At 67.1% G+C, this 56,341-nt stretch carries 51 protein-coding genes (1 of these 51 running past the window's edge); 24 read left to right on the top strand and 27 right to left on the bottom strand.

From position 1 onward, the window contains the following. The 3 genes in view from AC1DEL_RS00715 to AC1DEL_RS00705 are tightly spaced (at most 49 nt apart) and all read right to left on the bottom strand, a layout consistent with a single transcriptional unit that may run on beyond the window. A protein-coding gene (locus AC1DEL_RS00715; RefSeq protein WP_092294062.1) for a tripartite tricarboxylate transporter substrate-binding protein crosses the window boundary here: on the bottom strand, positions 1 to 259 show its 5' end (the start). It extends 740 nt beyond the left edge of the window; 259 of the gene's 999 nt are visible here — the first part of the coding sequence; the start codon lies at positions 257 to 259; its stop codon lies off the left edge, out of view. Positions 260 to 308: 49 nt separating this feature from the next. Further along, a complete protein-coding gene (locus AC1DEL_RS00710) occupies positions 309 to 1,484 on the bottom strand; it encodes an acyl-CoA dehydrogenase family protein (protein ID WP_092294064.1) in 1,176 nt (391 codons plus the stop codon). Positions 1,485 to 1,493: 9 nt separating this feature from the next. Further along, positions 1,494 to 3,047: an AMP-binding protein gene (locus AC1DEL_RS00705; RefSeq protein WP_441591221.1), complete on the bottom strand. Its 1,554-nt coding sequence runs from the start codon at positions 3,045 to 3,047 to the stop codon at positions 1,494 to 1,496. Between the two features lie 105 nt (positions 3,048 to 3,152). Between AC1DEL_RS00705 and AC1DEL_RS00700 the strand changes: the two genes are divergently transcribed. Both AC1DEL_RS00700 and tehA read left to right on the top strand, forming a co-directional pair. Then, complete coding sequence (locus AC1DEL_RS00700; protein WP_477125110.1) at positions 3,153 to 4,043, top strand: LysR family transcriptional regulator; 891 nt, start codon at positions 3,153 to 3,155, stop codon at positions 4,041 to 4,043. 169 nt (positions 4,044 to 4,212) lie between these two features. Continuing rightward, entirely contained in the window at positions 4,213 to 5,202 is a 990-nt protein-coding gene (tehA, locus tag AC1DEL_RS00695) for a dicarboxylate transporter/tellurite-resistance protein TehA (RefSeq protein WP_477107368.1), read from the top strand. A 68-nt stretch (positions 5,203 to 5,270) separates the two neighbouring features. Here the strand turns inward: tehA and AC1DEL_RS00690 are convergent, their stop codons facing one another. The 5 genes from AC1DEL_RS00690 to AC1DEL_RS00670 form a co-directional block, all read right to left on the bottom strand. Next, positions 5,271 to 6,278, bottom strand: a complete 1,008-nt coding sequence (locus tag AC1DEL_RS00690) for a zinc-binding alcohol dehydrogenase family protein (protein WP_477125111.1) — start codon at positions 6,276 to 6,278, stop codon at positions 5,271 to 5,273. Positions 6,279 to 6,308: 30 nt separating this feature from the next. Continuing rightward, a complete protein-coding gene (locus AC1DEL_RS00685; RefSeq protein WP_441591218.1) occupies positions 6,309 to 7,163 on the bottom strand; it encodes an alpha/beta fold hydrolase in 855 nt (284 codons plus the stop codon). 31 nt (positions 7,164 to 7,194) lie between these two features. After that, positions 7,195 to 8,241 (bottom strand): alcohol dehydrogenase catalytic domain-containing protein, encoded by a 1,047-nt coding sequence (locus AC1DEL_RS00680; protein WP_092294076.1) that lies wholly within the window; start codon positions 8,239 to 8,241, stop codon positions 7,195 to 7,197. 10 nt (positions 8,242 to 8,251) lie between these two features. Next, positions 8,252 to 8,971, bottom strand: coding sequence for a hypothetical protein (locus AC1DEL_RS00675; protein ID WP_092294078.1), 720 nt, complete (start codon positions 8,969 to 8,971; stop codon positions 8,252 to 8,254). Between the two features lie 97 nt (positions 8,972 to 9,068). Continuing rightward, positions 9,069 to 9,932 carry an alpha/beta fold hydrolase gene (locus tag AC1DEL_RS00670; protein ID WP_477125112.1) on the bottom strand — a complete coding sequence of 288 codons (864 nt, stop codon included), beginning with the start codon at positions 9,930 to 9,932 and terminating at the stop codon, positions 9,069 to 9,071. A 412-nt stretch (positions 9,933 to 10,344) separates the two neighbouring features. Between AC1DEL_RS00670 and AC1DEL_RS00665 the strand changes: the two genes are divergently transcribed. Further along, positions 10,345 to 10,986, top strand: coding sequence for a response regulator transcription factor (locus tag AC1DEL_RS00665; RefSeq protein WP_092294082.1), 642 nt, complete (start codon positions 10,345 to 10,347; stop codon positions 10,984 to 10,986). On the opposite strand, the gene AC1DEL_RS00660 is transcribed toward AC1DEL_RS00665, so the two are convergent. Then, positions 10,987 to 12,267 (bottom strand): sensor histidine kinase, encoded by a 1,281-nt coding sequence (locus AC1DEL_RS00660; protein ID WP_477125113.1) that lies wholly within the window; start codon positions 12,265 to 12,267, stop codon positions 10,987 to 10,989. A 270-nt stretch (positions 12,268 to 12,537) separates the two neighbouring features. Here AC1DEL_RS00660 and AC1DEL_RS00655 point away from each other — a divergent pair, with 270 nt between their 5' ends. From AC1DEL_RS00655 to AC1DEL_RS00645, 3 genes are all read left to right on the top strand, one after another. Then, positions 12,538 to 12,927, top strand: coding sequence for a response regulator transcription factor (locus tag AC1DEL_RS00655; protein WP_177219902.1), 390 nt, complete (start codon positions 12,538 to 12,540; stop codon positions 12,925 to 12,927). Positions 12,928 to 13,077: 150 nt separating this feature from the next. Continuing rightward, positions 13,078 to 13,974, top strand: coding sequence for a LysR family transcriptional regulator (locus tag AC1DEL_RS00650; protein ID WP_092294088.1), 897 nt, complete (start codon positions 13,078 to 13,080; stop codon positions 13,972 to 13,974). Between the two features lie 109 nt (positions 13,975 to 14,083). Then, a complete protein-coding gene (locus AC1DEL_RS00645) occupies positions 14,084 to 15,037 on the top strand; it encodes a GlxA family transcriptional regulator (protein ID WP_092294090.1) in 954 nt (317 codons plus the stop codon). A 25-nt stretch (positions 15,038 to 15,062) separates the two neighbouring features. Here the strand turns inward: AC1DEL_RS00645 and AC1DEL_RS00640 are convergent, their stop codons facing one another. Beyond that, positions 15,063 to 16,052, bottom strand: coding sequence for an AraC family transcriptional regulator (locus tag AC1DEL_RS00640; protein ID WP_477125114.1), 990 nt, complete (start codon positions 16,050 to 16,052; stop codon positions 15,063 to 15,065). 252 nt (positions 16,053 to 16,304) lie between these two features. Between AC1DEL_RS00640 and AC1DEL_RS00635 the strand changes: the two genes are divergently transcribed. Beyond that, entirely contained in the window at positions 16,305 to 17,657 is a 1,353-nt protein-coding gene (locus tag AC1DEL_RS00635; RefSeq protein ID WP_092294094.1) for a nucleobase:cation symporter-2 family protein, read from the top strand. A 3-nt stretch (positions 17,658 to 17,660) separates the two neighbouring features. After that, complete coding sequence (locus AC1DEL_RS00630; RefSeq protein WP_477125115.1) at positions 17,661 to 19,058, top strand: amidohydrolase family protein; 1,398 nt, start codon at positions 17,661 to 17,663, stop codon at positions 19,056 to 19,058. A 37-nt stretch (positions 19,059 to 19,095) separates the two neighbouring features. On the opposite strand, the gene AC1DEL_RS00625 is transcribed toward AC1DEL_RS00630, so the two are convergent. Further along, entirely contained in the window at positions 19,096 to 19,872 is a 777-nt protein-coding gene (locus tag AC1DEL_RS00625; RefSeq protein WP_477107357.1) for a DUF899 domain-containing protein, read from the bottom strand. 380 nt (positions 19,873 to 20,252) lie between these two features. On the opposite strand from AC1DEL_RS00625, the gene AC1DEL_RS00620 reads away from it, so the two are divergent. The 3 genes from AC1DEL_RS00620 (at position 20,253) to AC1DEL_RS00610 (ending at position 23,092) form a co-directional block, all read left to right on the top strand. Further along, positions 20,253 to 20,996 (top strand): acetoacetate decarboxylase, encoded by a 744-nt coding sequence (locus tag AC1DEL_RS00620; RefSeq protein WP_092294100.1) that lies wholly within the window; start codon positions 20,253 to 20,255, stop codon positions 20,994 to 20,996. 47 nt (positions 20,997 to 21,043) lie between these two features. Beyond that, positions 21,044 to 21,826, top strand: a complete 783-nt coding sequence (locus tag AC1DEL_RS00615; protein WP_092294102.1) for a 3-hydroxybutyrate dehydrogenase — start codon at positions 21,044 to 21,046, stop codon at positions 21,824 to 21,826. Positions 21,827 to 21,889: 63 nt separating this feature from the next. Next, the gene (locus AC1DEL_RS00610; RefSeq protein WP_092294104.1) at positions 21,890 to 23,092 is read left to right on the top strand and encodes a DUF3734 domain-containing protein; all 1,203 of its coding nucleotides are present in this window, start codon (positions 21,890 to 21,892) and stop codon (positions 23,090 to 23,092) included. 1 nt (position 23,093) lies between these two features. Here AC1DEL_RS00610 and AC1DEL_RS00605 read toward each other — a convergent pair whose 3' ends face one another. The 6 genes from AC1DEL_RS00605 to AC1DEL_RS00580 form a co-directional block, all read right to left on the bottom strand. After that, on the bottom strand, positions 23,094 to 23,813 hold the full coding sequence (locus AC1DEL_RS00605) for a response regulator transcription factor (RefSeq protein ID WP_255370790.1): 720 nt from the start codon (positions 23,811 to 23,813) through the stop codon (positions 23,094 to 23,096). Between the two features lie 213 nt (positions 23,814 to 24,026). Beyond that, positions 24,027 to 25,232: an NAD(P)/FAD-dependent oxidoreductase gene (locus tag AC1DEL_RS00600; RefSeq protein WP_441591208.1), complete on the bottom strand. Its 1,206-nt coding sequence runs from the start codon at positions 25,230 to 25,232 to the stop codon at positions 24,027 to 24,029. A gap of 217 nt (positions 25,233 to 25,449) precedes the next feature. Next, positions 25,450 to 25,950: an Ohr family peroxiredoxin gene (locus AC1DEL_RS00595; RefSeq protein ID WP_092294108.1), complete on the bottom strand. Its 501-nt coding sequence runs from the start codon at positions 25,948 to 25,950 to the stop codon at positions 25,450 to 25,452. A 19-nt stretch (positions 25,951 to 25,969) separates the two neighbouring features. Continuing rightward, a complete protein-coding gene (locus AC1DEL_RS00590) occupies positions 25,970 to 26,710 on the bottom strand; it encodes an SDR family oxidoreductase (RefSeq protein ID WP_441591207.1) in 741 nt (246 codons plus the stop codon). 148 nt (positions 26,711 to 26,858) lie between these two features. Then, positions 26,859 to 27,830, bottom strand: a complete 972-nt coding sequence (locus AC1DEL_RS00585; protein ID WP_255370791.1) for a GlxA family transcriptional regulator — start codon at positions 27,828 to 27,830, stop codon at positions 26,859 to 26,861. 4 nt (positions 27,831 to 27,834) lie between these two features. Next, positions 27,835 to 28,407, bottom strand: a complete 573-nt coding sequence (locus AC1DEL_RS00580) for a CBS domain-containing protein (RefSeq protein WP_477125116.1) — start codon at positions 28,405 to 28,407, stop codon at positions 27,835 to 27,837. Positions 28,408 to 28,693: 286 nt separating this feature from the next. Between AC1DEL_RS00580 and AC1DEL_RS00575 the strand changes: the two genes are divergently transcribed. Beyond that, a complete protein-coding gene (locus AC1DEL_RS00575) occupies positions 28,694 to 29,308 on the top strand; it encodes a flavodoxin family protein (protein ID WP_092294117.1) in 615 nt (204 codons plus the stop codon). Positions 29,309 to 29,375: 67 nt separating this feature from the next. Here AC1DEL_RS00575 and AC1DEL_RS00570 read toward each other — a convergent pair whose 3' ends face one another. After that, positions 29,376 to 31,079, bottom strand: coding sequence for an FAD-dependent oxidoreductase (locus tag AC1DEL_RS00570; protein WP_477105198.1), 1,704 nt, complete (start codon positions 31,077 to 31,079; stop codon positions 29,376 to 29,378). A 215-nt stretch (positions 31,080 to 31,294) separates the two neighbouring features. Between AC1DEL_RS00570 and AC1DEL_RS00565 the strand changes: the two genes are divergently transcribed. After that, on the top strand, positions 31,295 to 32,308 hold the full coding sequence (locus AC1DEL_RS00565) for a LysR family transcriptional regulator (RefSeq protein WP_092294121.1): 1,014 nt from the start codon (positions 31,295 to 31,297) through the stop codon (positions 32,306 to 32,308). Here AC1DEL_RS00565 and AC1DEL_RS00560 read toward each other — a convergent pair. Continuing rightward, complete coding sequence (locus AC1DEL_RS00560) at positions 32,268 to 33,176, bottom strand: LysR substrate-binding domain-containing protein (RefSeq protein WP_477105199.1); 909 nt, start codon at positions 33,174 to 33,176, stop codon at positions 32,268 to 32,270. The genes AC1DEL_RS00565 and AC1DEL_RS00560 overlap by 41 nt on opposite strands. Positions 33,177 to 33,282: 106 nt before the next feature. On the opposite strand from AC1DEL_RS00560, the gene AC1DEL_RS00555 reads away from it, so the two are divergent. Beyond that, a complete protein-coding gene (locus AC1DEL_RS00555) occupies positions 33,283 to 34,032 on the top strand; it encodes an SDR family NAD(P)-dependent oxidoreductase (protein WP_477125117.1) in 750 nt (249 codons plus the stop codon). A gap of 109 nt (positions 34,033 to 34,141) precedes the next feature. On the opposite strand, the gene AC1DEL_RS00550 is transcribed toward AC1DEL_RS00555, so the two are convergent. Continuing rightward, positions 34,142 to 35,794: a hypothetical protein gene (locus AC1DEL_RS00550; RefSeq protein WP_477125118.1), complete on the bottom strand. Its 1,653-nt coding sequence runs from the start codon at positions 35,792 to 35,794 to the stop codon at positions 34,142 to 34,144. Between the two features lie 213 nt (positions 35,795 to 36,007). Beyond that, on the bottom strand, positions 36,008 to 36,445 hold the full coding sequence (locus AC1DEL_RS00545) for an Lrp/AsnC family transcriptional regulator (RefSeq protein WP_477159051.1): 438 nt from the start codon (positions 36,443 to 36,445) through the stop codon (positions 36,008 to 36,010). 118 nt (positions 36,446 to 36,563) lie between these two features. Here AC1DEL_RS00545 and AC1DEL_RS00540 point away from each other — a divergent pair, with 118 nt between their 5' ends. Further along, complete coding sequence (locus AC1DEL_RS00540; protein ID WP_255370792.1) at positions 36,564 to 37,475, top strand: DMT family transporter; 912 nt, start codon at positions 36,564 to 36,566, stop codon at positions 37,473 to 37,475. Here the strand turns inward: AC1DEL_RS00540 and AC1DEL_RS00535 are convergent. Continuing rightward, positions 37,467 to 38,351, bottom strand: coding sequence for an aldo/keto reductase family oxidoreductase (locus AC1DEL_RS00535; protein WP_477125119.1), 885 nt, complete (start codon positions 38,349 to 38,351; stop codon positions 37,467 to 37,469). The two genes, AC1DEL_RS00540 and AC1DEL_RS00535, sit on opposite strands and share 9 nt — an antisense overlap. 114 nt (positions 38,352 to 38,465) lie before the next feature. On the opposite strand from AC1DEL_RS00535, the gene AC1DEL_RS00530 reads away from it, so the two are divergent. Beyond that, positions 38,466 to 39,356 carry a LysR family transcriptional regulator gene (locus AC1DEL_RS00530; RefSeq protein ID WP_477125120.1) on the top strand — a complete coding sequence of 297 codons (891 nt, stop codon included), beginning with the start codon at positions 38,466 to 38,468 and terminating at the stop codon, positions 39,354 to 39,356. Between the two features lies 1 nt (position 39,357). Here AC1DEL_RS00530 and AC1DEL_RS00525 read toward each other — a convergent pair whose 3' ends face one another. Then, positions 39,358 to 42,891, bottom strand: a complete 3,534-nt coding sequence (locus AC1DEL_RS00525; RefSeq protein ID WP_477125121.1) for an autotransporter domain-containing protein — start codon at positions 42,889 to 42,891, stop codon at positions 39,358 to 39,360. A 682-nt stretch (positions 42,892 to 43,573) separates the two neighbouring features. Between AC1DEL_RS00525 and fur the strand changes: the two genes are divergently transcribed. Both fur and AC1DEL_RS00515 read left to right on the top strand, forming a co-directional pair. Next, on the top strand, positions 43,574 to 44,020 hold the full coding sequence (fur, locus tag AC1DEL_RS00520; protein ID WP_092294139.1) for a ferric iron uptake transcriptional regulator: 447 nt from the start codon (positions 43,574 to 43,576) through the stop codon (positions 44,018 to 44,020). 126 nt (positions 44,021 to 44,146) lie between these two features. Further along, positions 44,147 to 44,554 (top strand): PXPV repeat protein, encoded by a 408-nt coding sequence (locus AC1DEL_RS00515; RefSeq protein ID WP_092294141.1) that lies wholly within the window; start codon positions 44,147 to 44,149, stop codon positions 44,552 to 44,554. A 34-nt stretch (positions 44,555 to 44,588) separates the two neighbouring features. Here the strand turns inward: AC1DEL_RS00515 and AC1DEL_RS00510 are convergent, their stop codons facing one another. Next, on the bottom strand, positions 44,589 to 45,500 hold the full coding sequence (locus tag AC1DEL_RS00510) for a DMT family transporter (RefSeq protein WP_441591199.1): 912 nt from the start codon (positions 45,498 to 45,500) through the stop codon (positions 44,589 to 44,591). 559 nt (positions 45,501 to 46,059) lie between these two features. On the opposite strand from AC1DEL_RS00510, the gene AC1DEL_RS00505 reads away from it, so the two are divergent. Continuing rightward, positions 46,060 to 46,386: a PadR family transcriptional regulator gene (locus tag AC1DEL_RS00505; RefSeq protein WP_092294144.1), complete on the top strand. Its 327-nt coding sequence runs from the start codon at positions 46,060 to 46,062 to the stop codon at positions 46,384 to 46,386. 126 nt (positions 46,387 to 46,512) lie between these two features. On the opposite strand, the gene AC1DEL_RS00500 is transcribed toward AC1DEL_RS00505, so the two are convergent. Further along, on the bottom strand, positions 46,513 to 48,006 hold the full coding sequence (locus AC1DEL_RS00500) for a putative bifunctional diguanylate cyclase/phosphodiesterase (protein WP_092294146.1): 1,494 nt from the start codon (positions 48,004 to 48,006) through the stop codon (positions 46,513 to 46,515). Positions 48,007 to 48,315: 309 nt separating this feature from the next. Here AC1DEL_RS00500 and AC1DEL_RS00495 point away from each other — a divergent pair, with 309 nt between their 5' ends. Next, positions 48,316 to 50,301: a sensor domain-containing diguanylate cyclase gene (locus AC1DEL_RS00495; RefSeq protein WP_477125122.1), complete on the top strand. Its 1,986-nt coding sequence runs from the start codon at positions 48,316 to 48,318 to the stop codon at positions 50,299 to 50,301. 60 nt (positions 50,302 to 50,361) lie between these two features. Here the strand turns inward: AC1DEL_RS00495 and AC1DEL_RS00490 are convergent, their stop codons facing one another. Further along, on the bottom strand, positions 50,362 to 50,733 hold the full coding sequence (locus AC1DEL_RS00490) for a hypothetical protein (protein ID WP_092294150.1): 372 nt from the start codon (positions 50,731 to 50,733) through the stop codon (positions 50,362 to 50,364). A gap of 218 nt (positions 50,734 to 50,951) precedes the next feature. Here AC1DEL_RS00490 and AC1DEL_RS00485 point away from each other — a divergent pair, with 218 nt between their 5' ends. Both AC1DEL_RS00485 and fumC read left to right on the top strand, forming a co-directional pair. Further along, the gene (locus tag AC1DEL_RS00485) at positions 50,952 to 51,302 is read left to right on the top strand and encodes a four-helix bundle copper-binding protein (RefSeq protein ID WP_092294152.1); all 351 of its coding nucleotides are present in this window, start codon (positions 50,952 to 50,954) and stop codon (positions 51,300 to 51,302) included. 136 nt (positions 51,303 to 51,438) lie between these two features. Continuing rightward, positions 51,439 to 52,854: a class II fumarate hydratase gene (fumC, locus tag AC1DEL_RS00480; RefSeq protein WP_092294154.1), complete on the top strand. Its 1,416-nt coding sequence runs from the start codon at positions 51,439 to 51,441 to the stop codon at positions 52,852 to 52,854. Positions 52,855 to 52,873: 19 nt separating this feature from the next. On the opposite strand, the gene AC1DEL_RS00475 is transcribed toward fumC, so the two are convergent. Then, positions 52,874 to 54,676, bottom strand: coding sequence for an OPT/YSL family transporter (locus tag AC1DEL_RS00475; RefSeq protein ID WP_092294156.1), 1,803 nt, complete (start codon positions 54,674 to 54,676; stop codon positions 52,874 to 52,876). Positions 54,677 to 54,849: 173 nt separating this feature from the next. On the opposite strand from AC1DEL_RS00475, the gene abiEi reads away from it, so the two are divergent. Next, on the top strand, positions 54,850 to 55,410 hold the full coding sequence (gene abiEi, locus AC1DEL_RS00470; protein WP_092294158.1) for a type IV toxin-antitoxin system AbiEi family antitoxin: 561 nt from the start codon (positions 54,850 to 54,852) through the stop codon (positions 55,408 to 55,410). Next, on the top strand, positions 55,388 to 56,278 hold the full coding sequence (locus tag AC1DEL_RS00465) for a nucleotidyl transferase AbiEii/AbiGii toxin family protein (RefSeq protein WP_092294160.1): 891 nt from the start codon (positions 55,388 to 55,390) through the stop codon (positions 56,276 to 56,278). Before abiEi ends, AC1DEL_RS00465 begins: the two co-directional genes overlap by 23 nt. Positions 56,279 to 56,341: the final 63 nt, after the last annotated feature.

Genomic DNA, 56,341 nt, shown 5'->3' with positions numbered 1-56,341 from the left:
TCAAGGCGCGCGCGCCGATGATGCCGCCGGCCCCGCCGACGTTCTCCACCACCAGCGGTTGCCCCAGCACCGGCCCGAGTTCGGCCGAGATGGTTCGGGCGATGGAATCCGGCGCGGTGCCCGCGACAAACGGCACGACGAGCCGGATGGGCCGGCTGGGATACGGTGCGGCGGCCAGCGCCACGCGGCCAAACGTGCCGCCCAGCGCCGCGGCGCCGGCGGCGGCGCCTGCGCTGGCAAGCCATTGACGACGATTCATGGTTGTCTCCTGATAGGCGCGCGGTCTGGGCCGCGTCACCGGTCTGCGTTCAGGCAGCAGCGGGATCGAGGATCGCCTTGGCAATCGTGTTGCGCTGGATCTCGCTGGTGCCGGTGAAGATGCGGAACATGCGCAGCTTGCGCCAGGTCTGCTCCACGGGATGTCCGCGTGTCACGCCCACGTTACCGTGGATCTGCACGGCCTTGTCGGCCACTTCGAAACAGCGCTCGGACACGAACAGCTTGCAGGCGGCGGCCTTCATGCGCAGGTCGGCGCCAGCATCGGCCAGCATCGCCGTCTGCGCAATCATGCTCTCGCAGGCCCACAGCGCTGCCGCCATATCGGCCAGCATATGCTGGATGGCCTGGAAGCGCGCGATCGGACCGCCAAACTGCCGCCGTTGTCCCGCGTACTCGACCGATGCCTGGTACGCGCGCGTCGCCAGCCCGAGCATCGAGGGGCAATGCAGCAGTCGGTTCACGTTGATGCGCGACATGCCGAGCTTGAAGCCCCGCCCTTCCCCGCCGAAGATGTTGGCGCGCGGCACACGCACGTTCTCGAAACGGATATCCGCATCGATATGCTGGCCGGACATCGGCACGTAGGCCTGTTCGACGGTGACGCCGGGCAGGTCAAGGTCGACCAGCACTGCGGTGATCGCGGGCGGCGTGGTGCCTGCATCGGTCACGCACATCACGATGGCGAAGTCCGCGAACGGTGCCCCGCTGATGTAGTGCTTCTGGCCATTGACGACCAGATCGTCGCCATCTGCCACGGCGGTGGTCCGAATGCTCTGCGCGTCAGATCCGGAATGGGGTTCCGTCAGCGCGAAGCAAGTGGACTTCTCGCCCCGGATCACCGGGCGGAAGTAGCGCGCCACCTGGTCTGGCGTGGCGTACTTGAGCATATTGCCCACGCGGGGCGGGCCACCCAGATCGCCCAGCACGTGCGGTGCCAGTACCGCGCCGCTGGCGGCAAGGTCGGCCTTGAGCGCGCACTGCTCCTGGATGTTGAGTCCCTTTCCGCCAAGTTCTACCGGCAGGCAGGCGGCGTAGAGGCCCAGTTCGCTCGAACGGCGCCATACCTTGCGCAGCACCTCGCGCGGCCATGGGTCTTCAGTGCCCAGACCGAGCTCCTGTTCGAGCGGGCGCAGTTCATCGTCGATGAAGCGCGCCACGGCGGCCCGCGTATCGATCAGCACCGGATTGGTCAGATGGTCGAACATAAGCACTCCTCAGTTCACGCGGCGGCCGCCGCCGGCCCAGTACTGCTCGCGCACGAGCTTGCGGGCCAGCTTGCCGCTGGCGTTCTTGGGTAGTTCCGCCACGAAGTCCACCGAGCGCGGCGACTTGTAGTCCGCAATGCGCGCGCGGCAATGGCCGATCAGTTCGTTCGCGCTGGCCTGCCGGCCCGGCCACAACGCCACGACAGCCTTGACGCTTTCGCCCCAGGTATCGTCCGGCACGCTGATCACGCACGCCTCCATCACGTCGGGGTGCTGGTACAGCGTGGCCTCCACTTCGTTCGGATAGACGTTGAAGCCGCCCGAGATGATCATGTCCTTCTTGCGGTCGACGAGATAGATATAACCCTCCGCATCCACGCGGGCGAGATCGCCGGTATGGAGCCAGCCATCGACCAGCACCTCGCTGGTCAACGCCGGCTCGCCCCAATAGCCCTGGAACACGTCTGCGCCGCGAATCACCAGTTCGCCGATCTCTTCGCCGCTGACCTCCTCGCCGCGCTCGTTGACCACGCGGACTTCGGTCTCGCCCAGCGCGCGGCCGCAGGACGCCAGCCGCTCGGGGTATTCGTCGATGGCCAGTGCATGGTCGACCGTGGAAAGCCGCGTGACGCCGGACGTCGATTCGCTCGCGCCATAGCCCTGCGACAGCACCGGGCCGATGCGCTGCCACGCCTCGCGGATGCGCGCCGGCGCCATCGGTGCGGCGCCATAGGCCAGCGTCTTGAGGCTGCTCAGGTCGGCAGTGGCAAGCGTCGGCTCGGCCAGCAACATGTTGATCATCGCCGGCACCATGAAGACATGGGTCAACTGCAGGCGCGCGACCTCGGCCAGGAAATGCGCGGGCTCGAACTTCTCGAACAGCACCAGCGTGGCGCCGAGGAACAGGTACGGCTGCATCAGCATGCCGGAGGCATGCGTGACTGGGCCGATCAGCGCGAGGCGGTCGCCGGGGCGCGCGGGCCGGTCCATGGTCAGGATCATCTTGCGCAGCGCCGCCAGCCGGTTGCCATAGCTCTGCATGGCCGCCTTGATCTTGCCCGTGGAGCCCGAGGAGAAATGCAGCACCGCCAGATCGTCGGGGTGCGGCGTGTAGTCGATCGCTGCCATGCCGCCACCGGCCACGAGCGACTCATAGTCACCATGGCCCGGTGCCCCGGTCTCGATGGCGAAGAAGTGCTCCACGCTGCCAAAGCCTTGGGTATCCCGCGAGTAGCCGGTATATCCGGGCCCCACGATCATCACGCGCGGCGTGCAGTTCTCCACCACGTCGGAAGCCTCGGCGGCGGTGAAGCGCGGGTTCAGCGCCGCCTTGACGAGCCCAGCCTTGTACAGCGCGCATTCAATCTCGACGATCTCGGGGCAGTTGCGTGACTGAATCGCCACGCGATCGCCCTTGCGCAGGCCCAGCGCCAGCAGCGCGTTGGCCAGCCGGGTCGAACGGTCTTCAAGCTGGCGATAGGTCAGCACGCGGTCTCGGTACAGCACAGCGGGGTTATCGCCCCAGTAACGCGCCGCGCGCCTGAGGAAATAGGCGAAGGACATGGGTGTCTCCTTGATGGCTTGGTTTTTGTGCCCCCAGTCTGTAAGCTGCGGCCCATCACCACAATGAGGTAAGTGGCATGAAGCCATAACCATCAGGAATGCCATATGGAGACGCGGGATCTGGACTACGTGCTGGCAGTGGGCACGCACGGCGGAATCGGGCGGGCGGCAGACGCGCTGGGCATGACCCAGCCCGCGCTGACCAAGGCCATCCAGCGCGTGGAAGCGCAACTCGGCGTGTCGCTGTTCGAGCGCACGGCGCTCGGCATGCGGGTGACGCCGGCTGGAGCGGTGTTCCTGGAACGGGCGCGCCGCATCCGGCTGGAATACGAAGACGCGCTCAAGGAGATGCGCGGCATCCAGACGGGGGAACTGGGCTTGCTGCGGCTGGGCTATTCGCCGTCGATGCCAACCGGGCTGGTGCTCGGCGCGTGCCGCCAGTTGATCCGGGAGCGGCCGGTAGCCAGGCTGCGGCTGACGATGCGCGTAGCGCGCGAACTGATGGATCTGGTGGAGACCGGCGAACTGGACCTGGCCTTGGCTCCCCTGCCGCGCCAGCCCAACCCGGCGCTAGAGATGCGGGAACTGTTCACCGACCGCCTCGCCGTGGTCGCCGATGAGGCCCATCCGCTGCAGCAGCGGCGCAACCTCACGCTGGCCGATCTGGTCGGCCAGCAATGGATGCTGCCCAGCGCCCACGTATTGATTCGCCAACAACTCGAGGCCGCGTTTGCCGAGCTTGGCCTGCCACCGCCCATCCTGCGTGTGGAGACGGATTTCGGCAGCGCCACGCTGTTCGACCTCGTGCGCGGCACCGACATCCTGTGCATGGCCGCTGCCAACGGCAACAGCCGGATTGCCGGACTGCACCCGATCGCGCTGCGCGCCGATGCACTCGACCTGGGCCGCCGCGTCGGCGTGCTGTCGCGGGCGGGCGCCTACCTGTCCCCGCTCGCGAACCGGATGGTGGATCTGCTCGCCGCGAAGTCGGTGTGAGCGAATTCGCTGGCCAGTGGCAGCCGCTTCCGCCCCTATGCTTTGGCATAGGTGTCGATGGCTCTTCGAACAATGATGCGGATACAGACTGAGAATTGGCGTCCGACCTCCATCTGTCTAACATTCCGGCTATCAGTCGCACGTTTTGTTCGACATCCGGAGGAACCTCATGACCCCCAGCAATATATCCGCCCCCGTCGCCGCCACGCGTGCCGGGTTCGCCGTTCCGGCCTCTGCCATGGGCATTGTGCTCGGCATGGCCGGCCTATCGAACTGTTGGCGGGTCGCTCATACGCTATGGGGTGTCAGCGCGGAGATTTCTGACGCGCTCTTTGCGGTCACCACGCTCATCTGGGCCGTGCTCGTGCTCTTGTACGCCGCCAAGTGGGTGGGGCATCGTAGCGAAGCATTGGCGGAGGCACGACATCCCGTCGCCTGTTGCTTTATCGGCTTGATCCCGGTGGCCACGCTGCTGATTGCGGTCTGGCTACACGGTTACGTTCCAACGTTGGGGCGCGCCCTGATCGTGGTGGGCGTGGTTGCCCAACTGGCCTTCTCGACGTTCCGCAGCGGCGGCATGATGCGAGGGGGTCGCAAGCTCGGCGATACCACCGCGGTGATGTATCTACCCACCGTGGCGGGCAACTTTGTCTCCGCGATGGCCATGAGTTCGCTTGGCTGGATGGATCTCGCCAAGCTATTCTTCGGCGCCGGCCTGTTCTCGTGGCTCGCGATCGAGTCGATCCTCACCTACCGACTGCATCTTGGCGACGAACTGGCCACTGCGGTGCGACCGACACTGGGTATCCAGTTGGCGCCACCGGTAGTTGGCGCGGTGGCATACCTTGCCGTCACAGGTGGCAGCCTGGACTGGCCCTTCTACGCAATGTTCGGTTATGGCGTCCTGCAGCTACTGTTCCTGGCGCGGCTCGCAACCTGGTTTTCGGCGGCGGGCGCGACACCGGGCTTCTGGGCGTTCAGCTTCGGGGTCACCGCGCTGGGGCTGTCCTGCATGCGCGCCGCGACCATCGCACCTGCTTCTCTATTCGCGAACCTCGCATTGCCCCTGTTCGTCTTCGTCAATCTCTTTGTCGGCGCGCTGTTCCTGATGACACTGCGCCTGTTGCTGCAAGGTCGTCTGTTCCGTCGCACCACTTAACCGGCAGTCACGAAAGCGCGCCCAGGACCGCAAACGCGGTTCTGGGCGTTGCGCCTGCCTTGCCTCGGCTAGCTACGCTCGAGGACTATCTTCCCGACGGTCTTGTTGCTCTCCAGCGCTGCATGGGCACGACGGAGGTTTTCGGCCGTGATATCGCCGTAGTGCTCGCCAACCGTGGTCTTCAGCACACCCTCATCGAGCAATGCCGCCACGCGCCCGAGCAGCTTGTGCTGCGCGATCATGTCGGCGGCCCGGTACATCGACCGCGTGAACATGAATTCCCAATGCAGCGAGATCGACTTGCGCTTAAGCGGCATCGCGTCCAGCGTTGCGGGATCGTCGATCAGCGCCAGTTGTCCCTGGGGCTTGAGCAGGTCGACGATCTGGGCGTAGTAGCTGTCCGTGTGCGTCAGGCTGATGACATGCTCGACCTGAGGCAGCCCCAACGCCGCCAGTTGCGGCTGCAGCGGCTGGCCGTGGTCGATCACATGGTGCGCGCCTCGCTCGCTCACCCACTTCCGGGTCGCGGGCCGGGAAGCCGTGCCAATGACCGTCACGCCGGTGAGCCTGCGCGCCAACTGGATCAGGATCGAGCCGACACCACCGCTCGCGCCGATCACCAGCAGGCTCTGTCCCTGGCCGCCACCCTCGGGGATGCGCAGCCGATCGAACAGCAGCTCCCACGCCGTAATGCTGGTCAGCGGCAGCGCCGCGGCCTCGGCGGGCGCGAGCGAAGTGGGCCGATGCCCCGCAATCCGTTCGTCGACAAGGCCATACTCGGCGTAGCTGCCCTGGCGCGTGATATCGCCGGCGTACCAGACCTTGTCGCCCACCTTGAAGAACTCCACCGCAGCGCCAACGGCCTCCACCGTGCCGACGGCGTCCCATCCCAACACGCGCGGCGCGCCCGGCTGCACACCGAGGCGTAGCTTGCTGTCCACCGGATTCACTGCAATCGCCTCGATCCGGACCCGCAGATCACGGGAATCCGGTTCCGGCCGCGGGAGGTCCACCTCGTACAAGGCACGCGGATCCTCGATGGGTAGCCCGGCCTTGTCGTAAACAATCGCTTTCATTCTGCTTGACTCCTCGATAGGTAGAACAGGCTACGCGCCGCGCAGGAACTCGCGCACGTGCGCGACGTAGGTGGGGGCATACTGGAAGAGGGCCCCGTGACCGGCGTTCGGATAGACGATCAATGTCGCATCTGGCAGACCCTCCGCCAGCACAAAGCTGTTACGCGTAGGGATCATGGTGTCGTTGTCCCCATTGGTCACGAGCACGGGATGCGAAATCTTGCCGAGCTTGCCGGTGACGTCACCCTCCCAGTTGGCCCAGGCGATCATCGCGCCAAGTTGCGCCGGCGCAACCTCGGTGCTGGCCGGCAGGTCCGGCTCGCCGGTTCGCGATGCAAGGCGCTCCAGGAAAGCTTGCGCAGCGGCGGTGCCGGCGGGCGTCGCCGGGAAGAAGAGGCGCTTGAGTTTTTCCGGCATCGGCATCTCGCCATCCGTGTAGATCGCAACCAGTTCGGGACGATCCATGCCGGCACCCTCGCCGCCCTGCGGCGCACTGCCCGACAGGATCACACGCGCCACCAGTTCCGGTCTGGCGATCGCGATATCCTGCGCGAGAAAGCCGCCGAGCGAGTAACCCAGGATGTGGCACTTGCGGAGTGCGATGGCGTCGGCGAACCGCAGGACATGCCGGGCCATGGCCTCGATGGTGGCCGGCACGGCACCGCCGGAGCGTCCCACCCCCGCGTTCTCGAAGAGGATGATCTCCCGGTCCGCGGACAGCGCGTCGATGATCGCCGGGTCCCAGTTGTCGAGCGTGCCAGTGAAATGCTGGAGGCAAAGCAGGGGGAAGCCGCCGTTTGCGTTGCCGAAGCGCCGATAGGCGTAGCGGACGCCCTCGGCTTCGGCATACTGCGTCGGGGCATTGGATGAGGTTACGGGTGTCATGCTGGTGTCCAGTGTTGTTCAGCCATCGTTGTCATGCCGCCGCAGAGCCGTCGTACGCGGGCATGACCAGCACCGCCCGGAACCGGACATCGGCACGCATCATGCGGTCGTAGGCTGCCTGCGCCTGCTCCAACGGGAAGGTCTCGATCATGGGCCGGATGCCCTGCAAGTTGGCAAAGGCCAGGGTCTGCTCGTTGTCGAAGACCGTTCCCGTGAGAGCGCCTACCACCGCACGCGCGCCGAACACGAGGTCCATTGCCGTCAGCGAGATGGGGTCGCCCGGGACTGCCACGACGACCAGCCGTCCGCGCGCCGCCAGGCCGGGAACGAGCGCCGACATGCCGGCGCCCGTAGGTGCCGTTCCCAACACCACCTTGGCCCCGCCGAGACTGCGCAGCACGGCCACAGCGTCTTCGCTTTCTGAGTCGATATAGCGATGGGCGCCCAGCTCGGCCGCCAGTTCCGCCTTGTCGGCGCCACGCGCAATCGCCACGGTATGGAAGCCCATCTTGCGCGCGAACTGCACCGCGAGATGGCCAAGGCCGCCCAGTCCATGGACCGCCACCACGTCGCCGGCCCGCGCATTGGCGTTACGCAAGGCGTTGAAGGTGGTCAGGCCGGCGCACAGCAGCGGAGCCGCCTCGGCAGCGTCGAGTTCTTCCGGCACACGTACCAGCCCGCGCGCTTCGGCGAGCATCCGTTCGGCGTAGCCGCCATCCGTCGTCATGCCCGTAATGACCGGGCTCTCGCAGTTGACGATATCGCCCTGCCGGCATGACGGGCAGCTACGGTCTTCGCCGGCCAGGAAGCCTACGCCCACGCGCTGGCCGATGCGCCAACCATCGACACCATGGCCCAGTGCCTCGATCCGGCCCACGACCTCGTGGCCGGGCACCATGGGCCGCTCCGGGTCGGCGGGAGCGCGCCCCACCGTGGCGCTGTCCGAGTGGCAGACGCCGCACGCTTCCACGCGGATACGGACCTGTCCGTGTCCAGGCTCGGTCACCGGGCGATCGATCAGCGCCAGCTTGCCAGGCGCCACCACTACGGCGGCGCGATAGGTTTGCGTTGCAGTCATGGTTGCGCCCTCACTCGAAGCGGAAGTCCGACAGATCCACGCCCACGATCAGCGGCTCCGCCATCGCCAGGTTCTCGGGCGTGCGCGGGTAGATGCGCATGCGCGTCGGCATGCGAATGCCCTGCACCTCGACATAGTCGGAAAGGTAGCGGGCGGCGGCGTTACGGCCCTGGATGTCCACCTCGTAGTCATGACGGCGCAGCAGGCCGTCCGCGTCGAAGTAGTAGGTCTGCTCCGCGCTATGCGTGGCCACGGCATCGGGGAAGGTCACACGCAGACGCCGCCAGGAGAGGCCGTCCACCACCCACGGCTCGATCTCGGTGGCACGCACGCCGGGGTGGCGCAGCACGAATGGCGACGTCAGATACGTCCACATCGTGTAGCCAGCGAAGTACGCCAGTTGGGCATTCGACCAGGGGGTCTCAAGCTCGAAGCCGGCGAATGAGGCACGGGGGTTCGAGAGGGTCTCGACCGGCGTACCGTCCGGTTGCAGGATCTCCACGCGCGCCGGCGTGAAGACCGAGTGGTTCGTGGTCGGTGCGAAGGGTTCGTGCGACACCCGTTGTGCGTGAAGGTCGACGGTCACGCGTGAATCCGTCAAGACCCCTTCACGTTGCTTCAGCGTCCACAGGACACCCGTGTGGTGCAGGCGCGCCGACACGCGCTGGAAACCCTGGAAGCGTTCGAGGCCACCCGCGGCCTCGATGGCGAAACTGATCAAATCAGACATGCTTTACCTTTCTGAAGACGAAACGATCCACCTCGACGCTGACGCGCGAAGGTGGGGAAATGGTGCGACCGGCGCGCCGTGTGCCGGTCGGTATCCGCTAAGCGTGGGTATCGATGAAAGCGGCCACGTGCCGAGCAGCCGCAACAGGAAACTGGAGGTGGGGACCGTGCCCGGCGCGCGGGAACGTCACCAGGTGGAGGGTCGGCAACTGGTTGTTCAGCGCATACCAGTTCTCGACCGGGAAGACGATGTCGTGATCGCCGCCCACATGCAGCACCGGAATGTGCGTGGACTTGAGCGCGTGAAGCACGGCTTCGACCGGGAAGGCGGGGTTCCGCGGCCCATCGCCAAGTTGGGCGCCGGCCCATTGCCATGGCACCTCGGGGCTCACGTCGGCTTTGCGCGCGGCGAGCCGCTCTGCGGATTGCCTGGCCGCCTCCCGGCTCTCCGGAGAGGCCGGCTCGAAGAACAGGCTGACGAAATCGTCGAAGTCGTTCTCGCGCTTGGCCAGCGTATAGAACAGCGCCTCGCCCGGTTTGGCCAGCTCGCCCGGCGGTGTCGTGGCGAGCAGCACGGCGTGGCTGACGAGCTGAGGCGCCAGTGTCATCACGAGTTGGGCAGCAATACCGCCGACCGACCAACCGCCGATGATGACCTTGCCGAGGTCTAGCGCGACGATCAGGTCGATCGCATCACGGGCCAGCGACGCAGGCTGATAAGTCGGCTCACCGGTGGACTGCCCCATGCCGCTGTAGTCGAACACGGTCACCTGGAAGCCCTGGCTGGCCAGGGAATCGAGGAAGAGAGGATCCCAGGCGTCCATGGTGCCCCGGAACCGCACGCAGAGCACGACCGGCTTTCCACGCCCGAAGGTGCGATAGGCGAGGCGCCGTCCCGGCACGTCGGCGAACCGGGTTTTCGCGGTGAGGCTTGCCGAGACTTCGGCCGTTGAAGCATTCATTGAGTCCAACCTTGCATGACCATCGATGCACTGTGAGGCACGGATGCCAGGCCTTCATGATTCCCGCTCCGCAGAAAATCTCAAACGACATTTATCGTGAGGTTTTCGGACATGCGGACCCTGAATGCCGTGCCGCGCCCTCCCAATCGTGGCGCTTTCGATGCGCGCCGCGCCAGCATCAAAACTAGCCGCAAAGCCAGACCGGATAAAGCGTGGACGCCTGAACAGTACATCCGTGCGGGCCGAACAATGGGTCTCCAATGCCGCGCTGACGCCAGTTTCCCGCACGTTTCCGGGGCATGACACGTTCACTTCGCACAGGGGGGATATGCGACAATCGCCGCGACCTTGAAGACAGAAACACAACGCTGTCATCGCGGTTGGTGCGTTTTTTAAACCCGTGAAGTGAAGCATGTCCATGGATGCCAAGACACAGGACGCGACGTCAGTCGTCTACATCGTCGACGACGAGGAATCGACCCGCTCGTCATTGACCAACCTCCTGCGTTCCGTGGGATTCACCGTCCGCAGCTTCGAAGGGACGGCGGCGTTCAAGGCATCGGCGAGCGCGAACGTACCGGGCTGCCTGCTACTCGATGTTCGCCTGCGTGGAGAGAGCGGATTGTTCTTTCAGCAGCAGGAGAAGGCGAACCACCGGATGCCGATCATCTTCATGACGGGATATGCCGACGTGAGCATCTGCATCAAGGCGATGAAGGCCGGAGCTGCGGACTTTCTTCTCAAGCCATTGGCAGAGCAGGATGTCATCGACGCCGTGACGGCCGCCCTGGCATTGGACAAGACCCTGCTCGATGCGGATCACGCGCGCAACAAGCTGGCGCAGCTCTATGACTCGCTGACCGCGCGCGAGCGCGAGGTGCTGGCCTACGTGGTAGGCGGCGCGCTGAACAAGCAGATCGCTGCCGGCATCGGCATCAGCGAAGTCACTGTCAAGGTGCATCGTGGCACTGCCATGCGGAAAATGAAATCGAACTCCGTCGCCGACATCGTGCGCAAGGCGCAGATGCTTGGCATCGAGCCGATGTGGCGCTGATCAGGGCCGCCGCGCCTGTCCTTGCACGCCCGGCAGCGTAAAGCAGAGCGTCGCGCCCTCGCCTCCCATCGACTCGGCCCAGATGCGGCCGCCGTGGGCCTCGATGATCGACTTCGAGATGGACAGGCCCAGGCCCATGCCTTCGGCCTTGGACGTCGCGAAGGGCTGGAACAGCCTCTGGAACGCTTCAGCGTCGATACCCGGCCCGGAATCGGCCACCTTGAACCGAATGCTGTCCTCGCCTTCCGGCTCCGCCTGCACGGCGAGACGGCGTACCGGCGCATTCGTTCTCGCTTCGATGGCGTGGATACCGTTCAGTAGCAGGTTGCCCAGGACTTGCTGCAGCTGCAGACGGTCCACGAACACTCGCAGGCCGGCATCCACGTCAGTTTCCACGACGATGCCCTTCGCCTCCGCTTCAGGCGTGATCAGGAAGATCGCCGACGCCACCACTTCGGCCGCCGACTGCAACCTGGCCTGCGGCGGCGTATGTGTCATGAAACCGCGCAGCTTGTGGCAGATCTCGGTGGCGTCGCGGGCCCAGCGCGCTGCGTCGCGCACGGATGACTTGGCTTCCTCCATCTCCGGCTGGTCGCGCTCCAGCCATCGGGCTGCGGCTTCGATCGACGTCCTGGTCGCGGACAGCGGCTGGCTGATCTCATGCGTGATCGACGCCGCCAATTGTCCGATCAGTGCAATGCGTCCGGCGCGTGCCATCTCGGCGCGCATCGACTGCAGGCGGCTGATGTTCTCCTGGTACTCGGAGATGTCGAACGCGAAGAACTGCAGCCGCGCATAGCGGGCAGGCTGGGCCGGCAACGAGCAGCGCCATACGATGGGGATCGTCCGTCCGGTCAGCGACGTCAGCGTGCGCTCGCCCTGACAGGCTGTCGCGCCATCGAACATCGCCTTGAGTACCTTCGAGTTGCTAAGCCGGCTGGCGGGAAGCAGGTCCCTGGCCTTCGCGAAGAAAGATGCCCGGGAGTCCGCATCGAACAACGCCAGCGCGGCGTCATTGGCGTCCACGAAAACGTGATGACGATCGCGCAATTCCTGGATGGCCATCGGATTGGCGTCCAGATAGGCCTCCAGATCCGTCACGCCCTCCGCCTTGCGCGCGTCAACCCATTGCCGGATCCCGGACCAGTCCTCGATCAGGATGGGAATCGGCGCGAAGCGAAAGGTCTCATCCCCAGGATGGCTACACGATGCCAGGCGTGGACAGGCGTCGGGGTCGATTGCGATCTGGGGCGTGGAAGCTTCGGGGCAGGGATGGATCATGGAAGACGGATATGGGCGGCAGGCCACGCGGGCGCCATGGCAATCATGCCGGACCGTGGATGTACCGGCATCTATACGAACGTATAGTCTGCCGCGCTGTGGGCCTTGAAGCTACGGCGCCACCAGCCCCGAGGCCGGAGGCTTCTTCGGGACAAACCCGATGTGCCATGGCGTACGTGCCGCGATACGTCCGTATAAGTGTCCCCGGCACCGCGATTGCGCTAATGTCCGGACGAGAGACCCTTCGCCGCGTTGCGCTACCGATATGTCGTGTCAGTCCTGACGCCCGTGCCTGCCAAGATTGTCTGTGTCATCGATGATGAACCGTCCGTCCGGAGTTCCACCGGCGCGCTGATCCGCGCGCTGGGTTGGGGCGTCTCCTTTTTCTCGTGTGCCGAAAGCTTCATCGCCCATCCGAGCAGCACCGCCTACGACTGCCTGATCTGCGATATCGCGCTGGAAGGTATCTCCGGCCTCGAACTGCTGCGACGGTTCCGTCATGCGGGGCACGCAACACCGTGCATCTTCGTCACCGCCCATGGCACGCCTCGAAACCGTTCCGAGGCCATGCAGCTCGGTGCGGCATGCATGCTCGACAAGCCGGTGGATCCTGATGAGCTGGTCGACTGGATGTCACGCATCCTGGGTTCGATACCCTGACGCGACACGCGCCCGGCCCGTGCCGCCACGTTGCGCACGGTTATACGAACGTGTCGCCCACCATGCGCCAATCGCGACTATTGCGGGCGTGCTGCCGTCCCTACACTCGACGGCATCACCAATCGAGCTGATGCACAGGGGAAACCGGCCATGGAACGCATGCTGCAAGCGATGGAGGTATTTGCGCGGATCGTCGAGTGCGAGAATTTCACGCGTGCGTCGAGTCTTCTCGGCATACCGAAGGCCTCGGCGAGCTTGCTGATCCAGCAGCTCGAAGTCCATCTGCAAGTGAAGCTGCTGCACCGGACGACGCGCCAGGTTCGACCCACCCCGGCCGGCATGACCTTCTACGAACACTGCCTCAAGATACTCCTCGCCATCACCGACGTGAAATCCGTGATCGGGTCCAGCGCGGGCAAAGCGAGCGGCAAGCTGCGTGTGGAGCTGCCGGGCGATATCGCACGCCAGCTGATGCCGCACCTGACCCAATTCCGGCATGAGTATCCGGACGTCAGCCTGCAGATCTCGACACCGCGGCACGCCTCGAACCTGATCCGCGATGGCATGGACTGCGCGATCAGGCTGGGCGAACTCGAGGATTCCTACAGTTTCAGCCGCCGGATAGGGAGCTACCGCCTGATCACCGTGGCAAGCCGGCTCTATCTGTCGCGGCATGGATGTCCTGCCAAGGTAGAAGACCTGGCGGGGCATCGCACGGCTCACGCCGCACAGCACGGTGCCGGCCGCCCTTGGGAGTTCGCGTTCGAGCTTGGCGGCCGCCACACGCGGCATCCTGTGCCGGAGTCCATCGCCTTCGACGACATGGACCTGCTGTTGCACTACGGTCTCCAGCATGGTGGCGTCATTCAGGTCTGGGATGCGGTGGCACGACCCTATCTGGCCAGCGGCCGGCTCGAGGAAGTTCTCGCCGATTGCCGACCCGGCGTCCTCCCGATTCACGCCGTCCACTCGTGCCGAACGCGGGAATCCATGTCGCTGCGCGTGTTCGTCGACTGGCTGTCCGCCGCGCTCGAAGCCGAGCATTGAGCCGGCGGTCAGGATCGCCTGGCACCATTCCCAGTCTCCACGATGCCGCACGTACATTTCGCTTGACATCTATAATCCGGGTTTTCAGGCAGCGGTAGGGGTGGAAAGGATGCATCGGATCGGCTACTTCCTGACAGATGGCTTCCAGGTCATGGCCATCGGCACCCAATCGGTGTTCGAGTTCGCCAACGTCGTGGCGCGTGAGCGTGTCTACAGCGTGACGAACTACTCTCTGGATGGCGGCGAGGTGCAAGCGTCCCTCGGCGTTTCCGTCAAGACGACACCCGTGCATGCGAGCACCGAGGCCGACACCTGGATGATCAGCGGCATCGTCGATCCGACCCAACGCACCAGCACCGCCCAGGAACTGGATTTCGTGCGGACGGCGTCGGAGCAGTCGCGCCGCACGGCGGGCCTCTGCACTGGGGCCTTCGTGCTGGCAGATGCCGGCCTGCTCGACGGCAAGCGGGCGACCACACACTGGGCGTTCGCCGAGGCGCTGCAGGCGCGCTGCCCTGCTGCGCGTATCGAGCCTGACCATATCTTCGTGGCGGATGGCGCCATCTGGACGTCCGCCGGCCTGACGGCAGCGATGGACCTGGCCCTCGGGCTGGTCGAGAAGGACCTGGGCAGCGAGGTGGCCACCAAAGTCGCTCGCGTCATGGTGATGAACCAGCGGCGCGCGGGCGGCCAGCCCCAGCAGTCCGAGCTGCTCAAGCTCGCCCCCAAATCCGACCGCATCCAGACGGCGCTCGAATATGCGCGCCAGAACCTGTCGCGGCCGTTACGCATCGATGAACTGGCGCGGGCCGCACATCTCAGCACCCGGCAGTTCCAACGCATCTTCCAGTCCGAGACGGGCCACTCCCCGGCGAAAGCGGTTCAGCAGCTTCGCATCGAAACGGCACGCACCATGATCGAGCGCGGGCGCCATTCCCTGGAAGTGATCGCGCGGGAAACCGGCTTCCGCGATCGCAATCATCTGCGAGAGGTCTTTGTTCGCACCTATGGCGCAAGCCCGCAAGAATTGCGCAGGGATGCCAGGACGCTGATCGCCGCCTAGCGAGCGTGGCGGCAGGCGATCCCCCTCAGCCCCGCAACGTCACCGAAGGCAGCTCCCCAAACTCCCGCTGGTACTCGCGCGAGAACAGGCTCAGGTGGGTGAAGCCATGCCTTAGGGCGATGGCGGATACCGCGCCCCGTTCCAGGGTGGCGCGCTGGAGGTCCGCGCGCGCGGCCTGGAGGCGCAGCACGCGCAGGTATTCCATCGGCGTGGTGTTCTTGGCCTTGCGGAAGCCCAGTTGCAGCGTGCGCTCGCAGACGCCGCAATGGGCCGCCAGCGCACCGAGCGTGATCGGCTTGTCGAGGTGGGCGCGCAGGTAGCGGATGGCGCAGCGCACGTAGGCCGGCAGGGCGGCGCGAAAGCCGCGCGGCAGCAGGCTGCCGTCATGGCCGAACTGGTCCACCAGCAGCGTACCGAGGATCAGTCGCTCGATGGCGGCGTCGGTGGCCGGCAGCGCCGCCCCGTGCGCGCGGGCGTCGAACTCGGTGCGCAGCCACGCCATCATGGCCTGCCAGCGCGCCGTATCCGCCGCGTGGAAATCGAAGACGAGCGGCGCCGGCGCGTCGAAGCTGAAGCATTCCAGGAACGCCGCTTCCAGCGCCTGCCGACGGATGACCACGCTGAAGCGCTCGCAGTCGGCATCAGGCTGTAGCCGCACCGGCAGCGAAGGCGAGAACACGCGCACCGCGCCCACCGGCATCTCGTCGGCGCTGCCCTCCATCACCAGCCGGCAGCGGCCCGCCGTCACGGTCTGGATCACGAACTCGTCCTTGCCGACGCGCGGCTCGATCTCCATCGCCCGGCCATAGCGCGTGGTGGCCAGCGTCAGGTGACCGATCTGGCACGTGCGCAGCTGCACGTCGGGCGTCGCGTCTTCGGCGTTTCCGACGCTTTCCCCTACATCGAGCCGCGTGGGCCCGAACACCCGCGCGGAGAGCGACTGCACGTGGTCCAGCGCCCGCGCGCGGCCAGCGTGGGCCGTGTTGCCTGTCTGCGATGCGGCGCGCTGCGTCATGGCACGTCTCCGGTGAGGTGCGGCCATCGTAGGAGCCACGCTCCGCTCGGGCAAGTCAGGGAAACCCGCTGTGCCGTGCCCCTGTCCGGATCTCGCGAGGTTTCGTTTCGATGCTGGCGGCTTCGTATCGATGCTACGGCCGCCGCGCCGCGCTCGCTACTGTCAGGGCAGGCGGCCACGCGGCTGCCGGCGGCAGCACGGCCCGACCACGATCGGCCGGCCCGCCCTTCCAACATGGCAGGAGACAACCCCATGCAACCCCCAATCCACCCCGTCGACCAGATGCTGCCCGCCCGGGCGATGGTCTCGCTCGGCTTCCAGCACATGCTGGTCAGCTACCTCGGCGCCATCGCGGTGCCCATGATCGTGGCCGGCGCGCTCAAGATGACGCCTGCCCAGACCACGCTGCTGATCAGCACCGCGCTGTTTACCTCGGGCATCGCCACGCTGCTGCAGACCGTGGGGTTCTGGAAGTTCGGCGTGCGGCTGCCGTTGATGCAGGGCGTGGCGTTCGGCTCGGTGGGGCCGGTCATCGCCATCGGCAGCGACCCCGCACTGGGCTTCAACGGCGTCTGCGGCGCGGTGATCGGCGCCGGCATCCTCACGCTGTTCCTGGCGCCGGTGATCGGCCGGCTCAAGCGCTTCTTTCCGCCGGTGGTGAGCGGCTGCATCATCACTGCAGTGGGGCTGTCGCTGTTCCCGGTGGCCTACCAGTGGACCGGCGGCGGGCACGGCGCCAAGGAGTTCGGCTCGCCGATGTTCTTCGTGGTGGCGTTCGGCACGGTCGCGCTGATCCTGTTCGTGAACAGCCACGGCGGCAAGCTGGTGCGCAGCCTGGCGGTGCTGATCGGCCTGCTGGTCGGTGGCGTGGCGGCGTGGCTGCTCGGCATGGGCAATTTCGACGAAGTGGCGCGCGCGCCGTGGTTCACCCTCGTCACGCCGTTCGCGTTCGGGCTGCCGACCTTCAACGCCGGCGCCATCGCCACCATGGTGATCGTGATGGTGGTGCAGATGGTCGAGTCGATGGGGTTGTTCGTGGCCATTGGCGACATCGTCAAACGGCCCGTCACCGAGCGCGAGGCCACCAACGGCCTGCGCGCCAACGGGCTGGCCAGTGCCATCGGCGGCATGTTCGCCGCGTTCCCGTTCATCGCCTTCATGGAGAACGTGGGCCTGGTGATCGTCACCGGCGTGCGCAGCCGCTGGGTGGTGGCCACCTGCGGCGTGATGCTCTGCGCGGTGGCGCTGGTGCCGAAGATCGGCGCGCTGTTCTCGTCGATCCCCTCGGCCGCGCTCGGCGGGGCCACGCTGGTGATGTTCGGCGTGGTGGTCGCGGCGGGCATCCGCACGCTCGGCCAGGTGGACTACGAGCGCAAGCCGGCCAACCTCAGCGTGGTGGCCATCACGCTGGGCTGCGCGTTGATGCCGGTGATCATGCCGTCCCTGCTCGCCAAGCTGCCGGCCGCGCTGCAGCCGTTCGTCCACAGCAGCGTGATCATTGCCTGCGTGGTGTCGGTCTTCCTCAACCTGCTGCTCAACGGCATCCCGGCGCGCGACGAGGAGCCGGCGCTGGCCGTCGCGCCCGAGCACATCCCGGAGATGTAAGCCATGACCCCTCCCCTCTCCCCTTCCCCGCAAGGCAACCTGCTGGTGCGCGGCGCGGCGGCCGTGATGACCGGCCGGGCCGGCGCCGCGGCACGCGCGGGCGCCATCGACATCCGCATCCGTGATGGGCGCATCGCCGAACTGGCGGCCGGGCTCGTGCCGGGCGCCGACGAGACGGTCATCGACGCCACCGGCTGCGTGGTCTATCCCGGCTGGGTCAACACCCACCATCACCTGTTCCAGAACCTGCTCAAGGCGGTGCCGGCGGGCATGAATGCCGATCTCCAGGCATGGCTGGCGAGCGTGCCCTACCCCCGGCTGGCGCACTTCACGCCCGAGCTGTTCCGCACGGCGGTGCGGCTGGGCATCGCCGAGCTGCTGCTGTCGGGCACCACTACCTGCGCCGATCACCACTACCTCTACCACCACGGCCACGGCGCGGAGACCGGCGACGCGTTGTTCGAGGAAGCCGAGGCCCTCGGCATGCGGCTGGTGCTGTGCCGGGGCGGCGCGATCCAGTCCGCCAGCGACCATCCCGGCATGCGCGCGACCGCGCTGGTGCCGGAGACGCTCGACGAGATGCTCGGCGATATCGAACGCCTGAAAGCCCGCTACCACGACGCCGCACCAGACGGGCTGCGCCGCGTGGCCGTGGCGCCCACCACGCCCACGTTCTCGCTGCCCCCCGTGCTGCTGCGCGAGGTAGCCGGCTTCGCCCGTGGCATGGGGCTGCGGCTGCACACGCATCTGTCGGAGACCGACAACTACGTGCGCTTCTGCGCGGAGAAGTACCGCTGCACGCCGGTGCAGTTCGTGGCGGACCACGACTGGCTCGGCCCGGACGTCTGGTTCGCCCACCTCGTCACCGTCACGCCGGACGAGATCCGCATGCTCGGCAGTACCGGCACCGGCATGGCCCACTGCCCGGTCAGCAACGCGCGGCTCGGCAGCGGCATCGCGCCGGTGCGGGCGATGGCCGATGCCGGCGTGCCGGTGTCGATCGGCGTGGATGGCGTGGCGTCGAACGAGTCCGGCAGCATGGTGCACGAGGCTAATTTCGCTTGGCTGGTGCACCGGGCGCTCGGCGGCGCGACGCAGACCCGCGTGGAAGAGGTCATCCACTGGGGCACGGCCGGCGGCGCGCAGGTGCTGGGCCTGCCCGGCGTGGGCACGCTGGCGCCGGGGCAGTCCGCCGATCTGGCGATCTACGACGTGGGCGGCCTGCGCTTTGCCGGCTTCCACGACATCGCCACGGCCCCGGTGGCGGCGGGCGAACCGACCCCAGTACGCGATGTGTTCGTGCGCGGCCGGCACGTCGTGCGCCAGGGCGAGGTGGTAGGGCTCGACGTGGAGAAGTTGCGCCAGGAGGCACGCGACGCGCTGGCGGTACTGATGGCGTAAGCGGCTTGCCGAAAGCCGCCGCAGGGTGCGGCGGCGTTCAGGGCTTCTTCTCCGCCGCCGAGGCTTCGCGGAATGCCTTCTCGCCGGCGGTGGATATCTCGACCCACTTCTTGTCGGGCGCTGCGCCGTCCACGTAGCTGTCGTGCCAGTTCCACCATTTGTAGGTGGGCGTCTGCGGGTAGCCTTCGGGCGAATCCTCCCAGAGTTCCTGACGCCCCAGCGGGGTGATGTCGAGGCAGTTCCAGGTGTTGCCCATCTGCTCGTCGCCGCGATTGTTCAGGAAGTAGGTGCGGAAGATGCGGTCGCCGTCGCGGAAAAAGACGTTGGTGCCATGCCATTCGTCTACACCAAAGTCGGCATCGAAGCGGTCCGTGATGGTGAACCACGGAATGTCCTTCCAGCCCATGCGCGCCTTCAGCCCCGCAATCTCCGCCTGCGGCGCGCGCGAGACGAACACCATCGTCGTGTCCCGGGCGTTCAGGTGGGCCGGATGGGCGATCTGGTCGGCCACCAGCGAGCAGCCCCGGCAGGCATGCTCGGGCCAGCCGTGCACGCCGGGCTCGTAGAAGGCGCGGTAGACGATGAGCTGGCGCCGGCCGTCGAAGAGGTCCGCCAGGCTGCGCTTGCCGTCGGGCCCCTCGAATGTGTAGGGGGTGTCCACCGCCATCCACGGCATGCGGCGGCGCTCGGCGGCCAGCGCGTCGCGCGCGCGGGTCTGGGCCTTCTCCTTCACCAGCAGCGCCTGGCGCGCTGCCTCCCAGGCGTCCGGCGATACCACCGGCGGGGTCTTCATGTCCTTGGTTGATGTCGTCATGGTTCGCTATCTCCTATGCGTCCTGTACGGGGCGATCCCAGCCTAGTTTGGCACCCGGAGTCGGGATTGGGGAGTAACAAGGCTGACGGGATTGCGTAGGGCGCGGCCCCGGCTGTGCCGTCGTCGTCACAATCGATCATCCGTCCGACGCCATCGGCTACGCCTCAGGGATGATGGCGGCGCCGTCGGTATAGCGCCGGCCCGTCCCCATCCGCCGCAATTCGCCGCCAGCCCTTGCCAGCACTGGCCGCGCGGCGGTCGATACCCACGTCTGATGGATTCCCCCCCGCCGGCCTTCCAGAATGAACCGGACCGTCACGGCTCACTGTCATGGGGACAGCGACCGCGCCGCACGGACCGCCTTCAGGAGGCACAAGCACATGGACGTCCAGACCATCCGGGAGCGCGCGTTCGCCGCGCCGCTTTGCAGCCCGGCCTATCCGATGGGACCGTACCGCTTTCTCCATCGGGAGTTCTTCGTCATCACCTACCGCACCGACCCCGAGCGGCTGCGCGCCGTGGTGCCGGAGCCGCTCGAGATTGCCGAACCGGTGGTCCACTACGAATTCATCCGCATGCCGGACTCCACCGGCTTTGGCGACTACACCGAGTCCGGCCAGGTGATTCCGGTGATCTACCAGGGCCGGCGCGGCAACTACACCCATGCGATGTTCCTCGACGATCACCCGCCGCTGGCGGCGGGGCGCGAGCTGTGGGGTTTTCCGAAGAAGCTGGCCACGCCGCGCCTGGCGGTGGAGACCGACACGCTGCTGGGCACCCTCGACTACGGTCCGGTACGCGTGGCCACCGGCACCATGGGCTACAAGCACAAGGCGCTGGACCAGCAGGAGGTGCACGACGCGCTGGCGAACACGCCCAACTACCTGCTGAAGATCATCCCCCATGTGGACGGCACGGCCCGCATCTGCGAGCTGGTCTGCTACTTCCTCAAGGATGTGGACGTGAAGGGCGCCTGGAGCGGCCCGGCCGCGCTGTCGCTGTTCCCGCACGCGCTGGCCCCGGTGGCAGACCTGCCCGTGCTGGAGGTGCTGGGCGCGAAGCACTACGTGGCCGACCTGACCCTCGGGCTGGGCGAGGTGGTGTTCGACTACCTCCAGCGCTAGCCCCAATCCCTTTTCTCTTTCCCTTCCCCTCTTTCGGAGAAACAAGCATGAAGCTCCAAGGCAAATCGGCCATCGTGACCGGCGCGGCAAGCGGCATCGGCAAGGCCATCGCAGAAACGTTGGCCCGTGAGGGCGCGGCCGTAGCCGTGGCCGATCTCAACGCGGACGCCGCCAACAAGGTCGCGGCCGAGATCGAGGCCGCTGGCGGCCTGGCCATGGGCGTGGCCATGGACGTGACCAACGAGGATGCCGTCGAGTCCGCCACGGCGGCGGTGGCGGAGCGCTTCGGCGGCGTGGACATCCTGATCTCCAACGCCGGCATCCAGATCGTCGCCCCGATCCACGAATACAGCTTCGCGGACTGGAAGCGCATGCAGGCCATCCACCTCGACGGCGCCTTCCTGACCACGCGCGCGGCGCTCAAGCACATGTACCGCGACAACCGGGGCGGTACGGTGATCTACATGGGCTCGGTCCATTCGCACGAGGCTTCCCCGCTGAAGTGCGCCTACGTGGCCGCCAAGCACGGGCTGCTGGGCCTGGCGCGCGTGGTGGCCAAGGAAGGCGGCGAGCACAACGTGCGCTCGCACGTGATCTGCCCCGGCTTCGTGCGCACGCCGCTGGTGGACAAGCAGATTCCGGAGCAGGCGCGCGAGCTGGGCATCAGCGAGGAAGAGGTGGTGCGCCGCGTGATGTTGGGCGGCACCGTGGATGGCGTGTTCACCACCGTGGAGGACGTGGCCGAGACGGCGCTGTTCCTGTGCGCCTTCCCCTCCACCGCGCTGACCGGGCAGTCGTTCGTGGTCAGCCACGGCTGGTACATGCAGTAAGGGCGACGGGCGCCCCGTGGGAAACCCCGGGGCGCCACACGCCAACCGAGGCGAGGAGAAGACATGTTTCTCGAGAAGCAACCCCTGCAGGGCAGCTCCGGCGCCGCGCGGGCAAGAATCGAAGTGGATCGCGGCTATGCCGTGCGGGCGCTGGTGCTGCAAGGCGGCGGCGCGCTGGGCTCCTATCAGGCGGGCGTCTACGAAGGGCTGGCCGAGGCCGGCATCGAGCCGAACTGGGTGGCGGGCATCTCCATCGGCGCGCTGAATGCGGCCATCATCGCCGGCAACGCCCCCGAGCACCGGGTGGCGCGGCTGCGCGAGTTCTGGGCCCATATCTGCCGGCAGCCCTGGCTGCCCAGCCTGTTCCCGTACGAGACGATTGCCGACAGCGCCCAGCACTGGCCAGACCCGCTGCGCATCTGGTTCGATGGCATCGAGGCCGCACGCGCACTGGTCGAGGGCCAGCGCGGCTTCTTCTCGCCGCGCGTGTGGCGCACGCCGGGCGCCCACAGCGCGAGCTACTACGACACCTCGCCGCTGAAGGCCACGCTGGAGCGCTTTGCCGACTTCGACCGCATCAACCGCCATGCCGACATGCGCGTGTCGGTGGGCGCCGTGAACGTGCGCACGGGCAACTTCGTCTATTTCGACAATACCCAGATCACGCTGCGCGCCGAGCACTTCATGGCCTCCGGCGCGCTCCCGCCCGGCTTTCCGGCCGTGGAGATCGACGGCGAGTACTACTGGGACGGCGGCCTGGTCTCCAATACCCCGCTGTCGGCCATCCTGCAGGCCAAGCCGCGCCGCAACGCGCTGATCTTCCAGGTGGACCTGTGGAGCGCCCAGGGCGCGCTACCGGAAGACCTGATGGCGGTGGCCACGCGCCAGAAGGACGTGCAGTATTCCAGCCGCACGCGCCTCATTACCGACTCGATGAGCGAGCAGCAGAACTTCCGCCGCCTGCTCAACGACGTGCTGGCGCTGGTGCCCCCGGCGCGCCGCCAGACCGAGGCCTACCTGCGCGCGGCGGCAAGCGCCTGCGATGCGCGCCGCAACGTGATCCAGCTGATTTACCGCGATAAATCGTTCGAAGGCAGCGCGAAGGACTTCCAGTTCGGGCCGCTGACGATGCGGGAACACTGGACCAGCGGGTTGGACGATATCCGCGACACGCTGAGCCGTCCGGAATGGCTGGCCATGCCCACGCATGAGGAACCGTTCGTGACGCACGACATCCATCGGCAAGAGGCCGAGGACGCTCAGTAACTCAGTAACCCATCGCCGCCGGCTGGGCCGCGCCATCTCCCGGGCGCGGCGCGGCCGGGCTGGCCCCGCGTGGCGGGCACAGGCCGAGTTCCAGCGCCATCTTCACCAAATCGGCGAAGGTGCGCGCTGCCATCTTGCGCATGGCCCGGGCGCGATGGATCTTGATGGTGACCTCGCTGATCCCCATCTTCCCGGCAATCTGCTTGTTCATCAGGCCCGAGGCGGCCAGCGTCATCACTTCCCGCTCGCGCTCGCTGAGCGTGGCATAACGGGCGCGCAGGTCGTCGCCGCATTGCAGCGCGTGACGCTTGGTGCGATCGACGGCAATTGCCGCCGACACCGCGTCGAGGAAATCCTGGTCCCGGAACGGCTTGGTCAGGAAGTCCACCGCGCCGGCCTTCATCGCCCGCACCGACATCTCGATATCGCCATAGCCGGTGATGAAGACCACCGGCAGGCACATGCCGCGCTGGTTCATCTCGCGCTGCACCTCCAGCCCGTTGGCCACCCGCAGGCGCACGTCGAGCACCACGCAACTGGGCGAGTCGTCGATTTTCACCGCCAGGAACTCTTCCGCCGTGAGGAAGGAGCGCGAGCGCATGCCGACGGAGCGCAGCAGGTTCGCCAGGGCGTCGTTCATGCCGGGGTCGTCATCGACGATGTAGATCAGCGGTTCGAGGGGGGCGCAGCCGTGAGGGGACTTCGGTGGCAGGGATTTCACGATGGGCTCCGGGTCTTGCAGACAACAATTTCAGTTGCTGGAAGTCTAGGCAGGCAGACGGCAGCCAACAAGACGCATGCCCGGGAGGCCGCGTTTCCAAGTCCGCACCAATCGCCCCGGATACGGACGACAAAAAAAGAACCGACGGCCCCGGAGGAGGAAGCCGTCGGTCAAACGGGATGGAGGAGACAGGATGGAGAGAAGCGGGACGGCTTAGAACGTGATGTTCGGGTTCCCGGCGGCCAGCGCCTGCTCGCGCACTGGCGCGGGCGGGTAGATCCACTGGGTGTTGATCATCATCTTGCGTTCCTTGCCTTCGGCGTGCGTCAGCTTGACCTGACGGTCCCAGCCTTCGGTGTAGACCGCGCCCCAGCTGCCCAGGTCCAGGCAGGTGGCGTAGAACGGCTGGCTGTAGTCGAGCGTCGGCAGGCCCAGCAGGTCGGCGGCCACGTTGTGGCCGGCAAAGCGGCCCATGAACAGCGCGTGCTGGCAGGACATCAGCGAGTAGTGGTCCTGGTCGTCGGTGAGCGCGCGCACCACGTCGCCGGCGCCGAAGACGTCCTTGGCGCCGATCACGCGGAGGTCAGGCGTCACGTCCATGCGGCCCTGGCGGTCCAGGTTCGGGGACACCTGCTTGGTCAGCGTGCTGGCGACCATGCCGCCGGTCCAGATGATGGTGTCGGTATCGATGCGCTCGCCGGTGGCCGTGACCACGCCGGTGGCGTCCATCGACACCACACCCGCACCCAGGCGGGTTTCGATGCGAAGCTGGTCCAGCGCTTCCAGAATCTGCGGACGCGGGCCCGGGCCGAGGTCGGGGCCAATGGCCTCGTTACGCTCCACCACCACGATGCGCGGCTGGTAGTCCTTGCCGAAGATGGCGCGCAGGCGCTCGGGCAGCTCGGTCGCCACTTCCAGGCCGGTGAAGCCGCCGCCGACCACCACGAAGGTATTGCGGGAGGCCGTGCTCGGGCGCGCGGCCAGGCCCTGCAGGTGCTCGCGCAGCTTCACGGCCTCGTCGATCTGGTCCACCGCGAAGGCATGCTCGGTCAGGCCCGGCAGGGGCGGACGGAACAGGCGGCTGCCGCTGGTCAGCACCAGGCGGTCATAGCTGACCGACTGCGTGTCGCCGGAGGTGGTGGTCACATCGACGCTGCGGTCGCCCGGGTGAATCCGGTCGACGGTGCCTTCGATGAACTTCACGTTGACCGCGTTCAGCAGCGGCAGCAGGGGCACGGCCATCTGCTCAGGCTGGGCTTCATGCAGGCGGGGGCGCACGTGCAGCTCGGCCTTGGGCGACACCAGCGTGATCTCGACCACGGTGTCCGCGTTGCGCTCCATGTCCACGACACGCGCCGCACCGAGTGCGGACCAGACGCCGGCGAAGCCGCCGCCCACAATCAGAATCCTTTGTTTCATGGTCGTTTCCTCTTTATCTCAGCCAGGGGTGCCGCCGGGCACGGCAGCGATGGGATACCTACGGGAGGGCAGGGCACCGCTGCAGTGCGGGGACACTGCGGCGGTGCGGCTTGGTTGCCGTCCTGCTTGGGATGAATCGTAGGTGGAGGGGCGGTGGACCGGAAGTACCGCCACGGTACGCATGCTGTTGCCGCGCAGGCACCAATCGAGGGTGTACTCAGTGGGCGATGGCGATGACGCTTCGCATGCCCTCGCGGGCCATCTTGGCGTAGGGGCACATGCGCTCGGTATTGCGCACAAGCTCCTCGGCCACGTGCCGTTCCACACCCGGCATGCGGATGCGGACGTCCGCGATCAGCGCGTAGGCGCCATCGGCGGGGTCGCGCCCGAACGCGACCTCGACGGCCACGGTCATTGCTGCGACATCGACGTGCGCGCGCTTCGCGATCAGGCTCAGCGCGCCGTGGAAGCAGGCGGCAAAGCCCGCCGCGAAGAGCTGCTCGGGATTGGTGCCGCTGCCCGGGCCGCCCAGCGCGGCGGGCAGCCGCAGGTCCAGCATCAGATTGCCGTCATCGGATCTCGCCACCCCGGATGCACGGCCGTGCTCCGCCGTGCCGCCCGATACCGTGACGGTGGTCGTATACAGCGCGGTGAAGCCCTGGCCCCGGTATCGGTCGAGCAGCGTCAGCGGTGGAGGTTCCAGCCTCTCGTTATCCATCGTGTCTCCCGGCTGGTTGTTATCGATGCATCCAGTCGCTGAAGCTGATGTGGCCGAGCCGCGCCTCCCCTTCCGGCACCAGCGTGCCCTCCTGGAGTTCGGCGCCGAAGTAGCGCGCGTCCGGATCCGCCACGGCGGTCTTGGTAGCGCCGGTGGCCTTGAGGTAGCGCTGTACGAGGTCGCTCATCTGGAAACGCTCCGGGCCGGCGATGTCGACGATGCCGTTGACCGGCGCGGCCAGGGCGGCGTCCGCCACGGCGTCTGCCACGTCATCCGAGGCAATCGGCTGGATCAGCGCGGGCGTGATGCGCAGCGTGTCGCTGTCTCCCGCCGACTGGACGATGGCGCCGAGGAATTCGAGGAACTGCGTGGAGCGGACGATGGTGTAGGGGATGCCGGCGCCCCGGATCAGCGCTTCCTGGGCGATCTTGCCGCGGAAATAGCCGCTCTGCGCGAGCTTGTCCGTGCCGACCACCGACAACGCCACATGATGGGCGACCCCGGCGGCCTTCTCGGCGGCGGCCAGGTTGCGGCCGGACGTCTCGAAGAAGTGCAGCACCGCGTCGTCGGCGAACGAGGGCGAGTTCGCCACGTCCACCACCACCTTGGCACCGGCCAGCGCCTTGTCCAGCCCTTCGCCGGTCAGCGCGTTGACGCCCGACTTCGGCGAGGCCGCCACCACGTCATGCCCTTGCGCGACGAGACGCGCCACGACCTTCGTGCCAATGAGGCCGGTTCCGCCAATGACCACAATCTTCATGATGCTTCTCCTTGCTGAGTGCTGCGTTGCCGAGGGGGGATGAATTCACCCTCATGCTAGACACCGGCGGCGCGTGGCGCCAGACCGACGCCAAGCGCACGGTGTTTCCTGTTTCGCACCAATCACAAGGAGACGTACAAAAAGAAGGCTAGCGGTTCACCTGCAGGCGGTATTCGCTGGGGGAGAGGCCGAAGTGGCGCTGGAAGGTCACGCGCATGCGCTCCTCGCTGCCGAAGCCGCATTCGTTGGCAATCTGGTCGATGGCCCGGTTCTGGTCCTGGAGCGCCCGCCGGGCGGCTTCGAGCCGGAACAGCTCCACGCCCTTGGCCGGCGTGCGGCCGGTCTTCTGCTTGTAGACCCGTGCGAAGTTGCGCGGGCTCATGCCGACATAGTCGGCCAGCTGCTCGACGGAAAGCTCGGCCCGGGACAGGTTTTGCACGATCCACATATGGAGCGACTCGAACACCGGCACCTGCCGGCTCTGCGTGATCAGCATCTCGCTCAGTTGCGGCTGCGCGCCGGGCCGCTTCATGTACACCGCGAGTTCCTTGGCGGTGTTCAGCGCCACCTCGTGGCCGTAGTCGGCCTCCACCATGGCGAGCGCGAGGTCGATGCCGGTGGTGACGCCGGCCGAGGTCCAGAGATGCTGCTGTTGCACGAAGATGGCGTCGGCGTCCAGGTCCACGCTGGGAAACAGCTCGTGGAAGCGGTCGCGCATCGCCCAGTGGGTGGTGGCACGCTTGCCGTCGAGCAGGCCGGCGAAGCCCAGCAGGAAGGCGCCGGTGCACACGGACGCCACGCGCCGCACCTTGCACGGCGCGTCGTGCAGCCAGGCGATCAGCGACGCGGAATGCTGGGCCACGTCGATGATCTTCGGGGAGCCCGGCACGATCACCGTGTCGACAAGGCGCAGATCGAACGTCTCCAGCGACTCGACCTGCAGCATCGTGCCTTCCGCCGACGGTACGGCGCCGCCATCCAGGCTGGCGGTATGACAACGGTAGCCCGCCAGCCCGTGCTCGTGCGCGTAGCGGGAAGCGGCCCAGAACACGGTTTGCGGTCCGGCCAGGTCGAGCAGGCTCACTTCGGGATAGACCACGAAAAGAATATTGCGTGGCATCTGTTCAATGTTCCCTGCGTACGGCGTAGGTGTCTGGCCCATGGCTGGTAGCGCTGAAATCGGTGGATGTTAAGTCTTGCGGACAATCTGGCGCAAGACCGTGACCGGCGGATGTCGGGCTGCCTGGTGGACCCGGCGGACCCGGCGGCACGTGGCGCAGATCGATCACGGCCTGCATCAGCGCAGGGCGTTCGACCATGCCGAGGTAGGCACCGTCCCGGGTCACGACCAGCGGGTCCGCCGGGTGCCGGTGCAGCGTCGGTGTCAGTGCCCGCGCCAGCTCGATGACCGTGGCATCGATGCAGAGCCGGTGCGGCGCGTGCGAGACGAACTGCACGCAGTGTTCACGATGGATCCAGCCCCGGTAGCACGGCAGCCGCACCACATCGCCAATCAGCTCGCGGCAGATCACCCCCACCGGCACCTCCCCCCTCAGCACGGCCACCGCGCTGGCGGTGGGATGCTGGGCCAGGATCCGCAGCGCGTCACCCAGGGACTGCGTGTGCTGCACGGCGGGAATTCGGCGCAGCAGGGTCGGCAGCACAGCCGTTGGCACGCGATACGGGTCTTGTTTCATCGGGGAGTCGGGGGGCCCACGCTGGCGCAGGCTGGATCGGGACACTGTCAGAGCGAGTCTAGTCAGGCGCGGGATGGTGAACAAGACACCTGGCGCGGCCACGAAGTTTCCCCGTACGCACCAATCGCCCGGCCGATGCCCGGTACGTGCCGAACGCGGCTGGCAGCTTGGCAGGAATTATGGGAACGCTGTCATTTACGTCACATTGGCCCCTAATTACCATCGAAGCAAGTCCAGAACAGGCCGAAAAACCGGCCGGCATCGAAGTCTTTAGTGAGAAGCAAGCATGAACAATGCAGTACGCGTCGCGGTGGTGTACCACAGTGGGTATGGTCACACGCGCCGACAGGCGGAAGCCGTGCACGCGGGCGCCGCCAGTGTCATGGGGGTAAGGAGCGTGCTGATTCCCGTGGAAGACGTCGACGCGCACTGGAAGGACCTGGAATCGGTCGACGCGGTCATCTTCGGCACGCCCACCTATATGGGTAGCGCCTCCGCGCAGTTCAAGGCGTTCATGGACGCCTCGTCGCAGACCGTGTTCGCCACCGGCGCCTGGAAAGACAAGGTGGCCGCCGGTTTCACCAACGCGGCCTCGCGCTCCGGTGACAAGCTGAACACGCTGCAGCAACTGGCGATTTACGCCGCGCAGCTCGGCATGCACTGGGTCAACCTGGGCCTGCCGCCCGGCCACAACCACTCCGGCTCCACCGAGGACAGCATGAATCGTCATGGCTACTTCCTTGGCGCGGCGGCCCAGAGCGATGCGGATGTCTGCGCCGATGACGGCGCCACCGCGGCGGACCTCAAGACTTCAGCCTACCTGGGTGCGCGCGTGGCGCGTGTGGCCCTGCAACTGGCGGCCGGCCGGGCCGAGTTGGCCAAGCTGTCGCTGGCGGCGTAATCACCGCGGCGGCCCGCGCACCGGCTCCGGGTGGGTGCCCTAGGTGGGCACCCTCAGGTGGGCACGCTCAGGCCGCTTCCTGCGCGGCAGCCAGGTAGCCGTGAATCTGCGAGACGACCACAGCCCCTTCGCCCACGGCGGTGGCCACGCGTTTGGTCGATCCGGACCTCACATCGCCGATGGCGAAGATGCCCGGCACGCAGGTTTCCAGCGTGTTGGTCGGCTGTCCGGCCAGGGTGCCTGTCAGCACGAAGCCCTTCTGATCCAGACCCACCTGGCAACCGCCCAGCCATGCCGTATTCGGGTCGGCGCCGGTGAACAGGAACACATGCTGAATCGCTTTCTTCTCTTCCACACCCGTCTCGCGGTTGCGGAGTACCACGCCGGTGAGCCGGGCGTCGCCGCTCAGGTTCGTCACTTCGGTATGCGCATGGACGGTGATGTTGGGCTGCGCGGCGATGCGGTCGATCAGGTACCGGGACATGCTCTGTTCGAGGCTCGCCCCCCGGATCACGATATGCACGTGCGCGGCGTGCGCGCCGAGGAACACGGCGGCCTGGCCGGCCGAGTTGCCGCCGCCCACCAGCACCACTTCCTGGCTGGCGCAGAGCTTGGCTTCCACCGGCGATGCCCAGTAATAGAGTCCCCGGCCCTCGAACATCGCCCGGTTCGGGATCGGCGGGCGACGGTAGGCGGCGCCGCTGGCGATGATCATCGTGCGCGCGCGCACCGTATCACCGGCCTTGGTGCGCACCTTGTGCACCGTGCCGCAGTCCAGCCGGGCGACTTCGACGGGGCTCGCGATATGCGCGCCGAACTTCTGCGCCTGGGCGTAGGCATTGGCGGTCAGCGTGTGGCCCGAGATGCCCGCCGGAAAGCCGAGGTAGTTCTCGATGCGCGCGCTGGCGCCCGCCTGCCCGCCGGGCGAGAGGGCGTCCAGCACGATCACGCGCAGGCCTTCGGACGCCGCGTAGACGGCGGCGGCGAGTCCCGCCGGGCCGGCGCCGATGATGCCGACGTCGTAGACGCGGTCCTTGTCGAGTTCGGGCAGCAAGCCGAGGCAGGCCAGCACCTGCGTGGTATCGGGCCGGCGCAGCACCGTGCCGTTGGGGCAGATCATCAGCGGGAGGTCGGCCTCGTGGGCGTCGAACTTGCGCAGCATGCCGGCGGCGTCCTCGTCGGTGTCGAGATCGAACACCGAGTAGGGGTAATTGTTGCGGCGCAGCAAGGCCTGGAGTTCGACCATGGCGGCGTCGCTGCCGTGGCCGACCAGCGACGGGCCGCGCCCGCGCTGGATCATCGCCGTGCGGCGCAGGATCAGCGCCTGCATGATCAGTTCGCCGAGCACCGCCTCCGCCACCATCAGGGAGCGCAGGCAGGCCGGGCGCACGACGATGGCGCGCACATCCTCCATGGCGATGCCGTCCACCAGTTCCGGCATGCCGGAAAGCTGGCCGATCTCGGCCAGGAAGTTGCCCGGGCCGTGTTCCGTGACCAGCGTGCTGTCGCCGATGCCGTCACGCTGGACGATGCGCACCCGCCCTTCCACCACCAGCACCAGCCCGCTGGCCGGGTCGCCGGTGCGCACCACCAGTTCGCCGGCACGCCAGGTCCGTTCAGCGCCATAAGGCGCGATCCGGGCGATGTCTGCGGCGGTCAGGTGCGGGTACATCTGCCGACGATGAAACGCAATGACCGGAGCGCCCGGTTGCTCTCCCGACGCATCGCCAGCGGCGGTGGCGGAAGTGAGGGGGTTCGGGAGGGTGTCCATGGCGTTTTCGAGGGTGAGGTGGGCTTGGATTGCAGAGTAGCAGTCCGGCCCCGGAAACTCAGTCATGCACTCGGCGACTCCCGTACGACTTACGTATATCGATCCGCAACCGCTTCGACTGGGGAACAGCAGGAATGAACCGATCCGACACATTGGACCCGGCGGCAGGCGTGGCATCGATCGTCCCGGCGACGCCCTTGGCGCCCGGGGAGGCCATGGAACGTGGCTTCCGCGTCAGCCTCCCGAATCGCGCCGATGCGCTGTCCACGGGCTTTGCGGCGAGCTACGCCGGCATCATGGCCTTCATGGCGGTGGCCAGCGAGGGCAGCTTCGCCAAGGCCGGCGAGCGCCTCGGCATCGGCCGCTCGGCGGTGAGCCGCAACGTGCAGAAGCTGGAGACGCAGCTGAGCACGCGGCTGTTCCTGCGTACCACGCGCACCACACAACTGACACGCGAGGGCCAGCGCTTTTTCGAGAATTGTCATCAGGGCGTCACGCATATCGTCGAGGCCATGAACGACATGCTGGAGCTGCGCGAAGGCCCGCCGCGCGGCATGATCCGCATCAGCGCCACCGTGGGCTTTGGCCGGAAGGTGGTGGCACCGCTGCTGGAGCCATTCATGGCCGCCTATCCCGAGATCGCCATCGAATTGCTGCTCGACGACCGGCCCACCGACTTCGCCTCCGAGCAGGTCGACGTGGCCTTCCGCAACGGGCGCATCGAGGACTCCAGCATCATCGCCAAGCAGCTGATTCCGATGCAGATGGCGCTGTGCGCGTCGCCCGCCTACGTGGCGCGGCACGGCCTGCCCGATGCGCTGGAAGACCTGAGCCGGCATACCTGCATCAACTTCCGCTTTGCCAGCGGGCGGGTCTTCGAATGGGAGTTCAAGGTGGAGGGGCAACTGCGCAAGGTCATGCCGACCGCGCGGCTCACGTTCAACGACGCCGACCTGGTCCTGCATGCGGTCCTGCAGGGCTGGGGCATCGCGCAGCTGGCCGGGTACCAGATCGCCGAGCCCCTGGCCGCCGGGCAACTGGTGGTGGCGATGGGCCGCTACGCGCCCGACGACCGCGGGCACTACCTCTGCTACCTGAGCCGGCAGCACCTGCCCACGCGCATCCGCGTGTTTATCGACTTCATGACCGATGCGATCCGCGCGCAGGCGCTGAACTGCCTGACCGACTTCAACCCCGAGCCGGATCTGATCCCGGCGCCGATCGGTTGAGTGCCGCCGCGACGAAGTCGATGAACACCTTCGCGCGGACGGGCAGGCGCCGCCCGAAGCTGTGCAGCACCTGCAGCGGCACGGGCCGCAGGCCGACATCGGGCAGCACCACGCGCAGGCGGTTGGCGTCGAGATCGGCCTGCACGGCCGTGCGCAGGATCTGGGCGATGCCCAGCCCGTTGACGGCGGCGGTGCGCAGCGCCTCGCCGCTGTCCGAGTCGAACGCGCCTTCCAGCGGCACGCGCGCCCCATCGGCAAAGGCGATCGGCACCACCTGCCCGGCCAGCCGGTAGCGCACGTGCCGGTGCGCGGCCAGATCCGCCACCGTGCGTGGCACGCCGTGCCGCTCCAGATAGTCCGGGGAGGCCACCAGCACCAGCGGCAGGTCCGCCAGCGGCTTGGCGAACAGGCCGCTGTCGACCACCTGCCCGGCGCGCAGGGCCAGGTCGAAGCCTTCACGGATCAGGTCGACATGCTGGTCGCTGACGCTGACCTCCAGCGCCAGCCGGGGATGGCGCGGCATCAGGATCGCCGTGACCGGCCCCAGCAGCGAGCGCGCGAGGTCGCTCGGCATGCTGATGCGCAGCGTGCCCACCGCCGTGGACGGGGTGCCCAGCACCTCGGCGGCCTCCTCCAGCCCCCGCACCAGCGACGCCACGCGCCCGTAGTAGGCCTGCCCCTCGTCGGTCAGCTCGAAGGCGCGCGTCGAGCGGTGGAACAGCTTCACGCCCAGCCGCGCCTCCAGCCGCGCAATGCTCTTGGACACCGCCGAGGGCGTGGTGCCGAGCCGCCGCGCGGCGGCCGTGAACGAGCCCGCTTCCACGGCGCGGACGAAGGCGGACAAGCCATGCAGGCGTTCGATCGACATTGATGACAGGTTGGCACAAGTGATGGGTCTATTGTAGGGCTGGGAGGCCCCGGCCCGCTCTGGCTAAATGCGTAGGCAAACCCATCAGGCTTATCGAGGAACGCATATGAACACGCTAGCAGAAAAGGTCGCCGTCGTTACCGGCGGCAACAGTGGCATCGGTTTCGCCATCGCCCGTCAATTCGTCGACCAGGGCGCCCATGTGGTGATCGTCGGGCGCCGCAACGACGCCGTGGAGGCCGCCGTGGCCGAACTGGGCGCGAAGGCAGTCGGCCTGACCGGCGACATCGCCGATCTCGCCACCCACGACCGCGTGGCCGCCCTCGTTGCCGAGCGCTTCGGCGGCGCCGACATCTACGTGGCCAACGCCGGGATGAACATCATCACCGAATCCGCACAGGTCGGCATCGACGAGTACGACACCCACTTCGCCACCAACACCCGGGCGGTGTTCTTCGGCGTGCAGAAGATTGCGCCGGTGCTGCGCAACGGCGGCGCGGTGCTGCTGGTCAGCTCGATTGCCAGCGGCAAGGTGCTCGACGGCCACGCGGTCTATGCCGGCAGCAAGGCCGCCATCGAAGCGTTCGCGCGGAACTGGGCGCTGGAGTTCAAGGGACGCGGCATTCGCGTCAACGTGATCAGCCCGGGCCCGACCGAGACGCCGATCCTGGCCAAGCTGGGCGTCGGCCCGGCCGAGCGCCCCGGCTTCGAGGCCGCCATGGCCGCCGCCATCCCGCTGGGCCGGCTGGGCCGCGCCGACGAGGTGGCATCGGCCGCCGTGATGCTGGCAGGCAATGCCGGGAGCTTCATCACCGGCGTGAACCTGCGCGTGGACGGCGGCATCTCGCTGACCTGAGCCGGCTGATCCGGGCGCAGAAACGAAGAAGCCCGCCGGAAGGCGGGCAGTAGAAACGAAGAAGCCCGCCGGAAGGCGGGCTTCTGTCATGCGTACAGCGGTGTAGTGCTTACTGCGGACGGTTCACCGAGATGTCGAAGAACGGCACCGGCGCGCTGAGGCTGATCATCACGCCCAAGCCGGTGTTGTTCAACGTCATGGCAATCCCCTCGCGCAGGCCGTTGGCGGCCGCGCGATAACGCAGACCCGGCACCGGGCTGTTCTGCGTCCAGCTGTCCGGACGGCCGTCGCCGCGCAGGCGCGAGTAGACGCCGGTCACCGGATCTGCCGCAGTGATCGTCGTCGACGCCGTTTCCATCAAGAGCGTGCTGTCGGCGAAGGCCGTGAGGTCCCAGTACGAATTCTTCGTGCCGACCACCGGCATCGCGCGGGCAATCGCCTTGGTGGCGATCATGATGCCGTTCGGCTGTGTGATCACGACCGTGAGCTGGCCGTCCGTGCCCTTGAACGCCACGGCTTGCGCAACGCCCGAGGTGTCCGTCAGGTCGAAGCCGCCAGTGGGGTTGACCGTGACCGTGCCCAGATCGGCGTCGAGCCATGGCGTGCAGGTACTGGTACCCGTGCAATCCGCGCCGGCGGTCATCTTGCCGGCGGCATTCAGGGTGAACTTCACACGCGCGGGCGCGTACGGCACGCTGGGGTCGTCACGCTCGAAGCCCAGGCCGTTCCAGTCGCCAGCCAGTTCAGCCAGCGGCAGGGTCTGCGCCGGGACGATCAGCGGCGGGAAGACCGTGGGGGCACCGACACCCAGGCTCGGCACCACCATCATGCCGATGCCCGACTTCGCCACCATGATGTCCAACGCCATCGGGGCGGTGCCGAACGTGAAGTGGCAGGCGTCGCCGACAACCGGGGTCAACGGCGTGGGGGGAGCAATTTCGATACCGTCGGCGAAGCTGGCCACGGGAACGAACGACGTCGTGTCGGCGTTGAACTTCATCGGCCCGATGATGCCGCCCGTCACCATGAAGTAGTTGCCCGTGCGCAGCCCCGCGCAGGTGGCCGAGGCCGGCTGCAGGATCGTGCCGATGGCGGTCGCGCCGGCGTTGCTGCCCACTGCCGACGACAGGTCGGCCAGCGTGGTCTTCGCCGTGGCCAGGCGTGCCATCAGTTGGTCCAGCAGCTTGTCCAGCGCATTGCCGGCGTTGCTGCCGTTGGCGGCCACCAGCGGTGCCTTGAACGGGTCGATGCCCGTCAGGTCGACCACGCCGGTCAGGACCAGGCTCACGGCGTTGTTGGCCTTGGTCAGGCCGTCCGCGGTGATGAGGTTCTGGGCATTCTTGTCGAACTGGGTGAAGAACGTCGTGGTGCTCCCGCCCGCCAGCGCGGCGGTCAGCAGTTCGGTCAGCGGCGTGATGTTGGCCACGGCGCTGGTGCCGGAGCCGCCTTCCACCACCGAGTGCAGCGTCGTGCCGTCCGGCGTGGTCACGGCCAGCACGCACGGACGCACAGCGTTGTCGATATTGAGGGTGAACGTGCCGTCAGCGGCCGTGGTGGCCGTGCCGCTACCCGTGGCGCATTTCGCCTGGACCGTGGCGCCAGCCAGCGCCGCACCGACCGCAGCCGTGCCGCTGATCTTGGTGGTCACCGGCGCGCTGCCCGAACCGCCGGCCGGCGTGCTGGTGGTGCCATCCCCGGAGCCGCCGCCGCAGGCCGAAAGCACCGCAGCCGCCAAACCCGTCAACAAAATCCTCGATTTCATCCCTGACCTCTTTCTTATGATGTCTTTCCCCGCGCAGCGACCCGCAGCGCGTACCCGCGGGCAAATCTACGATGCCCGGCGGCGTGGAGTGTCAGGGAGTGGTCTTGCGCCGGCCAACCCGCTGTGGGGGGATTGACAACACAACAGGATTGGCACATTTCGGCGACTTTGTCTCAAATCGCAATAATGCGTTATTCGACACCTGAATCCTTGTCAGAGCGGCGGCAGCCGCCGCCTGACCGGCTGGGATTTGACGATGGACGAACTGGTCTCCGCCATATCGGTAATCCGCTCGAGAATATGGTCCAGGTGCTCGATGGAGCGGAGGTACAGCCGTCCGATAAAGCAGTCGTCCCCGGTCACCTTGTCGCATTCGCCGAATTCGGGAATCGATTCGATCAGCTTCTGCACCTGCTGGAGCTTCCCCGGCAGCGGCCGGATGCGGACGATGGCCTGCATCGGGTAGCCGAGCRTGCGCGGTTCGGCATCCACGGTAAAGGCGCGGATCACCCCGCGCTCCTCCAGCCGCCGCAGCCGCTCCGACGCCGCCGGCGACGACAGCCCCACCTGCTCCGCCAGCGCCTTCACCGGCATGCGCGCGTCCTGCTGGAGCAGCGCCAGGATACGGCGGTCCAGATCGTCGATCGACATAGGAAATTTCCCCCTTTTGCCTAATTAAGTAAGGAATATAGGCGACTTGCCTACATTCCGGCATGGGCAGCGGGCGGACGACCTCGTAAACTGCCTAGCCTCGATAGGAGGATTCGCAGTGGACGAGCGCAAACGCGGGATGATGGAAATGGTGGCGGCGATGGTCATCTCCGGCACCATCGGCTGGCTGGTGGTGGTGTCGGGCCGCCCGGTGACGCAGGTGGTGTTCTGGCGCTGCGCGTTCGGCGCGACCGTGCTGCTGGCGGTCTGCGCCGCCAAGGGCTACCTCAAGCCGGGCACGCTGAACCGCCGCCAGTTGCTGCTCGCGGTGGCGGGCGGCGTGGCCATCGTCGCCAACTGGCTGCTGCTGTTTTCGGCCTACGCGGGGGCGTCCATCTCGATTGCCACGGCGGTCTACAACACCCAGCCGTTCATGCTGGTGGCGCTCGGCGCGGTGTTCCTGCGCGAGCGGCTGACACTGGCCAAGCTCGGCTGGCTGCTGCTGTCCTTCGGCGGCATGCTGCTGATCGTGCAGGCCAAGCCCGGCGCCGGCGCGCCGCACGGCGACTACCTGGTCGGCATCCTGCTGGCGCTGGGCGCGGCGTTCTGCTACGCGCTGGCCGCGATGTTTGCGAAACAGCTCAAGGGCACGCCGCCGCATCTGATCGCCCTGATCCATGTGATCGTCGGCACCGTGATGCTGCTGCCGATGGCGGTGTCGTCGGATTTGCCGTCCGGCCTCGTGCCGTGGGCCACGCTGACCACCATGGGCGTGGTCCATACCGGCCTGATGTACATCCTGCTCTACGGCGCGATTCAGAAATTGCCTACGCACCTGACCGGCGCGCTGTCCTTCATCTATCCGATCGTCGCCATCCTGGTGGACCGGGTGGCGTTCGGCCACCAGTTGCACCCGACCCAGTTGGTCGGGGCGACGCTGATCCTGCTGGCCGCCGCCGGCATGACGCTGGGCTGGCCATGGCGCAAGCCGGCAGCAATGGTGGAGGTGGAGGGCAAGTCCTCAACGTGAGGCGGGGTCCGGCGCGCCGATGCGGTCGAGCGCCGCGAGCACGTCCGGCGCCGGCGCCAGCGTGGCTGCCTGCAGGTTTTCGCGCAGATGGCCGACCGACGAGGTGCCCGGGATCAGCAGGATATTGGGCGACCGGTGCAGCAGCCAGGCCAGCGCCACCTGCATCGGCGTAGCGCCCAGCGAGCGCGCGATATCCGCCAGCGCCGTGGACTGGATCGGCGAAAACCCACCCAGCGGGAAGAACGGCGTGTAAGCGATGCCCTGCCGCGCCAGATCGTCGATCAGCGCCTCGTCGTGGCGGTGCACGAGGTTGTACTGGTTCTGCACGCAGACAATCTTCGTGATGCGCTGCGCCTCCGCCACCTGCGTGGCAGTGACATTGCTCAGACCGATGTGGCGAATCAGGCCCTTTTGCTGGAGTTCGGCCAGCGCCACCACCTGCCGCTCCAGCGATCCCTCAGACGGCGCGTGGATATCGCCCATCGCCCGCAGATTGACGACATCCAGCGCCTCCAGCCCCAGGTTGCGCAGGTTGTCGTGCACGCCACGCGCGAGGTCTTCCGGCTCCAGCGCCGGAATCCAGGCGGCATCCGCGCCGCGCACCGCGCCCAGCTTGGTCACGATCAGCAGATCGTCCGGATACGGGTGCAGCGCCTCGCGAATCAGCTGGTTGGTGATATGCGGGCCGTAGTAATCGCTGGTGTCGATATGGTTCACGCCCAGCGCCACGGCCTCGCGCAGGACGGCGATGGCGGCGTCGCGGTCCTTCGGCGGGCCGAATACGCCGGGGCCGGCCAGTTGCATCGCGCCGTAGCCGAGGCGGCGAATGGTCCGACCGGCCAGCGAAAAGGTGTTCAGGGGTTGGGATGCCGACATGACGCGCTCCTTGGAAGTGGGTGAAGCGAGTATGAGAGCGATTGCGCTGTTCGATAATCCCATCTAGATTGCACAGGTTGTTCAATAATCTGCACAGTCCGTGCCATTGCTGCGATGGAATTCAACGACCTTGCCGCCTTTGTTTCAGTCGCCCGCGCGGGCGGGTTCCGGGATGCTGCACGAATCGGCGGGGTATCCGCATCGAGCCTGAGCATTGCCGTGCGCCGGCTGGAAGCGCGGCTCGGCCTGCGGCTGCTGAACCGCACCACGCGCAGCGTGGCGCCGACCGAAGCCGGGCTGCGCCTGCTGGAGAAGCTGACGCCGCTGTTCAGCGAGATGGAAGCCTCGCTCGACGTGCTGAACCTGTTCCGCGACAAACCCACCGGCACGCTCCGGCTCAACGTGCCGTCGAGCGTGGCCACGCTGGAGCTGACCGCGCTGCTGCCCCGCTTTCTTGAGACTTATCCCGATATCCGCGTCGAGGTGATCGTCGAGGACAGCTTTGTCGATCTGCTGACGATTGGCTGCGACGCCGGCATCCGCTATGACGAGCGGCTGGAGCAGGACATGATCGCCGTGCCGATTGGCGCGCGCGTGCAGCGCTTTGCGACGGCTGCGGCGCCGTCCTATCTGGATCGGCACGGTCGGCCCAGCCATCCGCGCGAACTGCTCGGCCACGCCTGCCTGCGCGGCCAGTTCGCCGGCGGCGCCATGCCGCCGTGGATCTTCGAGCGCGATGGCGAGGTGGTGACGCTGGACCCGCCCGGGCCGCTGGTCATGAAGCCGGCCGCCGCCTTCCACCTCGCCTTCGAGATCGCCCTGGCGGGCGGCGGCGTGGTCCATTTCTTCGAGGGCGGCCTGCGCCGCTACCTCGACAGCGGCGCGCTGGAGCCCATCCTGGAGCCGTGGTGGCAGACGTTCTCCGGACCGTTCCTCTACTACCCCGGCCATCGCCACGTGCCCGCGCCGCTGCGCGCTTTTATCGATTTCGTGAAGGCGGCGTAAATCAGAACGGCGCCGCCAAGGTCAGCCGCACGCCCTGCTGCAATCCGCCCATGCCGAACATCACGTTGTAGTCCAGCCCGAAGCGCATCGAGCGGGTGCGCAGCTTGGCGCCCAATCCAATCTGCACGCGGTCACGGCCGTACGGCGAGCCGTTCACGGTGTAGGCCGGCCCGGCGCCGGCCAGGTCGGCATAGGCCAGCCCGGCCCCGCTCTGGCCGTTGAAGTCGTGCTGGAATTCGACCCGCGCGAACGGCAGGAACAGGCCCCAGCGCGTGGGCTGCGCGTACTCGGTGCGCAGGCCCAGCGTGCCGGACACCGCGGTCACGGTCTGCCCGAAGTAGGTCAGCGAACTGAAGCCGGCGCCCGTTTCCGAATACCGGTCGAGCGTGCTTTCCGAGACCGACAGGCGGCCGTAGGGCGACACCAGCCACGCCGAGTCGCGGTACTCGTAGCCGGTGGAGACCGAGGCGAAGACCTGATGCCCGTCGCGGCTGCCATAGGCGAAGGCGCTTTCGTCGCCCACCCAGCGGCGCGAATCGAAATTCAGCGAGCCGTAGCCGGCCACCCCGTCGATAAACAGCGAGGGCTTCGGGCGATAGCTGCCGTAGAGCGCCACGCTGAAGGCGTCGGCCTTGCTTTGCGTGCCGGAGGCCCCGACGTCCGTCGAATCGCGCCCGTAGCCAAAGCCGAGGCCGAGCGTGAATTCGTCCGAGAACCGGTAGTCCGCGCCGGCGGTCACGCCGCCCGTGGTGAAGCGGAAGCCAGACCGTTGCGCCGTGGTGTTGGCGAAGCCGAAGTCCACCGTGCCGGCGGTCCAGAAGGCCAGGCGGATATCGTCATTGTCCGGCGTCGACGCGGCGCCGGCATTCGGCAGGTCTGGTGCGGTGCCCTCGCCGGTCCCATCGCCGGTCCCATCGCCGGCGCCGGCTTCGGCGGCCACCGCGGCCTCGCGCGATCCCGCTCCCCTATCCATCCCACCGCGCCGGCCCGTGTCGGCCAGCCGGCTCCCGGGCAGCACGCCGCGCAGGCAGGCATCGCGCGCGGTCAGGTTCTGCTCGGACTCGCAGCGCCGCGTATCGCCCTCGGTGCGCGGCATCTGCACCGTGATCTGGTTGCCAGACGGCGCCCGGCCCTTGCCGTGCAGCTGCTCCAGACGCTGGTTGTAATTGCTGAGCTGCGCCGTCGCAAAGCGGCGCGCGGCCTGGATCTGGGCGTTGATCAGGCCCGAGACGTCCGGGTCGGTCGACGGATCGCGGCGCGCGGCCACGCTCAGCTCGAGCACGGCTGGCGACGAGGTGGCGATGGCATTGCTCAGCGTGTAGGTCACCACGGCGGCGCCCGAGAACGCGGCAGCCGGCGTGAACGTCACCGTGTAGCCGGCGGCGGCAGCCACCTGCTTGTCCGCGCTGGCGGGGCTCTTGGTCGCGCTGGCGGCCACGGTGGCACTGCCGGCGTTGGCCGGCGTCACCGAGACGATGGTCACGCCCGTGAACGGGCCACCCGTGGCGCCCTCGGTCACGTCCACGCTGACCGGCCGGTTGGCGAGGGTCGAGAGCTGCCGCTGGGCCACCGCGATCGGCACCGCGTTCACGTTGACGGTGACCGTCACCGGCGCCGAGGCCCCGGCGCTATTGTTCAGCGCGTAGGCGAACGTCACCGCGCCCGAGGTGGTCGGCGTGGGGGTGTAGACAATGTCCAGCCCATTGACGACCACGCTGCCACTGGCCGGCGGCGTGGTGATCGTCACGCCCGAGAACGGCGCGCCCGTGGCGTTGGCGGCGGCATGGATCGTCACTGGTCCGTTGGAGGCCGTGGTCACCGCCACCGGCGGCGCTGTGGGAATCGTCTGCGCCGTGGCCAGCGTGAAGCTGCGGGTGGTGGTGAATGGCGCGCCCACCCCCGTGCTGCTGTCCATGATCTTCACGGTAAAGGTGGAGGCGCCCGGCGTGGTCGGGGTACCGCTCAGCACACCAGTGCTCGCGTTCAACGACAATCCGGGCGGCAGCGTGCCGGCCGAGATGCTGAAGGTGTAGGGTGCCACACCGCCAGCGCCGGTCAGCGTCTGGCTGTAGGCGGTGCCGAGGGTCGGCGTGGGTAGCGTGGCGGGCGACAGCGTCAGCGTGGGCGTTCCCACGATCAGCGTGTAGGGCCGGCTGCCCGTGTATGGGCCGCCGCCGGTGCTGCTGTCCGTGGCGGTTACGGTGACGTTGAAGGCGCCACTCGCTGTCGGCGTCCCCGACAGCAAGCCCGCCGGGGACAGCGTTACGCCAGCCGGCAGCGCCCCGCTGGTCACGGCATAGGTATACGGCGCCGTGCCCCCACCTGCCGTCAGGACCTGGTTGTAGGGCGCACCCACGGTGCCGTTTGGCACGGCCGTCGGACTCATGGTCACCATCGGCACGCCGACGGTCATCACGTAGCTCTGCGTAGTCGAGAAGCCTGCGGTGTCGGTCGCGGTGATGCTGAAAGCGACAGCGCCGCCCCCGGTTGGCGTGCCCGCTAACACCCCACTCGGGCTTAGCGCCAGCCCGGACGGGAGCGTACCGCTCGTCACGGCATAGCTGTACGGCGCGGTCCCGCCGCTTGTCGACATGGTCTGGCTGTAGGCGATGGCGACCACGGGAGTCGGCAAGGTGCTCGGACTCATCGAGAGGGTTGGCGGAAGGACCGACAACGTCAGCGGACTGCTCGTCTTGGAGAACGGGCCGACACCTGTGCTGCTGTCGGTCGCTTTGACCGTGAAGACGTAGGTGCCGGCGCTCGTGGCCGTGCCGGCCAGCGTACCGTTGGAGGCGAGGCTGATCCCAGACGGCAGTGCGCCTGAGGCGAGCGTATAGGTGTACGGCGCGGCGCCGCCGGACGCCATGGCCAGCGACTGGCTGTGCGGCACGCCTGCGGTGGCGGCGGTTGGCGAGGGCAGCGCATAGCTGATCGTCGGCGGTGCGACCGTTATCGTGACAGTGGCCGGCGTCGAGGTACCCGAACCGTTCGAGGCCGTGTAGGTGAAGCTGTCCGGGCCGGCATAGCCGGCCATCGGCGTATAGCTGATGGACGTGCCCGACGTCATGACAGTGCCGTGGGCGGCTGGCATCGCTACCGCGACGCTGGTGGCCGCACCACCGCTCAGCGCCAGCGTGATCGGGTTGTTGTTGCTCCCGTAGGCCACCGCAGCGGAGACGGCTCCCGCCGTGGGCAGCGGGGTGAAATAGGTGAATTGGTCCGCGGCGCTGGTGGCGCTGGTACCCTCTGCCGTGGTCACGGTCACATCGACCGTGCCGGCGGCCCCGGGGGGCGCTGTGGCGGTGATATTCGTCGAACTGCCCACGACGAAGCTGGCCGAGGTCGCGCCGAACCTGACGTCGGGTATGCCTGTGAAATCGGTCCCGATGATCGTCACAATCGTGCCGCCGGCGGTGGATCCGCTGGAAGGGCTGATCGACGTCACCGTGGGCGGCACCGCCCATGCCAGTTGCGCGACAGCCATCAGCCACAGCGCCAGGATCGTTCCCAGCCATCGCCGGAAGACCCTCGCCATGCCCGTGGACCCTGCGCGCGCCACCCCTGCGGCGCCGTGCTGGCAACCGCCTCGTTTTTTGTTGTTTTGCACCCGATTTCTCCCGCAACCCCGCCTTTATTTAGGGGGCTGTTCTTTTTTCAGACCGGGCAGACCATAAGCGAAAGTGGCGCCTACGGCATCCCCCTATTGGGTACTGTCGCCCGTGCAGCGGCCGCTTTGTCCATTTTTCACAACGGACTCGCCCATCAAAAATTCCTGAAAATTCCTCTTGAAATGAGATCGATTCCCATTTACACTGCTTTCACTGTCTGACGAACGGCACCGCCGGCGCAGACAAAACAGTTTTCAGGGCGTGGCAGCAATGCGGCGCCTGTTACCGACTTTTGTGGGGACCGCTCCGACACACGGAGCGTTTGGTAGTAGCCAGTCGCAGGAAGATCGGGAAAACATCCAGACCCCGTTTTCCCGATCGCGTCATCCTGCGACAAGCCAGGCCACCTTTTTATTCCGCGCGCCGTCAGGCACGGCGCGCCGCCCGGGACGGCTGCCAGTCTGCGTCGTCCGGCCCGGGTGCTTCTCGCCTGATTTCCAGCACGCCTCGGCCGGTGGGCCATCGATACCTCGATACCCGCGCCCACCGCCTTCGGAATCCTCGTGGAGTCAACTAACTGAGCGCACCCCGCCCGGTGCGAGCCGCCGCATGTCCCTGTCATCCGTGAAGTCCAGCCCTACCCCTCTCCAACGCGCCGGCCTCAAAGCCACGTCGCCCCGCATGCATGTGCTGGAGGCGTTCCGGCGCAGCGACCGCCGCCACCTGAGCGCGGAAGATGTCTACCGGATCCTGCTGGCGCAGGAAGTGGATGCGGGCCTGTCCACGGTCTATCGCGTGCTGAACCAGCTGGTGCAGGCCAATATCCTCCTGCGACACACCTTCGAGGCCGACCACGCCGTGTTCGAGCTGAACGAGGGCGGCCACCATGACCACCTGATCTGCGTGAGCTGCGGGGTGGTGGAGGAATTCCGTGACGAGGGGATCGAGCAACGCCAGCGCAAGGTGGCGGCCGAGAATGATTTCGAGCTGCGCGAGCACATGCTGGTGCTCTATGGCCTGTGCCCGGCCTGCCAGGTGGTGCCGGGAAGCGAGTAATCGGCCGGGCAGAAGTGCCGGCCGGATCTCTTACAGAATTGGCCGATTCTGTTACAAATGTGCGTGAATAGTAATACGCCAGATGGGTAGAGTGGAGTCATAACCTCTCACCCCCTGGTGAATACTATGAACAAGCGTCCTCTTTCCCTGCTGGTTTTCGTCGCTGGCGCCGCCGCGCTGGCGGCCTCCACTGCCGCCATGGCGCGCGTCGATATCGACGTCAACCTCGGCGCGCCGGCCCCGGTCTACGTGGCACCCGCTCCCGTCTATGTCGAGCCCCGTCCGGCCCCGGTCTACATGCCGCCGCCGCCGGTGGTCTATCGTCCGGCGCCGGTGGTGGTGGCGCCGGTCGTGATCGGCTGGCATGGCGATCGCTACTGGGATGGCGGCCGCTGGTATGACCGCCGCCAGTACCAGGCGTGGCATCGTCACGACAACGGCCATGGCTATGGGTATGGCCGCGACCGTCACGATGACCATCGCGGCCATGACGACCACCGCGACCATGGTGACCGTGGCGACCACCGCCACTAAGTCAGACCAATAAGTCAGACCAATAAGCCAGTCGTCAGGAGCTTGCCGCAGCGGGTTTGACCGCCGGCGCGGCCGGCTTCAGCACCAGCCAGACCGCCGCGCCGATCAGCAGCATTCCGGCGGCATGCGCCCACGACAGCGTCTCGCCCAGGAACATCCAGCCCCAGACGATGCCGAACGGCGGAATCAGGAAGGTCACCGTCAGCGACCGCACCGGGCCCAGATCCGCCACCAGCCGGAAATACAGCACGTAGGCGATGGCCGTGCAGACCATGCCGAGGCCGAGCATGGCCGCCCACACGCCCAGGCCAGCGGCCGGCAGCGTGTTCTCGCGCACCAGCGCGGCCAGGCTGAACGGCAGCAGGAACAGCGTCGCGCCGACCATGCTGCCCGCCGCCACGAGCCGGTTATCCAGGCCGCCGCGCGCGGTGATCCAGCGGCGCGTCAGGAAGCCGGCCAGCCCGTAGCACGAGGTCGCCACCAGGCAGGCCAGCGCGCCGAGCAACACGTCATGCGAGAACACCACCGGGCCAGTGCGCGTGAGCACCGCCACCCCGGCCAGCCCGATCAGCACCCCCATCCCCTTGGCGCGCGTCAGCTTCTCGGCGAAGAACAGACTGCCGATCAGCACGCCCATCAGCGGCGTCATGGCGTTGAAAATGGCCGAATAGCCCGCCGGCAGCCACAGCGCAGCTACCGAATACATCACGAACGGGATACCCGAGTTGATGATGCCCAGCGCGATCACCGGGCGCCACTTGCCCTGCATATCCCATTTCACTTTCATCAGCATCAGGCAGGCCGCCAGCGTGACGGCACCGATCAGCACGCGGAAGAACGCTGTCGGCAGCGGCCCCAGCACCGGCGCGCCGATGCGCACGAACAGGAAACTGGCGCCCCAGATGGCGGACAGCGACAGCAGACGAATCAGGTCGGAGGGTTTCATGGGCTTCGTGAGAAGCAACGATTCGGGCGCCTGCCGCGAAACCGTTGCGCATTGGATACAAAACGACGAAAAATCGATCGATATGCCCCGTGCCGTAGGTTGATTGAACAACACGACGCGCGACACCGTACTGCCATTACACCGCGCCCGACGGCAGGCTGCGCGCTGGAATCGGACCTGATCCTGACCACGAAAATGGCCAGAGAACACGCGCTAAAAGTCGCAAAGTCTGCCCATAAGTGGGGCAAAGATCACCATTGTTGCGGAATCGCTGCAGAATCGCTTTCGGATGCCTTTCATACCTACCCCCCATATGTGGGGAGCCCTAGCACAGGGCGTGACATCGCGTATTCGATTCCGCTAAACTCTGTTCTGCGCCAGAGTTAATTGACCCCTCCGACGCATTCCCGACAAGCCGCCAGGCAACCCTGGCGGCTTCTTTTTTTCTGCCGTCGGAAAGCGCCTATCGTATGCGACTTCGGCATCTCTTGGGCAGCGCCGCAGCGCGCGCGGTAAAATCCGCGTCAACCGCCAGTCCCCCCTTTGCGTTGCCTGCCTCATGAAACGACAGTTCCTCGGCTTGTTAGCCCGCGTCTACGTCTTGCAATTCGCCATGGAGGTGCCCGCCACCGTGGCCATGCTTGCAGAAATGCTGATGGAGTACGGATTCCAGGTGGATATCGGCACGGTACGGCCTTTGCTGCGCGCGTTGCAGATGGATGGGTATCTGGAAAGTGTATTGCGCGACGGTATCGGGCGGGTCTACCAACTGACCGAACAGGGACGCGAGGAACTGGCGAGCAGCCGGCTGCGCATCGACGAACTGTACCGCCGGCTCCATTCGCCCAACGGCGAGGACGCGGCGGCGTCCATCGTCAACGGCTGAGCCCCGACTGATCCCCAGACAAGACAAACCCGGCTGTGCGCCTGAGCGCCAGCCGGGTTTTTTCATGGCCACAGCGAACCTGAAGCGTACCCGTTTCTGCGGCGCCGGATGGGTGCCGGAGGGGCCTCAGGCGACGCGCGAGAAGCCGTCCCCGGCCAGCAGCAGGTCGCGCAGCGCGTTCAGCCCTAGCGGTTGGGAGAACAGGAAACCCTGCACCGCGTCGCAGCCCTCGCCACGCAGGAAATCCAGCTGCGCGGTCGACTCCACACCTTCCGCCACCACGTGCAGGTGCAGTTGATGGCCGAGCGCGATGATGGCGGCCGCCACCGCGCGGTCGTGGCCGGGCACGGCCAGGTCATCGACAAATGACTTGTCGATCTTGAGCTTGCTGATCGGCAGCCGCGTCAGGTAGCCCAGGCCCGAATAACCCGTGCCGAAGTCGTCGATGGACACACTCACGCCCAACTGGCGCACGCGCCGGAACGACTCGATCGTGGTCTCGCCGCCATCCACCAGAATGCCTTCGGTGACTTCGATGGTCAGGCTCGGGGCCGGCAGGCTGGCCGCCTGGAGGCAGCGCGCGACGGTCTCCGGGAAGTCCGCCCGGCGCAGTTGCAAGGGCGAGATGTTCACCGCCACGTCGATGTCGCGGCCCAGTTCGTTGCGCAGGGTCTGGATGTCGCGGCAGGCGGTGGCCAGCGTCCACTCGCCCAGTGCGTCGATCATCCCGCACTGCTCGGCAATCGGGATGAATTCGGATGGCTGCATCACGCCGCGCTCGGGGGTTTCCCAGGCGATCAGCGCCTCCACGCCCACCACGTTCAGCGTGGCGAGGTCGACGATGGGCTGGTAGCGCAGCCGGAATTCCTGTTCGGCCAGCGCGCGGCGCAGCAGCGCCTCGATGGTAAAGCGGGTCAGCGAAGCCTCGGCCATCTCGCTCGCAAAGCGCCGCAGCTGCGCCCGGCCGCCGCGCTTGGCCGCGTACATGGCCGAATCGGCGGATTTCAGCAGGTCGGTCAGCGTCTCGCCATCGTCGGGATAGATCGCCATGCCGAGCGAAGGCGTCACCCGCAGCGGCTGCCCGGCCAGGTGCCCGGCCAGCTGCAAGCCTTCGGAGACGCGCGCCAGGATCTTGGCCGCCGTCAGTTCGGCCTCGCTGTCATGGCGCAGGCCGCCCAGCACCACGGCGAATTCGTCGCCGCCCATGCGTGCCACCACGTCGCGCGGCTGCACCGTGCCGCGCAGGCGCTGGGCAATCGTGCGCAATACGTCGTCGCCCACCGGGTGCCCGAGGGTTTCGTTGATGTGCTTGAAGTGGTCGAGGTCGAGCAGCAGTAGCGCCACGCGCTCGCCATGGCGGCGCGCATCGTCGAGGACGGCCTCGGTGCGGCTGTGCAGCGCGGCGCGGTTCAGCAGCCCGGTCAGCGCATCGTGCTGCGCCAGATGGCGGATGTACTCGTCCACGCGGCGGCGTTCGGTCTGGTCCTGCGTCGCCTGGGCCTGGGTCACCTGCCCGGACGCCCGGCGGCTCCACCAAGCCCGCGCCGCCCAGCCCGCCAAAGCGCCGCCCGCTGCAACCAGCAGCCAGGGCAGAACGGGCAACCACGCGGACAAAGTCATGAAGGCAGGATAAAAGACGGTGGAAAATGGCGCCGGCTCCCCCTCGTTTGGGGGGCAATTTCGACACGCCGGCCGCACTATACCGTGCCGGCCCAACGGCGCACAGTGCTTCCGCACACACATGCGCGGGCCGCCACCAGAAATGCGCGGCCGTTGTCAACGCCGTTTCCCCCGGCTGACTCAAACGGGTGATGCGTGATAGGTTCCCCCCGCTGCCGCACCCCCGGAATCAGGCACGGGAAGTGCGTGAGCAGCATTGTTTTCCACTCCCGCGCGCCCTCGCCCTCCGTATTGCCCGCGTTTGTCAGCATGCCCCGCATCCAACCCTCCCTGAAGGCGCGCATCGCGCTGATCACCACGGTGCTCGCCGCCGTGCTGGGGACGGGCATCGTACTCGGCTCGCTCTATTACGCGCACCGGGACCTGGAGGACGCCCTCCAGAACCAGCAGGACTCCATCGTCAAGCTTTCTGCCGACCAGCTCGACACGGCCGTGGACGACCGCATCGTGATGCTGGCCCATATGGCACCGCAGATCGGCGCGGTGCTGGAGGGCGCACACGGCCGGGCTCGGGAGGACGTGCGCGCCGACCTGCTCGACGTCATCGGCAAGACCATCCCGGTGCCGGCGGCGTTCAATTCGGTGGTGGTGACGGATGCCACGGGCAGCGTGCTGACATCCTCCGGGCCGCCGATCGAGGTGGCCGACCGCGACTACTTCCGCGAGGCGGTGCGCACGCTGAACCCGGTGGTGGCCGCGCCGATCCACGCGCGCGTCGATGGCACGATTGGTGTGCTGGTGGCGATGCCGGTGGTCTCGGCGTCGAAGCAGTTCCTCGGCCTGGTGGGCGGCTGGCTCGATCTGTCGCGCTCGAACTTCCTGGTCGAGATCGCGCGTAGCCGGCTGGGTAGCACCGGGTTCTACTGTCTGGTGTCGGCGGGTGCCAAGCCGGTCTACGTGCAGCATCCGGACACCCGCCAGGCCCGCCAGCCGGCCCGCGCCGTGGGCGACACCTGCGGCGAGACGGACCAGACTGCGACGTTCGAATTCCTGATGCCGGAACGGCCCGTGATCGCGCGCTACCTGATGTCCACCACGGGCTGGGAGTTGATCGCCGTGCTGCCCGCGCGCGAGGCCTACGCGCCCTTGCGCCAGATGCAGCGACGCTTCCTGATGATGGCGGGGCTGGTGCTGGGCGGCGTGGCGCTGGCGATCTGGCTGGCGGTGCGGCGGCTGCTCATGCCGCTGTCGCGGCTGCATCAGGTGGTGCAGGCCAGCGCCGACGACGCCGACGCCTTCGAGCGCCTGCCCCGCCGCCCCCAGCGCGATGAAATCGGCGACGTAACGCGCGCGTTCATCCGCCTGATGCGCGATGTGCGCCAGCGCGGCCAGCAACTGGCGCGCAGCGAGCGCCGGCTGCGCGCGGTCACGGACAACCTGCCTTCGCTGCTGGCCTTTGTCGACAACGACGAGCGCTACGTCTTCAACAACATCGCCTACGAGCAGGCATTCGGCATGCCGGTGGAGGCGATCCGGGGCAAGACTGTGCGGGAGCTGCTGGGCGAGGAGCGCTACGCGCTGGCGCGCCCCTTCCTGCAACAGGCGCTGGCGGGCGCGGTGATCACGTTCGAGAGCGAATACCGCACGCCGCAGCCGCACTGGATGGAAATGAGCTACCGCCCCGAATGGAGCGAGGACGGCAAGCAGGTGGTGGGGGTGCACATCCACGTGCAGGACATCACCCAGCGCAAGCTGGAGCACCAGCGGCTGGCGCGGATCTCCCAAACCGATCACCTGACGCAGCTCGAGAACCGGAGCGCCTTCGAGAGCCAGCTCCACGCGGCCATGGCGCGCAGCCGTGATGAGAATAGTCTGATAGCGCTGCTGTTCCTCGACATGGACCGCTTCAAGGCGGTGAACGACGCGCACGGCCATGCCACGGGCGACATGCTGCTGCAGTCGTTCGCCCTGCGCGTGCGCCGCTGCGTGCGCGACCAGGACCACGTCGCACGGCTGGGCGGCGATGAATTCGCGGTCATCCTGGAAGACATCCCCTCGCCCGCCACGGCCCAGCGCATTGCCGAGTCCATCCTGGACTCCATCGGCCAGCGCTTTTACTTCGACGGCGTGATGGCCGATGTGGACGTCAGCATCGGCGTGGCGCTCTATCGCGGCAGTCCGATGACGGACGAGACGCTCAAGCGCATGGCCGACACGCTGCTCTACCGCGCCAAGGCGCTCGGCCGGGGCCGCTACGAGATTGGCCCGGCGGAGCTGATGGCGCTGGAAGCCTGACGCCCTGAAGGGGCATCACCGGCGGACTTTCGGCGCTGAAAGCGCCACCCGCCCGGGGGCTCAGTGCTTGGTCGAGTCGTCGGACGCGTCCGATGCCTGCGGCGCGGCTTCGTCGAACGGCACGTGCCGGCCATCGGCCGACTGGTAGCCCAGCCGCGCGCTCTCGCCCATCATCCGCTCGTAGGCCAGCATGGCCTCGGCCACCGCCTGGGGTTCGCCCTTGAATACGACTACATCGTTGCCGCAGCTCGGGCACTCGCCGCCGAATACGGCGTCGATGCCGCGCAGGCCGGGGGCCGGAATCGCATCGAAATTGGTGAACGAGGTCTTGCACGCGCCGCAGACCAGTTGTGCGGGCCGCAGGGCGTCGATTCGTGCCTGCGCCTGCTGCGCCCGTTCCTCGGGCGTGCCCCGCCGTTTTGCTTCACCCATGATGCCGTCCTTTCTCGCAGCTTATCGCTGCCAATTTGCAACTTCTTCACGCTTCTCCGGCCATTCAAATCGATGGACCGGAACTATCCAACGCTGACGGCGCCGAACCTGAGGCGGCCATTGTAGACCACGCCACATTGCGGCAGGACGCCGAGGCGCCTGCTATTGTGGATAACGGTTGCTGGTTGTCGACCACCCACCCCCAAGGAGGACACCCGATGATTCGACCCACAGTGCGAGAGAATTTTGACCGGTATGCCGACTGTATCGCCGCCTGCAATGCCTGTGCGGCCGCCAGCCTGAAGTGCGCGGCCGCCTGCCTCGAGGAGCAAGACGCCCGGAAGATGACCCGCTGCATCGCCCTGGACATGGACTGCGCCGGCATCTGCACCCTCGCCGCCTCCTACATGCTGCGCAATAGCGAATTTGCTCCCCTCGTCTGTGAAGACTGCGCCGAAGTGTGTAAATGGTGCAAGGAAGAATGTGAACGACATGACCATTGGCACTGCCAGGAATGCGCCGCGGCGTGCCAGGCCTGCATGGAAATGTGCCTCAAGATGACCGCCTGACCCGCCGGCATCGACAGCAATCTCCACGGCAATCTAACCGCCTGACGGCGAAAGGGGCTTCAGCGCGAATGTGACGCGGGAAGGCTATGCTAGCAGTCCTGCCTGATCCTGCAGCCTTCCCTCAAGGAGTCCGTCCATGTCCGCCAAGCCCGCAAACCCCTCGTCAGCCACCCGCATCGAAAAAGACAGCCTCGGGGATGTGGCCGTGCCGGCCGATCATCTCTGGGGCGCCCAGACCGAGCGCTCCCGCCAGAATTTCCGCATCGGCACTGAGAAGATGCCCCCGGCGCTGATCGAGGCGTTCGCCGTGCTCAAGCTCTGCGCGGCCCGTGCGAATCGCGACCTGGGCGTGCTGAAGCCCGAGATTGCCGAAGCCATCGAGCAGGCCGCCGAGGAAGTCATCGCCGGCAAGTGGCCGGCCGAGTTCCCGCTCTCGGTCTGGCAGACCGGCTCGGGCACGCAGACCAACATGAACCTCAACGAGGTGATCTCCAACCGCGCCATCCAGCTGCTGGGCGGCGAGGTCGGCAGCAAGAAGCCGGTTCACCCGAACGACCACGTCAACGCGAGCCAGTCGTCCAACGACAGCTTTCCCACGGCGATGCACATCGCCGCCACGCGCGCTATCCAGCAGACCCTGCTCCCCTCGCTCGAAAAACTGCAACAAACCTTCGCAAAGAAGGTGGAAGCGTTTGCCGACATCGTGAAGGTGGGCCGCACGCACCTGCAGGACGCGGTGCCGCTGACCCTCGGCCAGGAATTTTCCGGCTACATGACGCAGGTGGCGGACGCGCAATCGCGCCTGCAACAGGCCATGCTGCGCGCGATGCCGGTGGCGCAGGGCGGCACGGCCGTCGGCACCGGCCTGAACGCGCCCCCGGGATTCGCCGCCGCGTTTGCCCGCTCGCTGGCCGGCTACACCGGCCTGCCGTTCGAGCCCGCGGCGAACCGCTTCGCGCTCCAGGCCGCCCATGACGCGCTGGTCGATCTGTCGGGCGCGCTGAACACCACGGCGTCGTCGTTCCTGAAGATCGCGCGGGACTTCATGCTGCTCGGCTCGGGCCCGCGCGCCGGGTTTGCCGAACTGCAACTGCCGGCCAACGAACCCGGTTCGTCGATCATGCCCGGCAAGGTCAACCCGACCCAGGCCGAAGCCCTCGCCATGGTCTGCTGCCGCATCATCGGCAACCATACGACGGTCACGCTGGCCAACAGCCTCGGCACGCTTGAACTCAACGCCTACAAGCCGGTGATCGTCTATAGCCTGTTGCAGTCTGTGGTACTGCTGGCCGACGCAGCGTCGAGCTTCGCCGAACACATGGTGGAAGGCGTGGAGCCCGACCGCGCGCGCATCCAGGAACTGCTCGAACGCTCCCTGATGTCCGTGACCGCGCTGAACCCGCATATCGGCTACGACAAGGCCGCCGAAATCGCCAAGCTGGCCGTGAAGAAAAACCTGTCCCTGCGCGAGGCCGCCATCGCCTCCGGCCACGTCACCGAGGAACAGTTCGGCCAGTGGATCGACTTCAAGGGGATGACGAAGGAGGTGTGAGCGCCCGGCTGGAAGGCGGTCAGCCCACGACCGCCACCAACCCTGCCACGCCCAGCGCCAGCGCCGCCAAGGCATCGCCGGCGATCAGCCCGCCGCCCACCAGCGAGGTCGTGCTCATGTCCTCGGGCAGCGCGGCATCGCCGGCGGGCGCCGAGCGGTTTTTCGCCACGCTGTTCGCCACACTATTCACCACGCTGGCCAGCACCCCGCCCGCCGCCATCCACGCAGCGGCCGGCAGGTTCACGAAGCCCCCGAACGACGACGCGTACGGCGACGGCAGCACGGCGGCATCGAGCAGGAAATCGACGGTCTTGCCGGTGCCGCCGGACTGCGCGAAGCGCCGGTAGCGGGCCGATGCGCGGATCGTCTTGCGCGCGACCTCGGTCACCAGGCCGATACCCACCCCGATCCACACCGCCAGCCGCTGGTAGGGGCGGTCCTCGGTCATGCTGCGCAGCGCGCCGACGATCTTGTAGGTCATCGCGGAGGTCCAGCGCGCCGGCTGCTGATCGGCCGGCAGCAGGGTCTGGTCGAGCCGCAGCACCGGATACGCCTGCATGAACAGCCGCGCCAGCAGCACCGCCAGCACCGCGCCCACGACGATGCCGGCCACCTGATAGCCGAACTGCGTCATCCGGTTGGTGCCGAGCCGCCAGCCGGTGGAGCGGTCCTGCTGCATGTCGCACGCCTCGGCCGTGGAGACGAGCAGCACGGTCGCGGCGATCAGGCCGATATGGGGCTCGCGCAGCCCCACGGCGGCCATCAGGATCACCGTGAGCACGAAGGCCGACGAGATCGGATTGGAGTCCACCATGCCGACCGAGATGCCGTTGACCAGCGCGAACACCAGCACCAGCGCCACGGCCATCAGCTGGTAGCCCACCGGCTGGCCGAACCACACCGCGCCGGCCGCCACCACCGCCGCGCCCCAGACCACCACCCAGAGCCAGATCCAGCGCATCGGCAGGCCGCGTTGTTGGGAGGCGGGGGCCGGCGCCGGGTTGGCCGGCTGCCGCTCCCGCCAGGCCCGCACGAGCAGCATCGACACATCGATCAGCGCCGCGCCCATGATCATGCCCAGCGCGATCAGGAAGGTGATCTTGCGATAGGGGTCGCCCGGCGCCAGCCAGCCAATCGACACGAAATACGGCGTCAGCGCCCATCCCGCCAGCCCCCCGACCAGCGCCGCGATACCGATGCGCGCGCCGACGATCATCCCGGCGCCGAAGGTGGACGCGGACAGGTCGATGGCGCCCAGCCACGCCACGCGCGTGACCCCCACCCCGGCCACCGCCCCAAGCGCGATGCCGCCACCCAGCCGCGCCACCGAGCGCCGCAGCAGCACCGGATCGGTCAACGCGCGCAGGATATTGGCCACGGCCAGCCCGGACGGGAACGTCAGCTGCATGCGGTCCACCAGCAAGGGCGTGTAGAGCATGCCCACACCCACGCCATACATGCCGATGCACAGCATGTAGCCGATCAGGTGCCAGAGCGGCGGCGCATCCATGCCCATCCAGCCCATCGCCTGGATCACCACGACCATCCCGCCCATCCCGGCCACGGACGCCGCCGCCGTCTGGATGTAGTTCGCCCCATGCCGCCCCGCCGCGCCATAGCCCGCCGTCACCGCCGAACCCAGAATGCCGGCCAGCACCTGCCCGCCAATAAAGAACCCGAGCGAGAAGTTCATATAGGCCGCCGCCACGCAGCCGAGCGGCCCAAGCACCAGCATCCCCGCCGCGCCAAGCAGGGCGTGGTATTGCCAGGTATCAGGGGCGGGCAGCCAGCGCCAGCGGGGAGTGGTGAGGAGGGTGGACATGAGATTCCGGACGTGAATGCTCCCAAGCATAGTGGCGCGGACGCCACCGTGCGGTGAAGGCATGGTATCTATACGAAAACCGCCTATTTATGTCCTGTTACTGCATAGATAAGCTGGGCACCCGCAGGATCTGCACATATAATGACCAAATCTGTCCATTTATCGTCGAGATAATGATCCTCAGTGCCTTGTTGGCCACCCTGGAGCATTGGGATCGCGCCGGCATCTGGAGCTTTTCGCTTCCCGTCCTCAGCCAGCTTTTTGGGGAGTCCGGCGACACGCTCAACAAGTCGCTGTCCCGTCACCAGCGCACCGGGATGATCGAGCGGATCGCCCGTGGGCTCTATATCAATCCGCGGGCACGCTCCCTGCCGCCCGACGTGCTCAGCGCCCTGCCGGCGTTCCTGCGCCCGTGGGACCTTAACTACCTGAGCCTCGAATCGGCGTTATCCGAGGCGGGATGGCTGTCGCAACTCCCTTCGCGGCTGACGCTGATGACGACAGGCCGCAGCCAGACGTTCCACACGCCGTACGGGACGCTCGAATTCACCCATACGGCGCGGCACATCGACACCCTGCGCGACGATCTCGTCTTCGATGCACGGCGCAAAATGTATGTCGCCAAGCCCGAACGCGCGCTGAAGGACCTGCGCCGCGCCGGGCGCAATGTCGATCTCGTGCAGATTCCCTCGCAGTCTCCCCATTCGGACCATGCCATTTCGCACCCGTACTGATCTCCTGGCACTGGCCGGCCGATACGCCACCGAGCGGCGCGTGCCGGCGGGCACGATCGCCAAGGAAATCCTCCACTACGAAATCCTCTACGCCCTGCTGCAGAGCGGCGCGGCCGCCGCGCTGACCTTCCAGGGCGGCACCGCGTTGCGGCTCTGCTATCAGGGCACGCGCTATTCCGAGGACCTGGACTTCGTTGCCGGACGCGCATTCGATCCTACTGTCATGGCGCCGTTCGAGGCCCTGCTCCGGCGGGAAATTGCCAATGCCTACGGCCTGGAGGTGGAGATCCGCACGCCCGCGAAGGATGCGGCCCCGTCGGACGTTCACGTCGCGCGCTGGAGCGCACGCGTGCAGATGCCACAGGCCGACCGCAGCGTGCCGCAGGGTCAGGTCATCCATATCGAGGTTGCCAATGTGCCGGCGCACGATCCCGATCTGGTCGCGGTCAGCGCCAACTATCCGCACTTGCCGGAACCCCTCCGCCAGATGATCGTCACGGCGGAGACGCCGCGCGAAATCCTTGCCGACAAGATGGTGGCACTGGGCGCCCGCCCCTACATCAAGGCGCGCGACGTCTGGGACATCAAGTTCCTGACGGACCGCCAGCTCACGCCTGACATGGCGCTGATCGGCAGGAAGCTGATCGACTATGGCTGGACCGTGCCGTCGTACAAAGACCGTCTGCGCGAGCGGCTGGCGCTCCTGTCCCAACCCGAGACGGCCAAGGCGTTCCACGCGGAAATGACGCGATTCGTCGATGCGGGCGTGGCGAGCCAGATCGCCAATCCCGCGCTGGCCGCGCAGTTCCTGCGGCGTGCGGAAACCCTGGCCCAGAAGGTACTCGACGCCGATCTCGCGGTCGCCTGATCCGGCCCGGATGGGGCCAAAGCGTACCCGTTTCTGCGCAGGCGTTTCCGCCGCCTTCCGCCT

The sequence above is a fragment of the Cupriavidus sp. 10L43_2 genome (genome assembly GCF_056395265.1).
This window is presented reverse-complemented; position numbering and strand designations above follow the sequence as displayed.

Coding starts and splice junctions, on each gene's coding strand:
- AC1DEL_RS00710 (WP_092294064.1), bottom strand. CDS start 1,484: ATGTTCGACCATCTGACCAATCCGGTGCTGATCGATACGCGGGCCGCC.
- AC1DEL_RS00705 (WP_441591221.1), bottom strand. CDS start 3,047: ATGTCCTTCGCCTATTTCCTCAGGCGCGCGGCGCGTTACTGGGGCGAT.
- AC1DEL_RS00700 (WP_477125110.1), top strand. CDS start 3,153: ATGGAGACGCGGGATCTGGACTACGTGCTGGCAGTGGGCACGCACGGC.
- tehA (WP_477107368.1), top strand. CDS start 4,213: ATGACCCCCAGCAATATATCCGCCCCCGTCGCCGCCACGCGTGCCGGG.
- AC1DEL_RS00690 (WP_477125111.1), bottom strand. CDS start 6,278: ATGAAAGCGATTGTTTACGACAAGGCCGGGCTACCCATCGAGGATCCG.
- AC1DEL_RS00685 (WP_441591218.1), bottom strand. CDS start 7,163: ATGACACCCGTAACCTCATCCAATGCCCCGACGCAGTATGCCGAAGCC.
- AC1DEL_RS00680 (WP_092294076.1), bottom strand. CDS start 8,241: ATGACTGCAACGCAAACCTATCGCGCCGCCGTAGTGGTGGCGCCTGGC.
- AC1DEL_RS00675 (WP_092294078.1), bottom strand. CDS start 8,971: ATGTCTGATTTGATCAGTTTCGCCATCGAGGCCGCGGGTGGCCTCGAA.
- AC1DEL_RS00670 (WP_477125112.1), bottom strand. CDS start 9,932: ATGAATGCTTCAACGGCCGAAGTCTCGGCAAGCCTCACCGCGAAAACC.
- AC1DEL_RS00665 (WP_092294082.1), top strand. CDS start 10,345: ATGTCCATGGATGCCAAGACACAGGACGCGACGTCAGTCGTCTACATC.
- AC1DEL_RS00660 (WP_477125113.1), bottom strand. CDS start 12,267: ATGATCCATCCCTGCCCCGAAGCTTCCACGCCCCAGATCGCAATCGAC.
- AC1DEL_RS00650 (WP_092294088.1), top strand. CDS start 13,078: ATGGAACGCATGCTGCAAGCGATGGAGGTATTTGCGCGGATCGTCGAG.
- AC1DEL_RS00645 (WP_092294090.1), top strand. CDS start 14,084: ATGCATCGGATCGGCTACTTCCTGACAGATGGCTTCCAGGTCATGGCC.
- AC1DEL_RS00640 (WP_477125114.1), bottom strand. CDS start 16,052: ATGACGCAGCGCGCCGCATCGCAGACAGGCAACACGGCCCACGCTGGC.
- AC1DEL_RS00635 (WP_092294094.1), top strand. CDS start 16,305: ATGCAACCCCCAATCCACCCCGTCGACCAGATGCTGCCCGCCCGGGCG.
- AC1DEL_RS00630 (WP_477125115.1), top strand. CDS start 17,661: ATGACCCCTCCCCTCTCCCCTTCCCCGCAAGGCAACCTGCTGGTGCGC.
- AC1DEL_RS00625 (WP_477107357.1), bottom strand. CDS start 19,872: ATGACGACATCAACCAAGGACATGAAGACCCCGCCGGTGGTATCGCCG.
- AC1DEL_RS00620 (WP_092294100.1), top strand. CDS start 20,253: ATGGACGTCCAGACCATCCGGGAGCGCGCGTTCGCCGCGCCGCTTTGC.
- AC1DEL_RS00615 (WP_092294102.1), top strand. CDS start 21,044: ATGAAGCTCCAAGGCAAATCGGCCATCGTGACCGGCGCGGCAAGCGGC.
- AC1DEL_RS00610 (WP_092294104.1), top strand. CDS start 21,890: ATGTTTCTCGAGAAGCAACCCCTGCAGGGCAGCTCCGGCGCCGCGCGG.
- AC1DEL_RS00600 (WP_441591208.1), bottom strand. CDS start 25,232: ATGAAACAAAGGATTCTGATTGTGGGCGGCGGCTTCGCCGGCGTCTGG.
- AC1DEL_RS00595 (WP_092294108.1), bottom strand. CDS start 25,950: ATGGATAACGAGAGGCTGGAACCTCCACCGCTGACGCTGCTCGACCGA.
- AC1DEL_RS00590 (WP_441591207.1), bottom strand. CDS start 26,710: ATGAAGATTGTGGTCATTGGCGGAACCGGCCTCATTGGCACGAAGGTC.
- AC1DEL_RS00585 (WP_255370791.1), bottom strand. CDS start 27,830: ATGCCACGCAATATTCTTTTCGTGGTCTATCCCGAAGTGAGCCTGCTC.
- AC1DEL_RS00580 (WP_477125116.1), bottom strand. CDS start 28,407: ATGAAACAAGACCCGTATCGCGTGCCAACGGCTGTGCTGCCGACCCTG.
- AC1DEL_RS00575 (WP_092294117.1), top strand. CDS start 28,694: ATGAACAATGCAGTACGCGTCGCGGTGGTGTACCACAGTGGGTATGGT.
- AC1DEL_RS00570 (WP_477105198.1), bottom strand. CDS start 31,079: ATGGACACCCTCCCGAACCCCCTCACTTCCGCCACCGCCGCTGGCGAT.
- AC1DEL_RS00565 (WP_092294121.1), top strand. CDS start 31,295: ATGGAACGTGGCTTCCGCGTCAGCCTCCCGAATCGCGCCGATGCGCTG.
- AC1DEL_RS00560 (WP_477105199.1), bottom strand. CDS start 33,176: ATGTCGATCGAACGCCTGCATGGCTTGTCCGCCTTCGTCCGCGCCGTG.
- AC1DEL_RS00555 (WP_477125117.1), top strand. CDS start 33,283: ATGAACACGCTAGCAGAAAAGGTCGCCGTCGTTACCGGCGGCAACAGT.
- AC1DEL_RS00550 (WP_477125118.1), bottom strand. CDS start 35,794: ATGAAATCGAGGATTTTGTTGACGGGTTTGGCGGCTGCGGTGCTTTCG.
- AC1DEL_RS00535 (WP_477125119.1), bottom strand. CDS start 38,351: ATGTCGGCATCCCAACCCCTGAACACCTTTTCGCTGGCCGGTCGGACC.
- AC1DEL_RS00530 (WP_477125120.1), top strand. CDS start 38,466: ATGGAATTCAACGACCTTGCCGCCTTTGTTTCAGTCGCCCGCGCGGGC.
- AC1DEL_RS00525 (WP_477125121.1), bottom strand. CDS start 42,891: ATGGCGAGGGTCTTCCGGCGATGGCTGGGAACGATCCTGGCGCTGTGG.
- fur (WP_092294139.1), top strand. CDS start 43,574: ATGTCCCTGTCATCCGTGAAGTCCAGCCCTACCCCTCTCCAACGCGCC.
- AC1DEL_RS00515 (WP_092294141.1), top strand. CDS start 44,147: ATGAACAAGCGTCCTCTTTCCCTGCTGGTTTTCGTCGCTGGCGCCGCC.
- AC1DEL_RS00510 (WP_441591199.1), bottom strand. CDS start 45,500: ATGAAACCCTCCGACCTGATTCGTCTGCTGTCGCTGTCCGCCATCTGG.
- AC1DEL_RS00505 (WP_092294144.1), top strand. CDS start 46,060: ATGAAACGACAGTTCCTCGGCTTGTTAGCCCGCGTCTACGTCTTGCAA.
- AC1DEL_RS00500 (WP_092294146.1), bottom strand. CDS start 48,006: ATGACTTTGTCCGCGTGGTTGCCCGTTCTGCCCTGGCTGCTGGTTGCA.
- AC1DEL_RS00495 (WP_477125122.1), top strand. CDS start 48,316: ATGCCCCGCATCCAACCCTCCCTGAAGGCGCGCATCGCGCTGATCACC.
- AC1DEL_RS00490 (WP_092294150.1), bottom strand. CDS start 50,733: ATGGGTGAAGCAAAACGGCGGGGCACGCCCGAGGAACGGGCGCAGCAG.
- AC1DEL_RS00485 (WP_092294152.1), top strand. CDS start 50,952: ATGATTCGACCCACAGTGCGAGAGAATTTTGACCGGTATGCCGACTGT.
- fumC (WP_092294154.1), top strand. CDS start 51,439: ATGTCCGCCAAGCCCGCAAACCCCTCGTCAGCCACCCGCATCGAAAAA.
- AC1DEL_RS00475 (WP_092294156.1), bottom strand. CDS start 54,676: ATGTCCACCCTCCTCACCACTCCCCGCTGGCGCTGGCTGCCCGCCCCT.
- abiEi (WP_092294158.1), top strand. CDS start 54,850: ATGATCCTCAGTGCCTTGTTGGCCACCCTGGAGCATTGGGATCGCGCC.
- AC1DEL_RS00465 (WP_092294160.1), top strand. CDS start 55,388: ATGCCATTTCGCACCCGTACTGATCTCCTGGCACTGGCCGGCCGATAC.